The organism is Mycoplasma sp. 21DD0573 (genome assembly GCF_034863425.1).
Classification (GTDB): domain Bacteria; phylum Bacillota_I; class Bacilli_A; order Mycoplasmatales; family Metamycoplasmataceae; genus Mycoplasmopsis.
The window spans coordinates 1-48,459 of the sequence record NZ_JAYFEZ010000007.1; the positions used below are offsets into that span (position 1 = coordinate 1).

The 48,459-nt window shown below is 28.1% G+C and carries 42 protein-coding genes; 10 read left to right on the top strand and 32 right to left on the bottom strand.

The genetic code is table 4. The features are described from left to right. The 6 genes from VBM86_RS01320 to pyrH all read right to left on the bottom strand — a co-directional run. Positions 1–551 (bottom strand): hypothetical protein (locus VBM86_RS01320; RefSeq protein ID WP_323189598.1); only part of this gene is annotated, 551 nt, incomplete at its 3' end. Positions 552–713: 162 nt separating this feature from the next. Continuing rightward, the gene (rsmA, locus tag VBM86_RS01325) at positions 714–1,493 is read right to left on the bottom strand and encodes a 16S rRNA (adenine(1518)-N(6)/adenine(1519)-N(6))-dimethyltransferase RsmA (protein WP_323189599.1); all 780 of its coding nucleotides are present in this window, start codon (positions 1,491–1,493) and stop codon (positions 714–716) included. Continuing rightward, a complete protein-coding gene (locus VBM86_RS01330) occupies positions 1,493–2,296 on the bottom strand; it encodes a TatD family hydrolase (RefSeq protein WP_323189600.1) in 804 nt (267 codons plus the stop codon). The genes rsmA and VBM86_RS01330 overlap by 1 nt, the downstream gene beginning before the upstream one ends. Position 2,297: 1 nt before the next feature. Continuing rightward, on the bottom strand, positions 2,298–3,665 hold the full coding sequence (gene mnmE / locus VBM86_RS01335) for a tRNA uridine-5-carboxymethylaminomethyl(34) synthesis GTPase MnmE (RefSeq protein WP_323189601.1): 1,368 nt from the start codon (positions 3,663–3,665) through the stop codon (positions 2,298–2,300). Positions 3,666–3,719: 54 nt separating this feature from the next. After that, the gene (gene frr / locus VBM86_RS01340; RefSeq protein ID WP_323189227.1) at positions 3,720–4,271 is read right to left on the bottom strand and encodes a ribosome recycling factor; all 552 of its coding nucleotides are present in this window, start codon (positions 4,269–4,271) and stop codon (positions 3,720–3,722) included. Further along, positions 4,271–4,990: a UMP kinase gene (gene pyrH / locus VBM86_RS01345; RefSeq protein WP_257089064.1), complete on the bottom strand. Its 720-nt coding sequence runs from the start codon at positions 4,988–4,990 to the stop codon at positions 4,271–4,273. Before pyrH ends, frr begins: the two co-directional genes overlap by 1 nt. A 311-nt stretch (positions 4,991–5,301) precedes the next feature. Here pyrH and VBM86_RS01350 point away from each other — a divergent pair, with 311 nt between their 5' ends. Both VBM86_RS01350 and VBM86_RS01355 read left to right on the top strand, forming a co-directional pair. Further along, positions 5,302–6,210 carry a Cof-type HAD-IIB family hydrolase gene (locus tag VBM86_RS01350; protein ID WP_323189602.1) on the top strand — a complete coding sequence of 303 codons (909 nt, stop codon included), beginning with the start codon at positions 5,302–5,304 and terminating at the stop codon, positions 6,208–6,210. Further along, positions 6,210–6,899 (top strand): ribonuclease HIII, encoded by a 690-nt coding sequence (locus tag VBM86_RS01355; RefSeq protein ID WP_323189603.1) that lies wholly within the window; start codon positions 6,210–6,212, stop codon positions 6,897–6,899. The genes VBM86_RS01350 and VBM86_RS01355 overlap by 1 nt, the downstream gene beginning before the upstream one ends. Positions 6,900–6,936: 37 nt before the next feature. Here the strand turns inward: VBM86_RS01355 and VBM86_RS01360 are convergent, their stop codons facing one another. The 3 genes from VBM86_RS01360 to VBM86_RS01370 are packed head-to-tail and all read right to left on the bottom strand — an operon-like array spanning position 6,937 to position 11,248. Then, positions 6,937–9,084 carry a Tex-like N-terminal domain-containing protein gene (locus VBM86_RS01360; RefSeq protein ID WP_323189604.1) on the bottom strand — a complete coding sequence of 716 codons (2,148 nt, stop codon included), beginning with the start codon at positions 9,082–9,084 and terminating at the stop codon, positions 6,937–6,939. A gap of 57 nt (positions 9,085–9,141) precedes the next feature. After that, positions 9,142–10,233 (bottom strand): aquaporin, encoded by a 1,092-nt coding sequence (locus tag VBM86_RS01365; protein ID WP_323189605.1) that lies wholly within the window; start codon positions 10,231–10,233, stop codon positions 9,142–9,144. After that, positions 10,211–11,248, bottom strand: coding sequence for a 2-hydroxyacid dehydrogenase (locus tag VBM86_RS01370; RefSeq protein ID WP_323188725.1), 1,038 nt, complete (start codon positions 11,246–11,248; stop codon positions 10,211–10,213). Before VBM86_RS01370 ends, VBM86_RS01365 begins: the two co-directional genes overlap by 23 nt. 168 nt (positions 11,249–11,416) lie before the next feature. Between VBM86_RS01370 and VBM86_RS01375 the strand changes: the two genes are divergently transcribed. Next, a complete protein-coding gene (locus tag VBM86_RS01375; RefSeq protein WP_323189606.1) occupies positions 11,417–12,142 on the top strand; it encodes a DNA-processing protein DprA in 726 nt (241 codons plus the stop codon). 56 nt (positions 12,143–12,198) lie between these two features. On the opposite strand, the gene rpmA is transcribed toward VBM86_RS01375, so the two are convergent. The 5 genes from rpmA to VBM86_RS01400 form a co-directional block, all read right to left on the bottom strand. Then, entirely contained in the window at positions 12,199–12,459 is a 261-nt protein-coding gene (rpmA, locus tag VBM86_RS01380; protein WP_257089078.1) for a 50S ribosomal protein L27, read from the bottom strand. 7 nt (positions 12,460–12,466) lie between these two features. Further along, positions 12,467–12,766 carry a 50S ribosomal protein L21 gene (gene rplU, locus VBM86_RS01385; RefSeq protein ID WP_257089080.1) on the bottom strand — a complete coding sequence of 100 codons (300 nt, stop codon included), beginning with the start codon at positions 12,764–12,766 and terminating at the stop codon, positions 12,467–12,469. Positions 12,767–12,969: 203 nt separating this feature from the next. Continuing rightward, complete coding sequence (locus VBM86_RS01390; RefSeq protein ID WP_323176736.1) at positions 12,970–13,212, bottom strand: hypothetical protein; 243 nt, start codon at positions 13,210–13,212, stop codon at positions 12,970–12,972. A 54-nt stretch (positions 13,213–13,266) separates the two neighbouring features. Continuing rightward, positions 13,267–14,649 carry a YitT family protein gene (locus VBM86_RS01395; RefSeq protein WP_323189607.1) on the bottom strand — a complete coding sequence of 461 codons (1,383 nt, stop codon included), beginning with the start codon at positions 14,647–14,649 and terminating at the stop codon, positions 13,267–13,269. Positions 14,650–14,870: 221 nt separating this feature from the next. Continuing rightward, complete coding sequence (locus VBM86_RS01400; protein ID WP_323189608.1) at positions 14,871–16,016, bottom strand: trigger factor-related chaperone; 1,146 nt, start codon at positions 16,014–16,016, stop codon at positions 14,871–14,873. Positions 16,017–16,147: 131 nt separating this feature from the next. Between VBM86_RS01400 and ligA the strand changes: the two genes are divergently transcribed. Beyond that, on the top strand, positions 16,148–18,292 hold the full coding sequence (ligA, locus tag VBM86_RS01405; RefSeq protein ID WP_323189609.1) for an NAD-dependent DNA ligase LigA: 2,145 nt from the start codon (positions 16,148–16,150) through the stop codon (positions 18,290–18,292). 76 nt (positions 18,293–18,368) lie between these two features. Here the strand turns inward: ligA and rplS are convergent, their stop codons facing one another. From rplS to VBM86_RS01450, 9 genes are all read right to left on the bottom strand, one after another. Further along, positions 18,369–18,725, bottom strand: a complete 357-nt coding sequence (rplS, locus tag VBM86_RS01410) for a 50S ribosomal protein L19 (protein WP_257089090.1) — start codon at positions 18,723–18,725, stop codon at positions 18,369–18,371. Continuing rightward, a complete protein-coding gene (trmD, locus tag VBM86_RS01415) occupies positions 18,715–19,401 on the bottom strand; it encodes a tRNA (guanosine(37)-N1)-methyltransferase TrmD (protein ID WP_323189610.1) in 687 nt (228 codons plus the stop codon). Before trmD ends, rplS begins: the two co-directional genes overlap by 11 nt. Beyond that, positions 19,401–19,649, bottom strand: a complete 249-nt coding sequence (gene rpsP / locus VBM86_RS01420; protein ID WP_257089094.1) for a 30S ribosomal protein S16 — start codon at positions 19,647–19,649, stop codon at positions 19,401–19,403. Before rpsP ends, trmD begins: the two co-directional genes overlap by 1 nt. A 122-nt stretch (positions 19,650–19,771) precedes the next feature. After that, entirely contained in the window at positions 19,772–20,797 is a 1,026-nt protein-coding gene (locus VBM86_RS01425) for an energy-coupling factor transporter transmembrane component T family protein (RefSeq protein ID WP_323189611.1), read from the bottom strand. Continuing rightward, positions 20,797–22,044, bottom strand: coding sequence for an ATP-binding cassette domain-containing protein (locus VBM86_RS01430; RefSeq protein WP_323189612.1), 1,248 nt, complete (start codon positions 22,042–22,044; stop codon positions 20,797–20,799). The genes VBM86_RS01425 and VBM86_RS01430 overlap by 1 nt, the downstream gene beginning before the upstream one ends. Next, a complete protein-coding gene (locus tag VBM86_RS01435; protein WP_323176742.1) occupies positions 22,035–22,835 on the bottom strand; it encodes an energy-coupling factor transporter ATPase in 801 nt (266 codons plus the stop codon). The genes VBM86_RS01430 and VBM86_RS01435 overlap by 10 nt, the downstream gene beginning before the upstream one ends. Before the next feature lie 83 nt (positions 22,836–22,918). Continuing rightward, positions 22,919–23,716, bottom strand: coding sequence for a GNAT family N-acetyltransferase (locus VBM86_RS01440; RefSeq protein WP_323189613.1), 798 nt, complete (start codon positions 23,714–23,716; stop codon positions 22,919–22,921). Positions 23,717–23,911: 195 nt separating this feature from the next. After that, a complete protein-coding gene (locus tag VBM86_RS01445) occupies positions 23,912–24,139 on the bottom strand; it encodes a hypothetical protein (RefSeq protein WP_323189614.1) in 228 nt (75 codons plus the stop codon). Positions 24,140–24,265: 126 nt separating this feature from the next. After that, a complete protein-coding gene (locus tag VBM86_RS01450) occupies positions 24,266–24,820 on the bottom strand; it encodes an inorganic diphosphatase (RefSeq protein ID WP_257089104.1) in 555 nt (184 codons plus the stop codon). Positions 24,821–24,912: 92 nt separating this feature from the next. Between VBM86_RS01450 and VBM86_RS01455 the strand changes: the two genes are divergently transcribed. Next, the gene (locus VBM86_RS01455; RefSeq protein WP_323189615.1) at positions 24,913–25,311 is read left to right on the top strand and encodes a hypothetical protein; all 399 of its coding nucleotides are present in this window, start codon (positions 24,913–24,915) and stop codon (positions 25,309–25,311) included. Positions 25,312–25,377: 66 nt separating this feature from the next. Here VBM86_RS01455 and VBM86_RS01460 read toward each other — a convergent pair whose 3' ends face one another. After that, entirely contained in the window at positions 25,378–25,992 is a 615-nt protein-coding gene (locus tag VBM86_RS01460; protein WP_323189616.1) for a ribonuclease HII, read from the bottom strand. A gap of 61 nt (positions 25,993–26,053) precedes the next feature. On the opposite strand from VBM86_RS01460, the gene VBM86_RS01465 reads away from it, so the two are divergent. Further along, positions 26,054–26,590, top strand: coding sequence for a hypothetical protein (locus VBM86_RS01465; RefSeq protein WP_323189617.1), 537 nt, complete (start codon positions 26,054–26,056; stop codon positions 26,588–26,590). A 222-nt stretch (positions 26,591–26,812) separates the two neighbouring features. Further along, positions 26,813–28,276, top strand: coding sequence for a lysine--tRNA ligase (lysS, locus tag VBM86_RS01470; RefSeq protein ID WP_323189618.1), 1,464 nt, complete (start codon positions 26,813–26,815; stop codon positions 28,274–28,276). A 133-nt stretch (positions 28,277–28,409) separates the two neighbouring features. On the opposite strand, the gene VBM86_RS01475 is transcribed toward lysS, so the two are convergent. The 6 genes from VBM86_RS01475 to VBM86_RS01500 form a co-directional block, all read right to left on the bottom strand. After that, positions 28,410–29,363: an ABC transporter ATP-binding protein gene (locus VBM86_RS01475; protein WP_323189619.1), complete on the bottom strand. Its 954-nt coding sequence runs from the start codon at positions 29,361–29,363 to the stop codon at positions 28,410–28,412. Then, entirely contained in the window at positions 29,363–37,771 is an 8,409-nt protein-coding gene (locus VBM86_RS01480) for an ABC transporter permease (protein WP_323189620.1), read from the bottom strand. Before VBM86_RS01480 ends, VBM86_RS01475 begins: the two co-directional genes overlap by 1 nt. 93 nt (positions 37,772–37,864) lie before the next feature. Next, positions 37,865–39,961, bottom strand: coding sequence for an ATP-dependent zinc metalloprotease FtsH (ftsH, locus tag VBM86_RS01485; protein WP_323189621.1), 2,097 nt, complete (start codon positions 39,959–39,961; stop codon positions 37,865–37,867). Positions 39,962–40,017: 56 nt separating this feature from the next. After that, on the bottom strand, positions 40,018–40,893 hold the full coding sequence (tilS, locus tag VBM86_RS01490) for a tRNA lysidine(34) synthetase TilS (RefSeq protein WP_323189622.1): 876 nt from the start codon (positions 40,891–40,893) through the stop codon (positions 40,018–40,020). Beyond that, positions 40,874–41,431 carry an aminoacyl-tRNA hydrolase gene (gene pth, locus VBM86_RS01495; RefSeq protein ID WP_323189623.1) on the bottom strand — a complete coding sequence of 186 codons (558 nt, stop codon included), beginning with the start codon at positions 41,429–41,431 and terminating at the stop codon, positions 40,874–40,876. Before pth ends, tilS begins: the two co-directional genes overlap by 20 nt. Then, positions 41,431–43,713, bottom strand: coding sequence for an AAA family ATPase (locus tag VBM86_RS01500; RefSeq protein WP_323189624.1), 2,283 nt, complete (start codon positions 43,711–43,713; stop codon positions 41,431–41,433). The genes pth and VBM86_RS01500 overlap by 1 nt, the downstream gene beginning before the upstream one ends. Positions 43,714–43,977: 264 nt before the next feature. Here VBM86_RS01500 and VBM86_RS01505 point away from each other — a divergent pair, with 264 nt between their 5' ends. From VBM86_RS01505 to VBM86_RS01515, 3 genes are all read left to right on the top strand, one after another. Then, positions 43,978–45,384 carry a DnaA ATPase domain-containing protein gene (locus tag VBM86_RS01505; protein ID WP_323189625.1) on the top strand — a complete coding sequence of 469 codons (1,407 nt, stop codon included), beginning with the start codon at positions 43,978–43,980 and terminating at the stop codon, positions 45,382–45,384. A 123-nt stretch (positions 45,385–45,507) separates the two neighbouring features. Then, positions 45,508–46,635 (top strand): DNA polymerase III subunit beta, encoded by a 1,128-nt coding sequence (locus VBM86_RS01510; RefSeq protein ID WP_323189626.1) that lies wholly within the window; start codon positions 45,508–45,510, stop codon positions 46,633–46,635. A 2-nt stretch (positions 46,636–46,637) separates the two neighbouring features. Beyond that, positions 46,638–46,850, top strand: coding sequence for an RNA-binding S4 domain-containing protein (locus VBM86_RS01515; RefSeq protein WP_323176757.1), 213 nt, complete (start codon positions 46,638–46,640; stop codon positions 46,848–46,850). Positions 46,851–46,885: 35 nt separating this feature from the next. Here the strand turns inward: VBM86_RS01515 and VBM86_RS01520 are convergent, their stop codons facing one another. Beyond that, entirely contained in the window at positions 46,886–48,013 is a 1,128-nt protein-coding gene (locus VBM86_RS01520) for an HAD family acid phosphatase (RefSeq protein ID WP_323189627.1), read from the bottom strand. A gap of 127 nt (positions 48,014–48,140) precedes the next feature. Beyond that, positions 48,141–48,459 (bottom strand): aminoacyl--tRNA ligase-related protein (locus VBM86_RS01525; protein ID WP_323189628.1); only part of this gene is annotated, 319 nt, incomplete at its 5' end.

The following is a 48,459-nucleotide window of genomic DNA, read 5'->3' on the forward strand; positions in this document are numbered from 1 at the left end:
AACTGATTTTTTAAATCATTATAAGCATCAGCTTGGTTTTGTTTTTCTTTTTCGTATTCTTCTTTAACCTTCTCTATTGCCTTAATGTTATTTACTTCAAACTTGTTTTTCTCAGCTTCAATTGTCGAATTCATCGAAGCCTTTAATTCACTTAACTGATTTTTTAAATCATTATAAGCATCAGCTTGGTTTTGTTTTTCTTTTTCGTGAGCTAATTTAAATGATGATTCTAATTTTTCAATTTCGTCTTGTCTTGCACTTTTTGAGACTTCAAGTTCTGTTTTTAGCTCAGCAATCTTTTTATTATACTCATCAATCACACCTTGAACATTAACTTTATATTCAGGTAAATTTGTAAGATTTTCAAGTATTTCTGTTTTTACTTGATTTCTAATATCATCATTTCTTTCATTGTTTATGCTGCTACTTAAAATGAATAATTCTGTATTACTTAAGCTTGACAAATCAATAATATCACCAGCAAAAGCATTTTCAACCAAAACCAATTTCATTGGATTTTGTTCACTAAATCTAAATTCAATCTTTTTCATATAAACGTCCCTTCTGAATTGTTTTTTGTCCTATATTTTTATTATACTTTTTTTTTTTTTTTTACATTCACCTCTAATTTTTATATGCCTTATTTTCAATACTATTAGTATTTTTTATAATATTTTACTTTTTAGAATTTAGAAAAAAGCAAGTGGTTGCACTTACTTTTCTAACATATTAAATAGTTCGACAATTTTCTCTACTGATAATTGTTGAATTCTTAAATTATCATCATACCCTAATTGTTCAAATATATTAAGAATATGATCTTTTGGATATTTATTTTGTAATGAATAAGAAAGTTTCTTTCTTCTGTTTTCAAAGCATAATTTGAAGAAATCCTTAATTGAATTTCATTCATCTAATGAAACATTATTTTTAAATCTCAAAGATAAAATAGCTGAATCCACCTTTGGAGCAGGTGAAAAAGCATTTGCAGGAACGATAAATTCTAATTTACAATCAGCTAAAAATTGTGATGAAACTGATAATTTTGAATAATCTTTTGTATTAGGTTTAGCACAAACTCTTTGCGCTACTTCTTTTTGAACCATTACCAATACACCCTCAAAATTATCTTTGTTTTCAAATATTTTAAAGAGAATATCAGTTGTTATGTAATAAGGGATATTAGCAATAATGTAAGTGTCCTTAAAATTAGTTATATCAGCTTCCAGGAAGTCTTGATGAATAAGTTCAAAATTAGGATTGTTTATTTCTTTATTTAGAAGATCAACCATATCAGTGTCAATTTCAAAAGCAGTTACATAAGCGCCTGCATTTAAAAGATAATTAGTTAAAGCACCTCTACCCGGTCCTATTTCCAACACTTTTTGATCTTTTACATCAAATACATTGATTATCTTACGTAAAATGTTTTGATCTTTTAAGAAGTTTTGTCCAAACTTCTTTTTTGCATAAACTTCTTTTTTATTTTGCATTATAAATTAAATAAAGTCCTTAAATTTTTATTAATTCTATCTGTGAATTTATCCATACCCACTTTTTTAATTCCTGCTATGTAGTAAGCGACAAATAAAACTGTATTTGGTTCATTTTTTTGTTCTGTATATGGATGAACTCTTAAGAACGGAGCATCAGTTTCTGTAAGAATTCTTTCAAGTGGTAAAAACTCAATAATATCTCTAGTTTGGTTTGTTGTTCCATATGTAACAGCACCGCTGAATGAAAAATAAAGATTTTTAAATTCTAAAAATTTCTTAGCTCAATCCATATTTCCGGCGAATGTATGGAGCATAACTTTGATGTTAGGAAACTCTTTTAAAATATCATAAACATCTTGGTAAGCTTGGTATTGGTCGATTTTATCTCTAATGTGAACAACAATTGGTAGGTTTACTTCTTGTGCTAATTTGATTTGATTTCTAAATGATTTAATTTGATTTTCTCTTGATGGAACACCTTCTTCATAGAAGTAATCTAATCCAATTTCTCCAATTCCAACAATAGTCTCATCAATTAAATCTTTATATCTTAAATAATCATTCTCATCAACCCCATCTTCAGGATGAATTCCTATAACAGGTTTAATTAAATCAGGATACTTTTTAGCTAGCTTGATAACTTCTTTATTTTCTTCAGCATGACCACCATTAACAATCATAAATTCAAGTCTATTAGCATAAGCTTGCTCACAAATCATATCAATAATGTCTTCGTGTTTGTAAGCAGTCATTGATAAATGATTATGTGCATCAACAAATTTATTTTTCTTTGAACTCATATTATTTACCTAAACAGAAAGTGCTGAACATAACATCTAATAAGTCTTCTCTGTTTACATTTCCTTTAATGTTTTGTAATTGATCTCACGCTGCATATAAATCGATGATAATCATGTCAAAAGTTGCATAGTTGTCAAGTGCATTTTTAGCATCCTTAAGCGAATTTAAAGCTTGCTTAATAAGTGAAAGTTGACGTGTATTTGAAAAAATACGCTCATCTAAAATGTTGATATTCTGGAAGTTTGAAACTAAACCTTGTTCTAATGCTTCAATATCGTTATTTAAAGCAGAAATATAAATAACGTTATCATCTAATGACTTATCTGTCTTTAGCAAGTCTTTTTTGTTCATAACTTTTAAATAGAACTTACCTAACTCTTTTGATTTTTGCTCAATTAATTTATCAAAATCATCTTCAGATTCATTTGCAGATACAACGTGAACTACAAGATCACTTTTTTCAATCTGATCTAATGATTTTTGAATACCAATTTTTTCAATAATTTCTTGAGTGTTTCTTAAACCAGCAGTATCAACAAGTTTAAATAACATATCATTGATTTTATAGGTAGCTTCAACTAAATCTCTTGTAGTTCCTGCGATATCTGTAACAATTGCTTTATCTTCTGATAAAAGTGCATTTAAAATACTACTTTTTCCAACGTTAGGTTTTCCTAAAAATGCAACTTTAACACCTTCAAAAACATATCTAGAATCCTCTGAAATTTTCACTATTTTTTCTAGTTCACTGATTAAAACAGAAACTTTCTCTGACATATTAATTGAATCTAAACGTTCAACATCATCGTATTCAGGGTAGTCAATATTAACTTCAGCAAGACCGATTAAAACAGCAATCTTATTTAAGAACTCATCAATTAAACCTGAAGTTTTTCCCTTGAATTTATTAACTGATGCAAGTGCTTGAGATGAAGTTTGAGCCATAATTAAATCGTGAATAGCTTCAGCTTTAATTAAGTCCATTTTTCCATTTAAAAAAGCTCTTCTAGTGAATTCACCACGTTCAGCTAATCTGGCACCATTTTCAAGTAATAAACTTAAAACTTTGTTCGTAACAACAATTCCACCGTGGCAGTTAATTTCGATTAAAGGTTCGCCAACATAGTTATTGAATACATCATTACCATTTGCATCTTTTTTACCAACAAATGACATAACTAAAACTTCATCAATAAGTTGTCCATTATCATGAATGAAACCATATGAAATTGTGTGATCTGCACCAATTTTTCCTTTAAAAACTTTAGAAACAACATTTACTGCATCAGGACCACATACACGAACAATTGAAATTGGTTGATTTATATGAGAACCTGAGCTGATTGCTGCAATTGTATCATTAGTCATATTGTCTCCTTTCTTATAAATACAATAAAACTAGCTAAAAAGCTAGTTTGACATTTATTTATTCATTAATTCTTCTTGTTTTTCACTTGTGATTTTGTCGATTTTACTAATTTCTTTATCAACTTCTTTTTGAATAACATCTAAGTATCTTTTTTGTTCGTCTTCTGATAACTCTTCATCAGCTTTGATAGCTTTATTAACATCTTGACGTGCATTACGAACACCTACTTTAGCATTTTCAGTTAACTTAGATAATGATTTAACCATTTCTTTACGTTTTTCAGTTGTAAGAGGAGGGAAGTTTAATCTAATTTGACTTCCTTCATCAATTGGCATAACACCTAAGTTTGCTTTTTCAAGAGCTTTATTAATTTCCTTAACTGATGTAATATCATAAGGTTTGATTAATAATTGTTGTGGCTCAGGAACTGAAATGTTTGATAATTCTTCAAGTGGTGTAAGTGTGTCATAGTAATTAACACGAATACCTTTTATCAATTGAGGGTTAGCTCTACCTGTTGAAATTTTTGATAATTCAAAACGGTAATGTGAAAGTGCTTTTTCTGCTTTTTCAGCAAAATCTAATAAATAAATATCTAATTCCATTATTTAGTAACCTCTGTATGTTTGATTTTTCCTTCAAGTGCATTTAAAATTGAATTTTCTTCTAATAAGTTAAACACAATTAAGTTAATATTGTTGTCTCTAGCCATACTTGTGGCTGTTAAGTCCATAACTTGTAATTTCTTTTCTAAGATTTCATCATAAGTGATGTGATCATAATGTTTTGCATCAGGATTTTTCTTAGGATCTGAATCGTAAATTCCATCAGTTCCATTTTTACCCATTAAAATAACTTGAGCACCAACTTCTGATGCATATAATGTTGCTGCTGTATCTGTTGTGAAGAATGGACGACCTGTCCCTCCGGCAAAGATAACAACTTCACCATCTTCTAAGTATTTGATTGTTTTTTCATTAACGTAATATTCAGCCACTCTTTGATCAATGTTTAATGAACTTTGAACTCTAGCTTTAAGTCCAACACGCTCGAAACCACTACCTAAGGCAATAGCGTTCATAATTGTAGCAAGCATTCCAATGTAGTCAGCTTTATTTCTGTTAATTCCATTTTTTTCAGCAGAAGCACCTCTTCAGAAGTTTCCTCCACCAATAACCACTGATACTTGTATACCTTTAGCTACAATTTCTTTAAGTTGTAATGCAATTTTATGAACTAAGTCATAGTCAATTGCTAAATGTTTTTCTTTGTTTGCAAAACCTTCTCCAGAAAGTTTTAAAAGAATTCTTTGATACTTAATCATCACTACCTCTATTTAACAAGTTAAGTTTTTATTATTTAATATAAATAATAATGTTTAAACTAATTATATAGAAAAAAGATTTTTCAGACTATTTTTTTTAACTTTTTCCAAAATTTCTAAATTTAAGGATAAAAACTGCAATTTTTCACTTTTTTACGGAATTTTTCACAATTTTTCTTACAAATTACCGTTTTTTAAAAAATACTTTATAATTTATAAACATATTTTACAAATATGTTGTATTTTCAATTAATATTCCTATGCCATAGGAATAAAATTTTCCAAAAATAATTTAAAGAAAGAGGTAGATTATGGCAGCAGAAAAAGAAAAATTTTTATTTGCTATTGACTTAGATGGTACAACACTTCAATCTAGTGCAACAGGCGTTATTCACGACAGAACACTTAGCGCAATTAAAAGAGCAACAGAGGAAGGGCACGTTGTATGTATCCTTACAGGAAGACCTTGAAGAAGTACTAAATTCATTTATGAATCATTAGGTCTTAACACAATCGTTGCTAACTACAATGGAGCGCATATTCACCATCCATATGATCAAGAATTCATCCCTTACATTAAATATTTAAACTTAAACGAAGCATTATACATTTTAGGTGATCCTAAAGTTAAAAAAGAAATTTCAAACATCGCTATTGAAGGACCAGACTGAGTTCAATTAGATCACCGTGATGAAGAACTTGAAAAAGTTTTCGGATTTAAAACAAGTTCAAAATTACGTATCGGTTTAGACTTATACAAAATTCCTTTAATGCCTACAGGAATTATCTTTGACGTTAAAGAGACAACAAACATTGAAGAACTTAGAAAATACCTTAAATCAAGATATGGTGACTTAGCTGAATTCTCATACTGATCAAAAGGGGAAGGTTTAACACCTGTTTTCGATATGACTAACATTACAGCTAACAAAGGTAAAGCTTTAAGTATGTTAATTAGATACTACGACATTAAAGTCGAAAACACAATTGCATTAGGAGATGGATTTAACGACGTTCCTATGTTTAAAATTGCAAACATTTCGGTAGCTATGGCTAATGCTTCAAAAGACGTTAAAAAATATGCATCAATTAGAATTTCTAAAACAAATAAAGAAGGTGGGGTCGGAGAATACATTCACAAATTCTTAGATAATCCACAAGCCGAGATAGAAAAATCAAACGCACGTAAAAGAAAAATTCAAGCTATCGAGGAAGAATAATGAAATATATTGATGATATCAAACAACTTAATGTTGATTTGGAGCAAGTAATTGGGGTTGATGAAACAGGGGTTGGTGATTATTGAACACCACTTGTTTCTTGTGCAGTTTATTTACCAAATAAGCTTAAACAATTTGTCGCTTCATTAGGTGTAAAGGATTCTAAAAAACTGTCTGATAAACAAATTTTATCTTTAGCTCCTAGATTAATGGAATTTATTGAATATTCCGTTTACACACTTACACAAGCTGGATATAACAAATTAAGCAAGTCTTATAACGCTAATGAACTTAAATTTTTCACTCATGCAAGTGCATTGAGTACATTAGCTAAAAAATACAAAATTCAAGCAACTGCAATTATTATTGATAAATATTCAACAACTAATTCAATATTAAAATATCATCAAAAATTCTTTATTGAAAATAACTGAGCTAAATTAAATGAATTGCAATTACCAACATTGCTAGTTAATAAAGCTGAAGACATTCACTTATCAGTTGCATGTGCTTCGATTATTGCAAGATACCATTTATTGCAATATATGGAAGAACAAAATAAGAATTGAAATTTCAATTTCTTACTTGGTGCTAGCAAACATGTTGTTGCTCAAATCCATGAGTTCACACAGACTTATGGTGAAAGCTCATTAAACTCTGTTTTAAAACTTAATTTTAAGCTTAAATAAAAATGAATAGACCTTATACATTGGTCTATTCATTTTTTTAGTTCTCTAAAACTTTTCCACTTAAACGATTTCTTTGTAAGTCAATTTCAGTAATTTCAGAGTTAATTACTAAACCTGGATAATACTTATCAAAGATTGATTCATTTTGATTTAAGTTTAAATTACTTACGTGAACAAATAAGTTTTTCTTGATTCCGATATAAACAAATATACCAAAATCAGTAATATTTTCAACAGTTCCTTGAATTGTATCTCCAACTTTTAAGTCATTTACATCTAACACACTGTCTTTTAAGATAAACCCTGATTTATTATCAACAATTTTCTTAGTAGGACTCGCTAATGATTGAAGTATTAATTCAACTGTATAAATGTCCGAATTTAACTCATCAGCAATAGATTGTGCATTTAAGTTAGAAACATCTATTCCTTGCTCACTTGGTTTTAAGTTAAATTTTTCAACAATTTTTGATGCTAATTTATATGATTCAGGGTGAATTATTGTTTTATCAAAAAAGTTTGATGAAGTGAATATTCTTAAAAAACCTACTGACTGTTCAAAACTTTTTGGACCTAACCCCGGTACTTTAAGAAGTTCATTTCTGTTTTCGAAATTTTTACTTTCTTTACTATTTCTGTATTCAATAATATTTTGAGCTATCTTCTTGCTTAAACCTGCTATATACATCAAAATATGCTTTGTAGCAGTGTTTAAGTCAACACCAAACTCATTAACTACCTTTTGCACTTTGAAGTTTAAATATTGCTCTAATTCTTTTTGATTTAAGTCGTGTTGATATTGACCGACACCAATTGATTTAGGATCAATTTTTACTAACTCATTTAATGGGTCTAAGAATTTTCTACCAATATTAATCGCGCTTCTTTCTTCAACACTTAAGTTAGGGAATTCTTCTATTGCGATTTGTGAAGCTGAGTATACGCTAGCTCCAACTTCAGAAACAATAGCATATTTAACCTTTAAATTGTTTTGTTTAATAATATTAGAAATAAATAATTCAGTTTCTCTTGAAGCTGTTCCGTTTCCAATAACAACAATAGTAATTTTATATTTGTTAATAAAATCTAAAACTACTTTAGTTGCCTCTGCGACTTTTTCTTGTGGCTTATTAGGGTAAATTTTAGCAATACCTAAAACATCTCCATTTTCAGATAATGCAGCTATTTTACATCCATTAACATATGCAGGGTCAATGGCTAAAATATTGTGCCCTGTAATTGCTGGAGCAGTTAATAATTTTTCAACTGAATTTGCAAATATATTAATACTTGCTTTTTCAGCTATTTCAAATAAGTCACTAAAGATTTCTCTTTCTACACTAGGTAAAATAAGTCTTTTGAGTGAATCATTAATCGCATCAATAATATTGTCTTTGTTGTTTCTTGTTTTATCTATAGCTTTTAAAATGATAATAACCAATGGTTCGCGTTTGTACTCAAATTCAAGTTTAAGTTTATCTAATTTAACACCTCTATTAATTGCTAATACATTGTGGTTTTTAATGTATTTAATTGGTGTTATAAAATCATAATAATTTAAGAATACTAAATCATCATTTTCATCATTAACTTTTTTAGACTTTGTTGTTTTAATTCTTCCAAAATTGTAGACTGATTCTTTAATTTGATTTTTAATTTCTACATTCTGTGAAATTCACTGTGCAATAATGAAATTAGCTTGCTCAATAGCAAATTCGACTGTAGGCACTTGTTCTGTTAAATATTTTTTAGCTTCTCTTGCAACATCAAATTGAGGGCTTTTATTATCAAAAATTCTCTTTGCAAGTGGCTCTAAACCAAGTTCAATGGCTTTTGTTGCTTTTGTGATTTTACCAACCTTGAATGGTTCATAAATTGACTCTAATTCGCTTTTGACAGTTGTATTTAAGATTTGTTCCTTAAGCTTGTCTGTAAGTAAATTCTTTTCACTTAGAATTTTAATAATTGCTTGTTGTCTATCCAAAAGCTCTTCTTTGTATTTGTAAATAGATTCAATTTGATAGATTTGTTCTTCATTAAGTCCACCAGTTTGTTGTTTTCTATAACGCGAAATGAACGGAACTGTATCTCCATTTGATAACATTTCTAAAACTGTTTGAACCTGATTTGTAGGAATGTTTAATTCTTTTGAAGCTAACTCCAAGGCTAATTCGTTATTTTTCATATTATCCTTTCCTATTAGAAACAAAAGAATCACTTTAAGAAGTGATTCTTAAGATTATTATTGTTTATTGTTGTTTGATTTATTTGCTTCTTTTTCTGGTGTTGTCATTGAGTCTGCTCTAAAGTTTTTAAATGCAATAACTTTAACAACAAATGGGTTTACAACTCTTTGTGTGAATCCTTGAATAAATGCATAGAATACTGGAGCTAATAAATCCCCTAATAACATAGCAAATGTTGCGTAAACTAATGAATCAAATGCAAATGAATTTTTTAATTGTTCTAATGTTACTGAAGTATCGAACCCAAAATCAGGGGCTATTTCAGTAATTTTTTTTCCTAAATGTTTACCAACATGAGCTTCTGATGTAAAGAATGCAGGTAATTGTTGAGCTAAACCTCTAGCTGGGTTAATAGCTGCTGTCTCACCTAAAAGTCCCATTCACACTGATAATGAAATGATGAACATAATCATTAAATCACGGTATTTATTGTTAATGTTTGGTGAAAAAATTGGGAACAATAAGATAGCTGTCATAACTAACTCAACAAAGAAAATTCACGCTGTTCCACTTGCTAAAACGTGGTTTGCTGATGGATTTGAACCTTTTTCTAATTCTGCAACAAAAGAAGCTTTGTAAGCACCAATTGCAGTAATTGGGGCATTAGGTAAATCATTTTTCCCTACTGATAAGTATCCAAATAAATAGATAAATCCTGCAGCAGCAAATGCTCCTAAGAATTGAATTGCAATTTTATATAAAGCATAGTAACCATTATTTCTACCGTTTATATAACGATAAATAGTTACAGCTGGGTTGAGGTCACAACTTCAACGTAAGAAGATGAATAACACTGCCCCAACAGCAATAAATCCTGCATAAAATCCAACAATGATTTTATGTAACATATATTCTTCAGCAACTTTACCTGAAGATGTGTAAATTGATAGACCTGCTAATGCAAGTGATAAAAAGATTGTTCCGATAAATTCTGATAAACCGTGGATGATTCAAGTTTTTAAATCAGCTGGTTTCTCAGCATTTTGTCTTTCTGATGTTCTTAATTTAAAGAAGCTAAATAAATCTTTGAAAAAGCTATTTTTCTTAATCAATAATTCCTGTGTATTAACCATTTTGTATTTTTCCATTCTCTAATAAAACTAATGCTTTTGAGTAATCTCCTGCTTGCGCAGCGTCTGCATTTTCTAATGTTGTTTTAGCTATTTGAGTTAAAGCTAAATCTGTTAAGAATGCTTGGTGTGATGTTACTAAAACGTTGTCCATTTCAATTAATTCTGCTCATTGAGGATCTTGTTCTTTAAGTTCTTTAATTCTTGAAGAAATGTCTTCGTAAAATCTTCCTTCTTCTCTTTCTAAAACGTCAGTTGCAAATCCACGAACTTTACCTGATTTAAGCCCATCAATCATTGCTTGTAATTCAATAATTTCTCCTCTGGCTGTGTTGATAATAATTGCTCCTGGTTTAAGCATATCAATAGCAGCTTTATCGAATAAGTATCTTGTTGAAGGTAATAAAGGACAGTGGATTGAAATAAAGTCTGAGTTTTGTAAGATTTCTGAAAATGAAGCTCATTCAAATCCGAATTGTTCAGCTAATTGAGGGAAGTTATCTTGAGCAAATGCATCAAATACTAAAACTCTAGCACCTGTTGCTTTAGCAATCTTGATAAATGTTTGTCCAATTTTCCCTGAACCAACAACCCCAATTGTTGAGTTTCCAACACAAAGTCCATCAAGTCCATTTAATGAGAAGTTGTAATCTTTAACTCTTTTATTAGCAATTAAAAGATTTCTGTTAAGTGCTAATAATCCTGCAAAAGCAAATTCACCAATACTTTCAGCTGAGTAGTTAAAAATTCTGTAGACGTGAATTCCTAACTCGTTAGCTTTAGCAACATCAATTTTGTTGTATCCCATTGATCTTTGCAATCAAACTTTTACACCCATTTTTGCTAAGACTTCTAAAATTACTTTGTCACCATAAGTGTTAACAAACCCACATACAGCATCGTAACCTTTAGCCAACTTAACTGTATCTAAGTTTAAGTTTTCTTTAAAAAAAGTAATTTCGTGTCTTCCATCATTATATTTTTCAAAGTATTTAATATCGTAATCTTTAGAATCGAAAAATGCAATTCTCATATTTTCTCCTAGATAAAAATGAATAAAAATAAACCTAATAATTTTTAAAGTAATTATATTAAATTTATACTAAAACAAAGGCTTTTTATTTAAACTAAACTAATAGTGTGCTAGGTATAAAAATAGTTCATTTTCAGCTAAATTTACTATTGTAAGTAGGAGGAGAAAATGAACTTAATATTATTTTATTTATCTAATTTACACAAGGGAAATAACTACATAATTTATAAAAATCTTAAAAGCATTCCGAAAATCGATATGAATCTATTAACACAATGAGTAAAAGAGTATGTGAAAAAGAAAATAAAGTTCATCACCATTTTAGATGAAGAATATCCTTTGAATTTAAACATTATTAAATATCCACCTTATGTGCTTTATATGTATGGAAACACTTCACTACTTAAAAACAAAAATAAAGTTTATCTAGTTGATGAAAGAAACCTGCTAGATAGTTTTAATTCTGGAAAACAGCTTGAAAATATGGTTAATTCTCATGTGCTAATTACCAATGACTATAAAGAAAGTGAAAAATCTATTGTTGATTTTTATAGAAATCACAATGGTTCTATTATTCACATTCTAAAAGAAGGTTTTAATGATGAGATTTTAAAACAAACCTTAAAACCAAATGAACTTTATATATCTCAATATCCCTTAAATTGCCATCCTAGAAGAGAATATTTTAAACAAGCAAATTTATTAAGTTCTTTATTAAGCAAACAATTTATTTCATTCTCGTTAAAAGGAGACTCAAAAGCAATACAGTTAGTAAATTACTTTGCTGATATTGGTAAGGATATAAAATGTTTTCCTAGTGATGATTTTGGTGATTTGAATAATCAGCTTATTAAGTCTGGAGCTACTTTAATTACTTCTGTTAATGAAATTTAGAAATAAAAAAACGTGTCACATAATTGCTGTGGCACGTTTTACTATATAAATTAAAATTAGTTTTGTCTTTCAGGATATACAGAAACATACTTTCTGTTTCTTCTGCTTTCGTATTTTACGTATCCATCGATTTTTGAGAATAATGTATCGTCTCCACCACGACCAACATTTTGTCCTGGGAAAATTTTTGTTCCTCTTTGACGGTAAATGATTGATCCTGCTGTTGCAAATTGTCCATCACCTAATTTAGCACCTAAACGCTTACTATGAGAATCACGACCGTTACGGGTAGAACCACCGGCTTTCGTGTGTGCCATATTCTAATTACCCTTCGATTTTTGTAATTTTAACACGTGTGTAAGGTTGACGGTGTCCTAATTTTCTTTTGTGAGTAGACTTTGCATTGTGACGATATACAACAATTTTCTTTGCTTTCCCTTGTTTTTCGATTGTTCCGTAAACTACAGCATTAGATAAGTAAGGTCTCCCTACTTTATCGTTAACTAATAAAACTTTGTCAAATTTAACTTCTGAGTTTTCTTGACCTTCAAGTTTTTCAACGAAGATTGTTTGACCTTCTTTAACTAAAAGTTGTTTTCCACCTGATTCGATAATTGCAAACATGCAATACCTCCAAAATGTGGCTCGTCTTTGAGGTGGCTTATGCACTTGTTGAACCTCTTTAGTACGGTTACAAATGTAACATGCTTATTATATAGCAATAAAGTAAAATTAGTAAGTTTTTTTAGTCTTAAAATATAGAAGTTATACAAATTTTTTTCAATGAAATGATGACTTTAAATTGAAAAATCATGAATAATGATTTTTTAAAATAATAAGTAATTTTCAATTACATTAGAAGTTTTCTTAACAGTATTATCTCACTTGAATTCTTGATCTTTACCTTTAACTGAACCTGAATTTGATGTAAATGACTTAAATAAACCAAGAATAGATATTGCGCCTTGAACTATCGATGGAATTAATGGAACTAAAGCGGCAAATGAAAAACCAGGTTGAATTTGCGAATACTTTTCTTTTTCTAGTGGTTTTAGATCATTAAGTTTCATAGTTAGCCTCCTTTCATTTATATAGTAAAAATTGATCAAAAAAGAACAGTTTTTTTACTGTTCTACATAGTTTGTATTGAAATTACCAGAAACTTTAGCTACTTTTGAGCAAGAAACTCAAACAGTAGGATCGATTATTTTTAAATCAGCAATTAAGTTTTTCTCTTCTAGGAGAAGAATTGTAGTTTCAATTTTAATTGCAGTTTTACCCGTGTAACCTGATTTGAAACGTTCAATTCTGTAACTGTGTCAGTAATTAATAAGTTTGAAGTAAGCAATAATTCTTTCAGGATTTGATGAAATAATTGTTAAGTTTACTTTCTTATATTTAGGATATAACATACCAACAACTAAGTTAGTAACTATTAGGTATGAGAATGTTGAAAGTTCTCTCATTCCAAATAACTCACCATTCGGATTTGGACGAACAAATCCATAAATAAGCACAAATGTAACAGCTGTTACGAAACCAACAATAACAAGAATTAAACTAACGCTTTTCTTGTGTTTTGTTGAGAAGTAATAAGCAATAATATCTGTTCCACCAGTTGAACCACCGGCTTTTCACGAAATAGCTATTCCTGTACCAATAAATACTGCTCCAAGACATCCATAAAGTAAAACTCCTCAGCTAATTCCATCTGAATATCAAGCTAATTGTGTTAGTTGTTCAATTGAATATTGAGCGTATTTTTCAAATTCTGCAGCTTTCTCAGCACTAAATGCACTTGGGTTTAATTTAAAATCAATTAATTCTTTTAAATTAGCTTGTCCAGGTGTTGAAGCAACTTCAACAATTGCTTTAGAATCTTTAATTGATACATTGTAATTATCATAGTCAATAGGAACTAAATTGATTTTTTCAAACAAGAATGAATGAACATGCTCTTCTGTGAAAATAAAGTTTGTTAATTGTAAACAAAGCATAAAGAATAAAGTTAATCCTATAAAACTGAACTTGACTTTTCTTCAAAATATAATGAATAAAGGTAAATTGCATGCAAAATAAATTAAAGCAAAATAGTTTTTTAAAATAGGAAATAAATATTGCAAAATAGTAGGAATTCCTGTAATTCCAGAAGGAATTGTGTCTGCTTTTGATAAAAAGATGTGAATTCCAAAGTTAAAAATTAATGCCGATACAAAAGTAAGCACTAGTTTTAATCAATATTTAACCCAAAACGTCTTAAATGTAAGCTTACTTTGTTTTGAATTATTTAAATACTTGGCCATCTTGTATTTTAATTTTTCTTCTTCTTTTTTAATATCAGCAGGGTTAATTATCACTGCTGAATTATTAGCATCCAGATTCATTGAAGCTTTATTAATAAGGTCAATTTTCTTTGACTTAAATTTGAAATAATTAGTAATTCAAGATGATTTTGGTGTAGTAGTTTTATTGCAATTTTCATTTGCAAAATTATCTTTATTCTTCATGAAACATATTTTATATTATTATCCATTAAATAATTAAAAAATTCCTAGTCATATAAGTAAAATTCTTATGATAATTAGAATTGCAAAATAGTCATAAAACTGTAATTTTTAAGTGAAACTGAAACATATATTATCAGTTCAAGCTAGAAGATTTTGTAATCAGTTTATAAAAAATCAAAAACACCTCGTGGCATTATTGAGGTGTTTTTGATTTAATACATTTATTTACTTAAATACTTTTGTAGGTATTCTTTATTTTCCTCAAAAACTGTAGGTTCATTTTTTGATAAGTAGTATGTCCCTAGTTTTTTAAGTAAAACAATATTTGAAATTGCTTGAACACCGAATTGGTTAGCTTTTTCTCCAAAAATAGTCAATAATTTTTGTCTTTCTTCTTCCATTTCACTATATTCAATTTTAATTCCTAACTTCTTATTGAATAACATAGTTCAGAAGTAGTTCATAATTGTAGATTTAACAACTTCTCTTTTATCTCCTGCGAAGTCTTCTTTAAATCTAAATTCTTTCATATCGTTTTCAATTAATTCATTGTCAATTTCAAGTAATTGATTAAATTCTTTTAATAATTGACCTAAAATGTTTTCACCATAAGCAAAAACAGAATCATTAACAATTTGTTCTAAAATTGTTTTTTCAACATATTTTCTAACATCATCCATATTTTTAATTTGGTCAATATTTAATAAGTGAACATTTTCTGCAGTAATTGGCATTTCTTTAATTTCAACAATTTGAATAGGTTTAACTAAAAAGTCTCTTCCTGCATAATTTACAGTAACAACTTCTCCTAGTTTTGCACAAATTAATTGTTTTTCAAATTGATGTTCACTTTCAGGATTTGCAATAATTTGATATTTTTCAAATTTAGCTTCTTGCATATCTGCAGGTTTAGTTTCAATGATTACATTATCATTAGTTTCAACTACGTCTCTATCAACATTAAGTTTAAATTTGTAACCTGAAATAAATAAGTTATAAAACTCATCAATTTTTGCATTATAGTCATTTGATAATAACTTAAATGGTTCAGGTTTAATATCTAAATTATATTTTTCAAGGTCATTTTCATAGAAAACTTTTAATTTAAATGAAAAATCTTCAATTGTGAATTTAACATCTTGTGGAACTGGTAAAAATGCAATTTTATCTGCATCTTTAAGATTCATTTCTTCCATTAATTTTTGTTTAACTGAATCCATATAAGCGTTTGATGCTGATGTTAAAATAAGTTTTTGATCAATTTTCTGTCCTTCTCTTTTATTTGATTCTAAGTAACTTAAAACATTATTTTGTACAGTTAATCATTCTTTTTTATCAACTGTGAACTCTCTAATTTCGAACTTCATAATTTCTCCTCAATATATTAATATTTTAATTATATACAAATATAAAAATAATGTGTCTGAAAATTTAGCAAATAACTTACTAATTTGCTTATTTTGTTTAAAACTTTATATAAGCTATATAATTTAAAAATATGAAAATACCTGCTACAAAAAACGAAATAAAAGACTACATTATTGAGCTTACAAATGAGTTGAATAAACTCAATCACGCTTACTACAATCTAGATAAACCACTTGTTGATGACTTTGTTTATGATAGTAAATTAAGAGAACTTGAAGAGTTGGAAATTAAGTATCCTGAGTTTATTCAAGAAGATTCTCCAACAACTAAAATTGGTGGTGTTCCAAGCTTAAACTTCTCTAAATATACCCATCAAAAACCAATGCTTTCACTTGCTAAAGCATATTCACAAGAAGAAGTTAATGATTTTATTAAAAATGCTACAGCACCTATAAATTCATCAGAAATTAACTTCAATCTTGAACCGAAAATTGATGGCCTATCAATCTCATTAATTTACAAAGATGGTAAATTAGCAAATGCAGTAACTCGTGGAGATGGTAAAGTTGGTGAGGATGTTACTAAAAATGCTCTAATCATCAAAAGCATCCCTAAAACAATTAATTATCTAAAACCAATTGAAATAAGAGGGGAAATTTATATTAACAAATCTAAATTCCTTGAAATTAACGAACAATTAAAAGAAGAATTTGAAGAGAAGAAACTTGAATTTATTAATAAAACTTGACCAGCTTATTTAGCTAAATTAGGTGATTACAATAATGGTAAAATCAAAACACTTCCAAAGGAACCAAAAGAACCTACAGAAGATTATTTTGCTAATACCAGAAATATGGCAGCAGGTACTTTAAGACAGAAAAATGGTAAATTAATCATTCAGAGAGATCTTCAAATAATTATGTATGACATTGTAGATCCTTTGGAGCATGAATTAAAAGAACAATCACAGATTGTTGATTTCTTAAAATCATTAAGTTTACCTACACATCAATATCACTATGTAGAAAAAGATTTTCAATCAATAATCAAAAGAATTAATGAGTTTGAATTAGTTAAAGATTCATTTGAATATGACTGTGATGGTTTTGTCATCAAACTAAATCAACTTGAATATTGAGATTTATTAGGTAAAACTGCTAAATTCCCTAAATATGCAATTGCATATAAATACAAAACGGAAGAAGCATATCCGATTATTAAAAAGATAGTAGCTACAGTTGGTAGAACCGGAAAAATAACTTATGTAGCAAGTTTTGACCCTGTTGAGTTAGTTCAAACAACAGTTTCAAACGCAACACTTCACAACTATGATTTTATTTTTAATATGAACATAAACATAGGTGATCAAGTTGTTTTAATCAAGTCTGGTGAAATTATTCCTAAAATTATTGAGTTAAAAACTAAATACACAAATTCAATTTTCCCTAAGGTTCTAAATTGTCCTTCTTGTAATTCAGTTTTAGTTGAATACCGTGGAATTGTTGACCAATTTTGTGAAAATCCAAACTGTTATGAAAAACTAACAAGAAACTTATCATTCTTTGTTTCTAGAGATGCACTTAACATTGTTTCACTAAGTGAAAAGACACTTAACTTCTTCTTTGATAAAGGTTGAATTACAGACCAATATTCAATTTTCAATCTAAAGGATAAAGCTGATGAAATTCTTGAATTCTTCAAAGAAAATTCATCAAATCCTGATGTTAAAATCAAGATTGCTGATAAAAGATTAAACAACATTTTAGTTTCTATTGAAGAAGCAAAAAATGTTGAATTGCATAAAGCATTATTTGCTTTAGGAATCAAAAACATAGGTCTAGTAGTTGCAAAAACGATTTCAGAAAAATTAACAAAACTTTCAGATCTATTCGAAATTAACCTTGACGAATACCTTTTAATTAATTCAATCGGACCTGAAATAGTTCAATCACTTAAAGATTTTGTCACAGATAATAAAAATAAAGAATTAATACAAAAATTAGACAGTGTGTTAATTTACAAATCATCAAATAATGAACCTAAATCAGATAAACTTAAAAATCAAACTTTTGTAATTACAGGTACGCATTCAATTTCTAGAGATGAACTTTCAAAAATCATTGAGCAAAATGGAGGAACTGTTTCATCTTCAATTTCAATTAAAACAAATTACTTAGTTGCTGGAGAAAATGTTGGAGCAACTAAATTCGATAAAGCAAACAAATTAAATGTTCCAATTATAAGTGAGCAAGACTTATATGAAATGATTAAATAGCACTTGTTGCTATTTTTTTATACAAAAAACCAGTCATTATAACTGGTTTCATATGTAATAAGGTATTGTGATTAAATTATTTGTTCTTTTTGATTTCTTTAAGACGAGCACTTTTTCCACTAAGATTTCTCATGTAGTAAAGTCTTTTTCTTCTAACTTTGTTTGAACGAACTACTTCGATGTGTGCGATTAAAGGTGAGTTAACTGGAAATGTTCTTTCAACACCAATTCCGTAAGAAATTTTTCTAACTGTGAACATTTCTCTTGTACCTGATTCTTTTTTACTGATTACTAAACCTTCAAAAATTTGAATACGTTCTTTTTCACCTTCACGGATACGTACGTGAACTTTAACATTGTCTCCTGTTTTGAACTCAGGTAAGTCTGTACGTAATTGTGGGTGTTCTACTAACTCTAATAATCTATTTCTCATTTTTAATTATCCTTTCATAAAGGTCAGGTCTATTCTTTTTAGTTTTTTCTAAACTAGCCTGCTCTTTTCATTCTTTAATTTTCTTATGGTCTCCATTAAGCAATACTTCAGGCACTAAGTGACCTTTGTATTCTCTTGGTCTTGTATATTGTGGATGTTCTAATAAACCTCTACCTTGGAAAGATTCATTTTGATGTGATTCATCTCTAATGGCTCCTGGAAGTAATCTGATAATGCTATCAGCCATTACCATTGATGGTAACTCTCCTCCTGTAAGTACATAATCACCTATTGATAATTCAATATCAACAAAATTAAGCACTCTTTCATCAAACCCTTCATACCTTCCGGCGATGAAAGTGATTTGATCCTTTTTAGATAATTCCTCTGCTATTTCTTGAGTGAATTGTTTACCTTGTGGAGAAACTAATATTCTATATCCACCGTTATTTTCTAAACTTTCTAAAGCTAAGTCAATTGGTTCTACTTGTAAAAGTAGCCCATGACCACCACCATAAATCTCATCGTCAACTTTTCTATGTTTATCTTTAGAAAAGTCTCTGAAATCAACCACATTAAATTCCACTAGTCCTTTTTCTTTGACTAAGTTAACGATACTTTCATTAACAAAAGGTTCATAGTATCTAGGGAATAAAGTAAGAAAATTAATTTTCATTATTTTTTAAGTTCTGAAGTTAATTTGTGAGCTCTAAATAAGTTAGCAACAGTAATTGTAGGTTGTGCACCTTGTTTTAATCATTTAGCAGTTAATTCTTTGTTTAAAACAAATTCTTTAGAAGATGGATTGTAGTGTCCTAAAGCTTCGATAAATTTACCATCACGTGGTGATCTTGCGTCAGCCACAACAATTTTGTATACTGGTCTGAACTTGTCACCCATTCTTTTTAATCTAATTTTAACCATTTTTACCTCCTTAATTAAGTGTAAAGCGCTAGTGCTTTACAGCTGTATAAATTTAAATATATTATAATATAAAAAAAATAAATCACACGCATTTTTTTACGTATGATTTATAGACCTAAAAATTAAATAATTCTTGTTGCAATATACTCAAATGGTAAGTAATTTGGATACACAATATTCACAATTACGAATGATAATATAGCTAATATGACTAATAAAGAAATTAAATCAATTCAAGATTGTTTAATTTTTCTATATTTAGTTCTCTTAGCATATGGATCGTATCCTCTTGTTTCCATTGAGTTAGCTAAATCTTCAGCTTTTGAGAATGATGAAACGAATAAAGGAATAATCAATGTAGTGAATGCATCAATTTTTTCTTTAATATTCCCGTGCTTGAAGTCTACCCCACGTGATGATTGTGCTTTAATAATTCTATTTGATTCGTCAATTAATGTTGGTATGAATCTAAGTGCGATTGAAACAATCATCGCAATAACATGTGTAGGTACAAAAATGAATTTAAGTGGATATAAAAGATCTTCAATTGCTTTTGTTAATAATATTGGTCTTGTTGTGTTTGTTAACAATGTAGTAATTAAAATCATTGTGTAAATTCTTAAAAATAAACTCAATGTTTTATTGATATTATCTAATGAAACACCATATTGAACTTTTTGCATAAGAACATCTGAATGTTCACCTTTAAAAACAGATAACACACCATTTGTGTCTATTATTGTGTTATAAAAAGTTTTGCTTGCTGAAGTGTTAAAACTTCAGAATCCATTCGTCCAGTAAGCTTGAGCTAACCTATTTACATCTTGATGATCTTTTAAATATGATTTGCTCAACATATTAACAACATCATTATGTACCGTTTCGTTTGTTATAGTGTACAAGTTGACTGCAAAAATTACAACAGACACAAAGATAGGTAACTTAAGCATTTTAAGTAATGGTCTTACTCTTTTATTTGTGTAAATATAGATAATAATAAGAGGTAAAAGTAAGATAACCATATCAATGAAATATCTAACCATAAACACCATTACAATATAAACAATAACCATAAGTAACTTAAATCTAGGATCTAATTTATATAAAAATCCATCACCTGGAATGTAACGTCCAAATACACTTTTCATTACACTCCCTTCTTACTTTCCATATGTTTATTAATATAGAAAGCCAATTCTTCTTCTGATGTTACTTTTGGTATATCTACACCTCTTTTTCTTAATTTATTAGCAAACTCTAATAAATGTGGTGGCTGAAGATTGTTTTCCTTTAAGAACTCAACATCATTTAAAACATCATAAGGTTCACCATCATTAACAATTTGTCCATTTTTCATAAGTAAAATACGTTTTGAGTATTTTAAAATGTTATCTAAATCATGAGTTACATTGATGATAGTTTTTCCTGATTTATGTAAGTTATTAAGAATTTCTAAAATTTCATCAACACCTTGAGGATCAAGTCCAGCCGTAGGCTCATCAACAACTAAGAAATCGGGTTCCATTGCTAGAATTCCGGCAAGAGCAACTCTTCTTTTTTGCCCACCGCTGAGTTCAAAAGGGCTTCTTTCTAAATATTCTTCACCTAATCCAACAAGTTTTAAACATTCTCTAGCTTTTTCATAAGCTTTAATTTTTGGAACACCATAAGCCATCGGACCAAATGCAATATCCTCAATTATTGTTCCTTTAAATAACTGATATTCTGCAAATTGAAAAGCTATAGCAACTCTTTGTCTAATTTTTTTAGGCATAGATCTTAATGATTTGATTTTATTTTTGTAAGTTTGTTGAGTCACAAAATCTTCAACATATTTAAGCTCGTTAATTTTCTTTAATGTCTCAGAATTAGCATCAAATTCATTTTTGAACAATTCAACTTCTTTACTAAATGAAAATTTAAACTTGTTTTTAAGTTTTGATTTTCTTTCAGTTTGATGCTGACTGTATTCTTCACTAAATTTGTTGTAAGCTATCTTGTATTCTTTTTTATAGATTTTTTCTAACTCTTTAATTTGCTTATCATTAGCTTTAATTTCTTTTTTAATTTGAGCACTTTTTTCTTTAAGTTCTGCTTTATATTTAGGATCGTTTTTATCAGAATATTTTTTGTCTAATGAAACTAATAATTTTGATAGTTCATAGCCATATGTTCTTCTAATATTATCCTTATAAACTCATTCGATTACTCCATTTGTAGGTTCTAGTAATCTATTTAAATGTTCGATTAATGTAGTCTTTCCTGAACCAGTAGCACCAATAATACCAACATATTCACCTTGCTTAATCGTTACAGATACATCTTTTAATGCAGTAAACTCTCAAGGTGTCTTTACACTAAATGTATGAGTTAATTTTTTTACTTTTATTTGCATATTTCTTCTATTAACTCACTTTCATTGTATGTTGGTTCAATTCCATTAATCATTGTGCTCATTCTGTAAATAAATGGAGATTCAATTTTCGCTATTTCAATAATTTCTTGGTTCTTTAATATTTCTTTTGGTGAACCAGCTGCGATTAATTTTCCTTTAGCAAAAACTAAACATTTATCAGCTAAAATTGCTTCATCCATATCGTGTGTAATTGAGATTAAGGTTTTATCTTTTTGTTCTTTAATTTCCTTGATTATTTGAATAACACTTGATTTACCCTTTGGGTCAAGCATTGATGTAACTTCATCGAAAATAATAACATCAGGATTTAAAGCTAAAATTGCAGCAATAGCAACCCTTTGTTTTTGTCCACCACTTAAGCTCTCAGGTTCTCTTTCAAGTAAGTTTTCCATATCAACTTTTGCTGCATATTTTTTAACTAACTTATGCATTTCTTCATGTGGAATGTTTCTATTTTCTAATCCAAATGCAATATCATCTTCAACACTAGAACCTACAAACTGGTTATCTGGATTTTGAAAAATAATCCCAATTTTCTTTCTAATCTTAAGTAAGTTCTCTTTTGAATATTCAATTCCATCAATGCTAATTGAACCGCTTTGAGGTTTAAGTAAAGTTACAAGTACTTTTGACAAAGTACTTTTACCTGAACCATTGTGCCCTAATATAGCAACATACTCACCTTTTTCAATAGAAAAAGAAACATTTTTTAATGCTGGTTGAGTATCTGTTTCTCTATATCTGAATGTAATATTATCTACCTTAATCATAAATATAATTTTAATAAAAAAGCAATATTTTGATAGCTTTCTTATGCAAAATTATTATTTTTAAATAAATTTAATTTATTTAACTAATTTTCCACTTTTGAAGCTATAAAATATTGTGCTTTATCTTTAAATCCCAACTTTTTGTATAAGTTACCAATCTTTTCTTCCGTGTAATATAAAAGTGGTTCAAGGTTATTGTTTAATATATCCTTACATAATAGTGAAACTAAATGTGAAGCTAAACCTAGACCTCTAAATTCTGGATTTGTTGCTACTCCTCAAATTACTGCGTTTTTAGAATTTGTATAAACAACACAAGCGTGAGAAATTACTTTTTTATCTTTTAAAGCTATATAACCATAGTTTAAGTTATTTTCTAGAACATATTTTTTATAAGAATCAACTCAATGATTTCTTGAGTTTGGATAAAAATTTTCTTCTTCAAGGAATTTTTTGATTTCATCAAAATCAAATAAATCAACTCTTTTGATTAATATCTTTTTATCTAACGATTCTTCTTTTGCTTCACTAAAAACAAAATCATCTTTATCTAATGCAGCAATAGTTTGATTGTAAATTTGATAATTATTAAGATTACTAATCTGATGAACCAAGTTCAAGCAAGCATTACCATAAGTTATTACAGTTGGTGAAAAATCTGAAAGCAAATTAATAATTTTCTCCACATTTTCTTTTTTGTAGTTTACATTAGATATAAATGCAGAATATGCATCATTTCTAAAAGTGTTAATTACCAATCCATTTTCGAAATAGGTAATAGAACCACTATTTTCTAATTTATTTTCTAGTAAGTTATTTTCATATAGAAAAATATAGTAATTATTTACAAATCATTCTTGCTTTAATAAGTCTAAAGTCATAAAACTCCTCAGTTGACAAATTTCAGTTAATTATATCACTATGAATTTTACTTTTATAACTTGTAGAGTATAGAAAAAGGTACAATTATGTACCTAATTTTTTGAATTATCTTTATTCTCAAAGTTACTCTCTAACAATTGATGCAACTTCTTCATAATATCCAAATAATTTAAATGCAACTCTATAAATATTAGCTAATTTTGCAAATTAATAGCAGTTTTATCAAATATTGAGTAACTAAAATCTTTCAAATTGTTTTGAGACTTTATGTGCTCAGAAAATTCTGTCTCACTTAAATCAATGTATTCAAAATTGATTCCTAATTTGTTTTGATAATACTTAATGACATTATTTGTAACTTTATTTAAGCAAGAGTTTTCTTTAAACGAAAGATTACTATTTAAAAACGAAACTTTCTTCATATTTTCCTTTCTATTTTGTAAAAAGTTAATTTTTTACTATTTTTTTACTTAAAATCTAACTTTTTTTCATAAAATTTTTTTAAGAAATAAAAAAATCTATCCCTTAAAGGATAGAAAATTCTCTAATTAAGCAACATATTTTTCAGGATGTTTTTGTTTCATTAATTCAATGAATTCTTTTTTATCCATTGAACCATATTTATTCATTAAGTCAACACATTCTTCATATTCAGCAATAGCTCATTCAACATCTTCAAATCCATCAACTGATGTAATTCCCGGACGTTTTCAGTTTTTGTATGTACTAAAGAATGTTTTAACTGTATCTAAAAATGGTCTTGGTAAGTCTGATAATGAGTTAATGTGATCTAATCTGTAATCATCAGCGTGAACTGCAATTAATTTTGTATCAGTTTCACCGTCATCAATCATTTTCATAGCACCAATAATTCTTGCATTTAATAATGAACCTGGAATGAATTGTTCTGATGAATATAATAATACATCAAGTTCGTCTCCATCTCAGTCTAATGCTTCAGGAATGAAGCCATAGTTACAAGGGTAAACAAAATCTTCACGTAAGATTCTATCTACTTCAATTTGTCCTGTTTTTCTGTTGTATTCATACTTGATTCTTGAGTTTTTTTGAATTTCAATTTTAATTTGCACTTCTTTTTTCATAGTCATATTATAAAACAAAAATATTTCACTTTCTACTTTGCTTTTTTTTTTTTTTTTAGAATAAGGATATAGATAAAAACGAAGGGATATATATGGAAAACAAAAAATATTATACGAAGCCAATATTCTGATTATCATTAATTTGAATAATTATTATTTCTGTAGGCATTCTATACATAATATGATTAGTTGTTGCGATACAAAATGCGATACAAAAACAAAGTGACTATTATTCTTCAGGATGATTTGCTAGAATATATATACTTGCAATAGGAACAAATATAATTATCTGAATCACAGCAACAATTACATTTATTCTTCACATAATATTAATGTTTTTACAAATCATTGCTATTGTTAGACTTCTTCACAGAAAAAGAGAAGATGATATTGCAATAGCAGTATTATATATTTTAGCCTGTGTATTTGGCCCAATCTTTAGTTTTGGAGGATCAATATTAGCTCAAAAATCTGAAAAAAATATGAATTAGATTAATTTTCTAGCACTTCATTTTCTGAGTGTTTTTTTGTTAAAAAACTAGGTGACACTAGTCAATTTATCTATATTTTCGATACTTTTCAAACGCTGCTGTAACTGGTTTATATTTAGTTCTATGTATTTTTGTTGGTCCAAACACATTTAAAGCATCTAAATGTTTTTTAGTCCCATAACCTTTGTTATTCTCAAAATCATATTCAGGGTATATTTTCGAATATTCTTTAAGCATTCTATCTCTTGTAACCTTAGCTAAAATGCTAGCAGCAGCAACTGAAATTGAAATTGAATCACCTTTGACTAAATTAATTTGTTCATAATTTTCTAAATTTAATTTTTCATAATCTGTAATTATTAAATCAGGTTTGTTTTTAAGTTTTTTAACAATAGATTCCATACCTAAAATCGATTCTCTTTTAGGATTTGAATTATTGATTTGTTCAAGAGTTCTAACTTCAATAACGTATTCAACACAATCGTTTACTATTTCTTCATAAAGTTCTTCTCTTTGTTTTTCAGTTAACTGTTTTGAATCTTTAATTTTACTATTTGAGTATCCTTTAGGAAAAATCACACCAGCAACTACTAACTCACCAGCTAAACAACCTCTTCCTACTTCATCTAAACCAACAATAACATCATATTTGTCTCAATAATTCTTTTCAAAATCTAACATAACTAAATTATAAAGTTAAATATAATTAATATAATGATTTTATTCCAAACAAGGAGATATTATGGGTTCATTAGTTACAGCACATTGTGATATGTGCAATAAAGATTATAGATATGCTTTTGGAACAATTGCTGATGTAGTTCCATTTGATATTGTTCTTAAATTAATGGTTAAAGAGCAAAAATATTTATTAGACTTTGAAGTGTATAAAGAAGTGTTGAGAAAAGAGTTAGCTGAAGATCCACAATTTAAAACTTTATCTTATGAACAACAAGATAAAGTTTTAGAAACTTCATTTAAACAGGTTGATGAATTCTTCCCTCAAGAAGAAAAAGATATGATTAAAAACAACATACTTTGAGGTGGTTCAGTAGAAATTTACCCAATTGTTGATTTACGAATTCCTGAAGAACAAAGAGAAGTATTTAATGTACCTTTAGTTCATTTAGAATTTCTAAGACCTGAAGGAACTGTTAAATATGACCGTAAATATAATGAGAACGTTTTATATGTTCAATTCACACCAGATCAAACAATGTTAACTTGTCCAAAACACGTAACAATTTCAGCCAGAAAAGTGAAAGAAGATAGAATCTAAAGCAACCATTTTATAAAAGAATTTTATTTTGAAATAACTACCTATTTTCGGTAGTTTTTTTGTTTTTTAGACAATAAAATTAAAATCAAATAATTTATATAGCACCATAAAAAACAAGTGTGTTACTATCAATATTTTTTAGTTATGTTTCTAATATTACCCCACTAATATTTTTAATATTAGTGGTATACTTTAAACATATTTATTAATGGAGTAAAAGATATGACAAAATACACAGAACAAGAACAAGTAAGACGTAATAAATTAGACTTTTACAAAGAAAATAATATTGAAGCTTTTGCAAAAGCAGATGGATTAAAAGAAAGATTATATTCAGATGAATTAGCTTCTAAATATGAAAATGTATCTAAAGAAGAATTAGAACAAAATCCAGTTTCTGTTGCTATTGCAGGTAGAATTTTAACAATGCGTGGACCTTTCATTTTAATCAAAGACTACCACGGAAAAATTCAAGCTTACTTCAACAAAAAAGAACATGATGAATCTGTTAATGCATTAGTATCATCTTTAGACTTAGGAGATATTATTTATGTTGAAGGTAATGTTATGAAAACTCACACAGGTGCAGTTACTGTTAAAGTTCAAAATATTAAACTTTTAACAAAAGCTCTTAAACCACTTCCTGACAAATACCATGGATTAGCCGATGTTGAAGAAAGATACAGACACAGATATGTTGATTTAATTGTTAATGATGAATCAATGCAAGTGTTCTGAAATAGAACAAAAATCATTAGTGAAATTAGAAGATACTTTGACGAAAGAGAATATATGGAAGTTGAAACCCCATTCTTACACGATTATTTATCAGGTGCTTCTGCTCGTCCATTTAAAACGCATCACAATGCATTAGATCAAGAATTTGTTCTTAGAATTGCTACTGAAATTCCTCTTAAAAAACTTTTAGTTGGTGGAGTTGATAGAGTTTATGAAATTGGTCGTATTTTCAGAAACGAAGGAATTGACACAACTCATAACCCTGAATTCACTTCAATTGAATTCTATGAAGCTTACTCAAACCTTGAAGGAATGATGCAACGTACAGAAGAACTTATTAAAAGAGTTGCAGCTAAATTAGGTAAATCAACAGTTATTAACAAAGGTGTTGAAATTGATTTAGCAAAACCATTTAACAGAGTTGATATGGTTGAAGCTGTTTCTAATGCTACAGGTAAAGATTTTAGAAACATTTCATTCGATGAAGCTGTTGAGGTTGCTAAATCATATGGTATTAAAATTCAAAAATTCCATCAATTAGGTCACATTATTAATGAACTTTTTGAAGAACTTATTGAAAAAACATTAATACAACCAACTTTTGTATATGGACATCCATTAGAAATTTCTCCTCTTACTGCAAAAGGTCAAGACCCAAGATTCGTTGAAAGAGCTGAATTGTTCATTAACACAAAAGAATATGCAAATATGTACACTGAGTTATCAGATCCAATTGACCAATTAGAACGTTTTGAAGACCAATTAAAAGAAAAGAACAATGGAAATGATGAAGCTAGTGACATTGACTGAGATTTCGTTGAAGCGTTAGAATACGGAATGCCTCCTACAGGTGGATGTGGAATTGGAATCGATAGATTAACAATGTTGTTAACTGAAAAAGATTCAATCCGTGATGTTCTTTTATTCCCTACAATGAAACGTAAATAGTATTTAAATTACAGACTTTTAAAGTCTGTTTTTTATTATACTTTTTGTACTCCAATTGTACTTATTCCATAGTCTCCAAGGTATAAAAAATACTCACCACTATTTTGTGGCAAGTATTATTAAACATAATTAATTATTCTTTTCAATCAATATCTTTTGGATGTTTTGTAGTTTTGTTAACTGTGATGTTAGCAACTTTTCCGTTTTTGATTGTGAAAGCTTTATCAGCAATTGGTGCTATAAGAGGGTTGTGAGTAACCATGACTATAGTAACACCATATTTTTTATTGATGTCATATAAGTAATTTAAAACAATCTTCGAAGTAGCATCATCAAGTGCTCCTGTAGGTTCATCAGCGAAAATGATTTCAGCATTTTTAGCCAATGCACGTAGGATTGAAATACGTTGTTGTTGTCCACCAGACATTTGTGATGGATATTTGTTTTTAACATCTTCTAGTTCAAATTCTTCAAATAACTTATCAATGTTTAATCTTTTGCTTTTATCTTTTTGTAAGTAAGCACCAGTTTCAACATTGTCATAACCATTTAGATTTTGTAATAAGTTGTAATTTTGGAAGATAAAGCTAACGTGTTTTCTTCTGAATAAAGTAAGTTTGAAATCTGAGTAGTAAGGTAAGTTTTGATTACATACAATAACTTGTCCTCTACTTGGTCTATCAAGTCCACTTATAAGGTTAAGTAATGTACTTTTTCCACCTCCAGACTTACCAAAGATCATAACAAATTCACCTTTGTTAATTGTTAATGAAACATTCTTTAAAACTCTAGTAGCTGTAGTTCCTGACAAGTAAAACTTATTTACGTTTTTGACTTCTATGACTGCGTTACCTGTGTTTTTAAGTTTTTCATTACCATCTTTAGATCTCTTTTTGTTTGAAGCTTTTCTAATAACTCTAGCAATTGATCTGTCTAATACAACTTTGTTGCTTCCACCATCAGCATCAAGAATGTCAAATACATTTTTCTTTGTAATTTTGACATCTGATGTCTTTTTAGTTAAAACAACAACTTCTTGAGTATCTTTATTTGTGTCATTGTTTACATTTACGTTTTTATTTTCCATTATTTACCTTTCAATAAATCAATTGGTTTAACTTTGTTAATTCCGATTCAAGATAATATTGACGTTACTAAGAATACTCCTAGAATAACTAATACTGTCACTAATATGTTTAGAGGTGAAATAACAATAGGAATCGCAATAGATGCAGCCGATGTTAAGAAACCACTAAAGATTGATATAAATCCAAATGCTAATGAGATAGCTATTAAGATAGATATAAGAATAAATGGTAAATAAATTCCATAGAAAATCTTAATTTTTTCTTTTTCATTATATCCAAGGATTGATCAGATAGCTATATTCTTCTCGTTTTCTCCAATAAGAATTGTTGAAATGATTACTAATATAACTATAGAAATTATGAATGCTAAGATTGTCACAATAGTTACAATTTTTTGAACTGTTTGCGCAATAGACATTGTGTAACCTACTTCAATAACTTTAGAATCTAAAGTATTAGCTATAGGTATATATAAGTTGTTATTGAACATATTAGCAAACTTGTTAATGTGTTGTTCTGCATTAGCTCTTGCTAATAAGTAGTTATCTTTAATGCTTTCAGTTTCTTTATATTCAGGATTTATAAATTTAGCAATTTGTAAGTCTGAATATCCTAAAGTACTCATTACTCCATCAATTGTTGAGTTATCTACTGTTTGTCTTGATCCAAATAATGCATCAAACATATCTTCAAGATATTTAGTTGTTAAAGTAGATGTGTCAAATGATTGGATAGCCGGTCAGTAACCACTGTTTGAATATAATCCAGCTGATGATAATAATTGCATTGGTAATGGGTGTTTAGACATAATACCGTTAAACACTTCATATTTAGGGTTATGTTTAACTTTATCTAATCCTGTAAGTATATCAGCAGCTTTTTTAGGAATAATAAACTCATTATTAATATATGTTGGGTTTATACCTCTAACAATGAATTTGTAAGTTTGTCTTTCTGGTTCTTTATATTCAGGGTTAACTAATTTCTCATAATATTCATTTATCTTATCTTTGAATCTATTTACATTATTGTTTACAACAACTTCAAATTTTGATCCAACTAATAAGTTAAATGCTTTTGATGAAACTTCGTTAATGATAAGTGGAATAGGTTTATCGTTAACATCAAATCCGTTTTGACTAAACTCGTCATTAATTAATTTAAGTAAATCTTGTCCACTAGTAGATTTAATCTTAATTTGTTTCGAATCTTCTTTGTAACCATATAACTTAATAGTTTCATTCTTGATTTTACCTTTCTTAATTTGATTTGCATCTACGTATGTGTAAAGCTCATCAAATTCAGGATCAAAATATAAGCCACCAAATGAAACTAAGAAATCACTTACAACTGATGCATTAGGATCTCGTTTTAATAATTTACCATTTTCTTTATAGATTTGTTTGTATCCATTGATTAAGAATTCTCTATATTCATCTCTATAAGCTGATGTTGAAATTATTATTTCATCAAAATCAGTTTTATTTTTGTTAGCTTGAAGATAAACAAATTTACCTAATTCAGGGCTAGTTTCATTTTCTACATAACGGAAGAATCCTGAAACTGTTCCTGCTTGAGCTAACTCAATCATTTTAGTCATATCAAGAATTTTTCTATTATCATCTTGTTTGTAATGTAAGTTTGGTTGTGTTCTTTCAAGTCTTCTACCAATTTCATTTCTTACTGATGTAATTCTTGATTTTTGTGAGTCAGGTAATGAATTGTAAACTTGATCTCAAGGGTCAATTGAAACTGATGAATCAATCTTAATGTTAACTGAGAATTGTGAAATTACATGTCCATCAAAATCTGTAGGATTTCCGTTTGGATATCTATATGATGTAGTTCCATCAGGGTTTTTGATTGCCAATTTATTTACAGCTGTTGATATACCTGGTTTGAAGTAATCGCTTTGATATTGGTTAATTTCAGCAATATCTCCAACAGGTACATAAAGTGCGTTTTCTAAATCTTGTGCTGTGAACAGATTAATTCCACCACCTTCTATTGTAGGTGTTCTTAAGTCAAATTTGTAATTGTAACTTCTGTTTTTATATGTTTTTCTAATTGATGATTCAAATTCACCAAAGGTTGCTATTCCGAACAATGTAGTTATAGCAACTAAAATGATTGAAATACCAAATGATGCCAGTTTTCAGAAACTGTGGAAGATTAATGAAGCAGCAAATTTAGTTTTAATATTTCTCTTCTTGAATAATTTTGCATATTTAGCGTGGAAGTCACCTGTGCTTACTTCTGTTATTCCACTCATTAAGTCAATTGATTTATATCTTAATGAACGAATTGAAACAACAATAATAAGTATAGACATAGCTGCAAGTGGTAATATGATGTTTATTCCAAATGAAACTATTGAGAAGTTTAGCGTCTGAATCGGTATAGCTCAATAATCACTTAATAACTTAACAGCTTCAGCATGTATTAAGAAACCGGTTAAGTATCCTGCGATTCCTCCAATAATGATTGTAAAGAACGCGAACACAGTCATTGATAATGAGATTTCTAATGGTGTATAACCTTGAGAAACTAAAATACCAATAGCTTTGTTTTTGTTTGTAATGTATCTCTTAATAATGAAAATAATTGAGATAGCAACTAATGTAATTAAGATAGATAATAAGATTTTTGAAACGAATCCGATTACTTTAATGAAGTTTTTAACTGCAGTAATTCTAATTGCACGTTCAGGGTTAATTCCATCAATTTCATCATCTAGATAAACTCTAGGTAAATCATTTGAGTTATTTGTTGCTTTATTAACAACCTGAATTAATTCTTGTTTAAGATCTTCATTTGTTAAGTTTATTGAATTCTTAACAAGTAAGTATTCTTTAACAACATTTCCTCTGTAAGCTTGTGCAATTTTGTCAAACCCTTGTGAGTTAACGTAAACAATAGCTTGGTTATTTGTATTAACTTGTAAGTTTGCTTCATCCACGACTGGATAAATATTGTCATATGTATAATCGTCACCGATAATGATAAATTCTGAACCATTTACATTAATTTTGTAATCTTCAGGAAGATTTTTGATTAATTCAAGCATTCCGATTGGATTATTTGGCAATTCACCATCGTAAATTTTCTTGTTGTTTTTAGCTAATCATACATAGTTAACTTTTGCAATGTATGAACTTGTTTGGTCAAATTTAAGCGTGTTATCTAATTTGTTAACACCTGTAATTGTGTTTAAAACATCTTCAATAAGTTTAATAATGTTTACACCAAATGGTGAATAATTTTCAATGTTATTTCCAACTTTTGAATATCAGTATTGAATAATTTCGTTGTCAAAAGCAACATTTAAAACTCATTCTTTACCAATAGTTGCAAACACAGGTTTTCCTTTTTCGAATGAACTAATAAATTCACTTAATTCAACATCATTTCTAGCTAATTCCTCAAAGTTAATAATCTTATCCATTATCAAGTAAGCAATATTTGCCTTATTCTTACCACTGTCTCCTAGGTTGTTTGTGTTTGTTAAGAATCAAACTGCAACTTCAGGATGTTTAACAATTGTTAATGGGTGTAATAATGCATCTGAAATTCCTAATCTAACAACCGGAATTTCATTAATTGAGTTACTTAAGTAAATATTAAATGTATCAAAGTGCTTTACAAATAATTCGTTTGAAAATACACCTTTAATTAAGTTTTCTAACACAACTGAATCGATGTTTGTAAATTCTGATGCGTAAACATCTTTGAAGTGTTCTGGGTTGAATTTACCGTATAACTCAGCTGTTGCAATGTATGCGAATGATTGAATAATTTCTAACTCATTATCTTGCACATATTGTTTATATTCAGGGAATTTTTTAATTAATTCAGCTAATAATGAATTTGTATAGTTACCTTGTTCATCTTTTGCAAAGAAGATTTCTTTAAGTTTTAAAGTATTTGCAAGTGATTTAGTAATACCAAATCCTGTTTTTTCAAATGAAACAATGTTTTGTGATGATGGCTGAATTAACTCAAATGAACTAAAGTCAGATAATATTTCCGAATTGTTAGCTAATTTTAATAATTCAAGAGCAAACTCTTTAGTTTTTGCAATGTCAGCATTTACTGATTTATCAAACATTTTCATTCAAACTTTGAATAATGGATATGCTTCTTTCACATAGAAGAATGGGTCATTATTTTTGTTGGAAATATCTAAGAATTTCTTAATAGCTTCTTGAACTAATGAATGAACTGAATTGTTTTCAATTGGCTTGTATTCTGCAAAGTATTTGTAAATATCTCCAATTGATAAGTTAGGTTGTAATTTAACATTTGAAGTTGTTTGGACAACTAAGTTAAGAACTTGAATTCATTCATTAACTAATTGCTTAGCTACACTTAAAGATATTTCTCTTTTGTCTTTAGTAAATCCAAACACACCCATAGCATCATTTGTTTCTGATGATGGGAATGATGTTAGTGAAACTGTGTTTCCATTTAAATTTTCAAATCTAACTTTGTATGAGTGAACAAAGTTGTAAAGTTTGTCAAATAAACTTAATGAATTTTGAGTTGATGTAGATGTATTAGTATCTGCTCCTGCTTCAGTTGTTGAAGAAGGTTGAGGAGACATAAAGATGTTAAGAAGGTCAAAGTAGTCTAATTTCTCATCATCTGCAACTGGAATTGTTAAATATAATCCGTTGTCATCAATTTCAATATTTGTCCCTTTATCTGAAAGGTTAAACATTGAAATTATTGATTCTTTAAATGATTTATTTGAACCCGGCAATGCAAATAATGATTTAATAAGTGCATAAATAAAGTCTTTTGATTCAACTCCTGACGTAGCATATTTGTTTACTCTATCTACACTTTGATGTTCAGTGTAGAACATTCGTTTTTTGCTTAAAACAGCATCAATAAAGATGTCGAAATCAAATAAGTTAATTACATACTTAGTTCAATCTATAACGTTTTTAAATGATTTATCAGCTGAACCTGGATACAAGTTAATAATTTGTCAAATAGGTTTAAGTTGAGGCATAAATGAATTAAATACGTCATATAATGGGTTAGTTTGATCGTTAACATCAGCTAATAAAGCAATGTTAATATTGTCTAATAAGTCAAATAAATGTGTTTTGAATGCTTTTTGATCAACTGATCTAATAAATCATTCTATTAATTCAAGCGTTGATAATTTTCTTACGTACTTAACAATTTCTTTAGTTCCATCAGCTTTTGTAATTTCTTTATCAACTAAATGATCATGTTCATTTAAGAAAAAATTGTTTGATTGCTCTGTGAATTTAACGAAGTTGACTGATTCAATAATTCCAATAATTGAATCAAGCATAACAACAGGATCTTTAATAAATTTTGATAAAGTCCCAACTTTAACCGGAACTTCTACACCAAGTACATTTAAAACATTAAATAATTTTTGAATTTGCTCAGTTAAATATTGTTTTCTTTCTTCAACAGTCTCTTTTTGTGCAATAAATCTTCTTAAGTTTGTAAATAAGTTAACAATAAGTTTGTTTGCATAATCACCATTTACATTGTGTGATAACTTGTAAAGGAAATCAAGGAACAATTTAGGAATAATCCCTAAATCAATACGTCCTGATGAGAAAATTGTTGCAAATTTATTTATATTAGCTGAATATTCAGTAGCTTCAATAAATGCATAAATAATGTCTTTAGTTAAAAATCCTTGTTTTGTTAAATCGCTATCTAACAATACTTTTTGGATATTTTCAAAAGCTTTATTTAAAGTTTGTTGTGTAGCCGCTTCATTTAAAACATCACTTAATGGTGCTCTATAACCAAAAGGTAAGTAAACAACGTTATCAAATTCATTACTATGTTCAACTCATCCTTCTGGATTGATTTTTGCCATTAATGTCAATTTATTGTTTTCTAAGTATGAATCTGTTTCTTTTAAAGTTAATCTACCAGTTGATAAACGTTCTTTATCAAATTCAGAAACGCCTTCTCTTGATAACGAAACATTTTGTCAGTAAAGTAACTTTTTATTAGCATCATAAACAGGTTTAATTATGTAGTATGTATCTTGTTCTCTTGATGGAGCAAAAGTAATTCCTAATTCAGCAAATTGATTAAAGTCGCTATCAGGTAATAAATTACCTTGTGCATCTGTTTCTGATCCAACAAATTTTGCTAATTTGTAAATTTTCGATCTATCTCAAACTTCAAATAATTTAGTTTCTGGGTAGTTTTGATAAATTTTCACTTGTCCATATGTCATATCTAATGAAACGTATTTTTCATATGGAACGATGTTGCTAACAATTTGGTCTAAAATATTGTGAATTGCATAATATGGTAATTCTCTAGTTTTGAAGTAACCATCAACATTTGAATAAAGATTAAATAAACCTGTTGGATTGTCAATTTCATTGAAAAGTTTGTTTACATTGTTTTTGATTCCATCGATCTTTTGTTCATTATCACCCATATTAACAAAGTGATATACGAATTTTTCATTTTTTGATGTGTCGAATGCATCAATTGTGATTGATTTCTTTATACCTATGTTATCTGCACCAACTTTTTCTGAAACTTGGTTGTAGATATCTTTTTTAACAATATCTAAAGCACCATTTTTGATTTTTGTGAATGTGATATCTCAGATTCTTTTATTAGATAAATTGTCAAATTCTTCTTCTGTTAATCTATCTCTTGATGTTTCAATTTGTGCAATTGTTTTGTATCCATCAAATGCATATTCTGCATAATTAGGAATCTTCGTTCTCTTTTCATAATTTAACACTGGTAAAAGTAAAACATTGTTTGGAACAATAGCACTTACATCATTAAGTAACTTGTTGTAAATATCACTTAATTCTGAAACTGATTGTGACTTGTTAATTGATGCAGTTTGCAATCTTGTGTTTACATCGTTAGCTAATGCATCAATTTCCGGAACTCTACTCTTGTACTCTGGGTGGTTTTCAACTTCTTTTCTTGTGAAGTTATAAATTTTTAAAATAAGAGTTTTTAAGTCATTAATAATAATTTCTTTAATAGCAAAGTCTCTATCTAAATAACCTGGTTGGTCTGATAAATCAGCTAATCTAAGTTGTTCATTGTATGTTAAATCATATGTAAGAACTGAATTGTTCTCATAAATTAACTCTTTGTTTTCTTTTAAAACACCTTGTTCATCGAAGTGGATAAAGTATTTAAGTGAGTTTTTATTTCAATATGAGAATTTTTTAAATTCTGATGGTAATTCACCATTGTTTCCTTTAATTAAATTCTCCATAAATGTAACATATGCTCCATCTCAGTTTTTCTTGAATGGATCTACATATGTTGATTCATAAACTTTTCTTTGGTAGTATGTGTATTCCTCTTGTTTTGCAGCTCATTTTAAAGGAATGTTATAAGTATGATTTGTTTCAAAAACAAATGGAATCGGTTTGTCTAATGTTCTTGATTCATCATATAAAGATGAATAATCAAATTCTGTATTTAATTCAACATTAACAACATCAGTTGGTTTAGCATCCTCTGGAATGTTAATTAAAGTTGAGTTTTTATTTTTATTAAGAATGAAAATGTAATTGTTATCTTGATATTTATCAAAACCAAGTTTATCAGCAAGTGTTGCTGGTTCAACACTTAAACAAACTCCTTCATACATTCATTCTTTACCTTTAACCATGTCAAAAGTAGCTTCTTTTGTCACAATATTTAAGAATAAAGTTTTAACTTGAGAAAGAATAACATTACTTTCAGTATCTGTTGTAATGTATCCAATGTCTTCTAATTTATAAGTTTTATCAAGCACAAAGTGGTCATTTAAATTTAAAACAACTTGTGTTGTAACAGGTGAATATGAGTCATTTTCTTTTTTGTATAAGTTAACAATGAAATCAGTTTTCATTCTCATTGTTTTGATGGCTTTATCAAAATCCAATGTTAATGAACTTGCGTTTTCATTCTTGAAGTCATAAGTGTTGTAGATTTTTATAAAGTCAACTCTATCAATGTATTTGTCTTTATATTTTTCCTCATCAACAAATAAACTTAATGGAATAAATGAATCTGTAATTCTTGTTAAGTCAATTACATAACCTTCTTTTTTGTAATTATCCGTTATATAGTTAATCCCTTTATCATAAACACTTTTATTTTCGTAAACAAGTGAATCTGATTTAGAAAGTCCGTTAATAAAATATCCATCATTGTATGCTTTCGCATTTGTTGATAGATTTAAATCGATTGTAATATTGTGTGAAACTGATTTTTTCTTAGCAGCTTCATATTGTTGCTTCATTGATTTAGCAGCATCATTTAAAACAGTGAAAACTCCTGCAGTTAAAAATACAAGGATAGTTAACCCTATAACAGTAGCTTTGTTTTTAAATAATGACTTAAAGACTTCTTTAAACAAATTCTTCATAAAATCCACCTTTAAAAATTTACTTATAATTAATTTATTAATTATAAAGGATTTTTGTATAAAAAAACAACCGGAAAACCAGTTGTTTAATCACTATAATTTTTCAATTTCAGTTCCATCTTCTATAACTGAATTGTCACTATCAATAACTCCATCTGAAACTAAGTCAGTAGAAATACTTTCTTCTTTTTTATCGTAAAAATCAGTTTGTGTACTTTGTCCAATATTAGGGTCAGAAGTCATTTCAATTAATTCATCTAAACCTACAGCACTAGCTTTTTCTTCTGATTTTTCTTTTTCAGGAGGTAATTGTAAGTTTTTAGCAATGTATTCAATTTCTTCTGCAACAATTGTTTCTTTTTCAAGTAATGAAGTTTTAATCAACTCTAAAAGCTCTCTATTTTTCTTAATTACTTTTGTAGCTATATTTTTAGCTTCTAACATTATTTTTCTAACTTCAAGATCAATTTCGTGGCTAATTTGGTTAGAAATTGATGAACTTGTAGCTAAAGTTTTTCCTAAGAATGGAGAACCTTCTTCTTCTTGATATTTAATCGGACCTAAATCAGACATACCAAATTCAGTAACCATTCTTCTAGCAATTGCTGTTGCTTTCGAAATATCATCTGCAGCACCTGTTGAAATTTTATCTTCTCCATAAATAATTTCTTCTGCTGCTCTACCACCCATAAAACTTGCTATAGAAGCTAATAATTCTTCTTTAGTATAGTTGTATTTTTCATTTTCAGGCATCATTAAGTTATATCCACCGGCTTGACCACGTGGAATAATAGTAATCTTTTGAACTTTATTACCACCAGGAACTTTTATACCAACAACGGCGTGTCCTGCTTCGTGGTAAGCAACTAATGTTAATTCTTCTTTAGTAATAGTTCTAGATTTTTTAGCTGGACCAGCCATAACTCTATCGATTGCCTCATCGATTTGATCTCTTGTAATAATACCTGTGTTTTCTCTAACTGATAAAAGAACAGATTCGTTAATTACGTTTTCTAATTGAGCTCCTGAGAAACCAGGTGTTCTTCTTGCGACATTTTCAAACGAAATATCACTTGAAATACGTTTACCTTTAGCGTGTAGTTTTAAAATTGCTTCACGTTCTTTTACATCTGGTAATCCAACTGTAATAACTCTATCAAAACGACCAGGTCTTGTTAAAGCAGGGTCTAAAACGTCTGTACGGTTTGTAGCTGCAATAAATAATAACCCTGAGTTTTCTTTAATACCATCCATTTCAACAAGAAGTTGGTTAAGTGTTTGTTCACGTTCATCGTGACCTCCACCAATACCGCTTCCTCTTGTTCTACCAATAGCATCAAGCTCATCAATAAAAATAATTGCTGGCGCATTTTTACGTGCTTCTGCTATAACTTGTCTTACTCTTTTAGCCCCCATACCAACAAATAACTCAACAAAGTTAGATGCTGATACAAAGAAGAACGGAACATCAGCTTCTCCTGCTGTAGCCTTAGCTAATAAGGTTTTTCCTGTACCAGGAGGACCTCCTAAAAGGATACCTCTAGGCATTCTAGCTCCTGATACTTCATATTTTTTAGGATTTTTTAAGTAATCTACTATTTCTGAAATTTCTTCAATTGGTTCTTTATTTCCTGCTATATCAGAGAATTTTTTATCTGATTTAATAATTTGAGCAGGACTATTGTCACCAAACATAGCCCCACCTTGCCCTGACATCATTTTAGCTTGTGATCTAAAAATAAAGAACATTATTCCAAGGAATAATAATGTAGGAATAAATGGAAGAATGTATGTTGAGAAGAACCCTGGTTGTGGTGCTGCTGCATTTTGAATTTCTCCTGAACTTACCACACCATTATTTACAAATTTTGTTGCTTCTTTAAGAGGGTCTTTAATTTCATACACTTCATTTATGAAGTTGAATGAACCAGGTGCAACAATCTCAAGTTGACTATTATTTTTTATAAGGGTACCATGCATTTGGTTAGTGAAAGGATCAAACTTAATTAATTTAAAGTATGTTCCATCATCTTGACTATTTGCTGCATCCTTGATGTATTCAACAAATTTGCTTGTTGAAATATTTTGAGGACCTGTTAACTTACTGATAATTAAATAAAGTCCAACTGATATTATTAAAACAACAACAAAAGCTATCAATATACCAGGTCAACGTCTTTTTCTTGGCATTTTATCTCCTTTCTTTGAGATGTTTTATTATTTAATATTTTTTATATTATACCTTATTAATTTAGCAATTCACCCTTTAATTTGACAAAATATAAACCGTTCTTTAAAAGGTATTTTGAAGTTCTGTTTTTAGACAGAATAAAATCAATAATTGATTTGATTTTCGATGAGCTTAATTCAATGTTTTCGTCAGAGAAATATCTATGAATGTATTGATAAACTAAATGTTTTTTGTGCTTGAGTTTTTCAAAAACATCTTGCTTAAATCTTGATTCTTTTCAAATTTGAAATTCTTTTTGAATTTTTTTTATTTTGAAACTTAAAAAGAAGTTTTTTACTAGTGTACAAGCTATAAATGTATTTTTATAGAGTGTTTTTTTAGCGAAATCTAACCTTATTTTATTTCTTGAATATTTAGGTAAATTGTTCGTGTAATCAAAACAAAAAGGTGTGTGATTTTTTTGATTTTTCTTTGTTATTGTATTCTTAAAATACTTAAATAAATAGGGTCTATAAATATTAATTCCATTAATAAGATTTGATTGTTTTATTCCATAGAATAAAACATTTCTTTTAGACTGCTTTTGCATATATGCAGTCTCAAAAAAATCGTCTTTATTATGAGAAATTAACAATTTGTCACAATTTTCTTTTACATAAACTTCTTTGAAAAATTTGTATCTCTGCTCTCTAGCTCAAGATTGAAAGTTACCTTTAACATAATCATTTTTGGATAACTCTAAAACATAAAACTTGATATTATGTCTCTTACAAAAATCTTCAACTACTTTTTGATCTAAACCACTATCAGCGCGTTGATTGTAATTAACGTGAGCAACAATTATGTTTTTGCTTTTATATTCATTCAACATAAACATACTGTCTGGTCCACCACTAACAGCTAGTAAATATTTAGTTTTTTGATTTGACATTGTATTTGTTCATAACAGTTAGAATATCATTATAGACAAATGAAATTGAAGCTTCAGCAGCTTTATTTAACACAGGTTCTAAGATCAACATTTGTTCAGGTGTAAAATTACCTAAAACAAAATCTCTTAATGGTTCTGTGTGTTCCGTATTAATTCCAATTTTTAATCTTTTAAATTCTTGAGTACTAAGCATTTGAACAATGTTTAAAACACCGTTATGACTCCCTCCTGAACCACCAATTTTAATTGCACTTTTTCCTAGTGGAAAGTCTTTTTCATCGTGAATAACTAAAATGTCATCAGGATTAATTTTGAAAAATTGAGCTATAGCTTGAACAAATTCACCTGATTTATTCATATAAGTCATTGGTTTTGCAATTATTAAATCATCTAACTTAACATATTCTCCATTAAATTTAGATTTATTTAACTCGACACCCATTTGCTTACAGATTTTATCAATAACCATAAAACCAACATTGTGTCTAGTGTATTTGTATTTATCTCCTGGATTTCCTAAACCAACTATTAATTTCATTACACCCTTCTTTCTGTTTGGATAAAGAATCTTAAGTTTGTATGCACTTGATTAGCACTTGTTGCGTGTATTCTTTCAATTAAACTTTTGTAATCAACACTTTGGTCAATAAATATTTGCAAGTGTTTAATTGCTCTTGATGCACCTGTATAAAGCATTTTTTTGCTTTGCATAAATGCATGTTCATTATGAATCACCATAATAACAGAGTCAATTTCACTACCTTGGAATTTGTGAATTGTAGTGCTATATGCAAGTTGAATTTGTTCTTGAAATTCTCTTAATGAATACTCAATTTCTTTTTTTCATTCATCCCCTCTATAGAAAGTAACTTTAATTTTCTTAATTTTTTTGTTACCTGATTTAGAGGTTGCGTCCTCATAAACAACATCAGTTATATAACCGATATCACCATTAGAAATATTTTCGTTATTTCTATTTTCTAACTGCATAACTTTATCGTTTATTCTATATTCAATTTGACTATAGTTTTTTCAATTTGTTGCAAAAACATCATTTTTATTTATTGCATTTTGAATTTTCTTATTAACCTCATTAATTCCATATTGATGTCTGTAAGTTGGAATAAGGATAATAACGTTATTAATTCCGAATTTTTCAACTTCTTTTGTATATAGCGTTAATAAATCATTATGAAAGTTTTTGTTATCTACTTTAACTAAATCAACTTCAGAAGGTTTAAACATTGAATCATCAACTTCACCTCTGTTAATATTTGAAAAATGTTTTCAAATTGTTTCTGAATCACTTCTATAAAACTTAGTTAAGTATGTTGTAGGTATATTTTCTGAAAAAATTAAATCATCTAATAAGTTACCTGGTCCAATTGCTGGTAACTGGAAAGCATCTCCGATTAAAACAATCTTTTCTAATTTAGGACTTGCTTTTAACAATTTATCTAATAAGTTAACATCAATCATTGAAAATTCATCAATAATTAAAATTCTTAAATCAACAATTTCTTCTAAATTAGTTAAAGAAATTTTTTCATCAGTATTAGCTATTTGTAGGTAGCTGTGAATTGTTCTAACTTGATGTTTAATCTTTATAGAAACATTAGTTGCAGCCCTACCTGTTGGTGCTAAGATAGTGAATTCATTTGCTTTAACTTTGTTTTTCTTTAATGTTTCATAAATATGCTTAATAACAAATGTTTTTCCTGTCCCTGGTCCACCACTTATTATTGAAATATTTTTGTTTATGAAATTATCATAAGCAGCTTTTTGTTGCTTTGATAAGAATTTCAAATCAATCATAGCTTCAGGTTTCAATTTGCAAATTAATTCTGAATTAGCTAATTTCATTAATCTGTTGTAAATATATGCTTCTTTATCAAATGTAGCTTTCAAAGTAAAGAAACCGGGTAAAACTTGAATTAAATGTTCATCTCTAATAAATCTTTCAAAAATGATATCTAAATCAATTTCGTTTTTTATGAATGCAAAATCACTTTCTTCTTCATTTATTAATGAATTTCATTTTATATTCGCATCTTCAATAGCTTTTTTAAATTTCACTTGCAATGTATCTAAATCAAAAATCGTACTGTTTTGAGTTTCTAAATCTCAAACAACTTTATATAAGTAAGCTACGTATCTTTGATAATTTTCTTTAGTTCAATTCAATAAGAATGCAAAAGTATCCACTTTAAAAATATCATCAATTACTTTATCTATAAACAAGTAATAAGGAGAGTTGTTTTTGTAATATTCAATGAAGTTAAATTCTCTAGAACCGTGAATAGTTGCTAATTTTTCAACTAAATCACTAACTCTTGGGTTATTAAATAAATTTATATTTTTCTTATCTTCTTCAGTTAAGTTTAGTAGTGATTTTAATCTTGCACTATTTTCTTCATAATATTTAGCTAATGATTCTAGTTGTTTATCAGTAATTACACTTAATAATTCATCTCTATAATTTTCAATATCTGCTAGTTTAGTAAATAAATCTTGTCCAAATTCATCAATTATTTTTTTAGCAGTTAATTTTCCGATGTTAGGTACATTTTTTGAAAGATAATCGACTCAATCTGTTTGCACATCTTCGATTATCAACTCTAAATTCTTAATAATTTTTGAGTTTTTGTAACTAGCTTTAGGATTATCTTCAAACTCAACTTCATATTTTTTATATAAATTTGGAAAGACATTTGTAACAAAAACTAAGAATGTTTGACTTTTACCTTCAGGTAAAAATAACATAAGTGCTCAACCTAATTCTTTACCACCTTTAATTTGCTTAATAAATTTACCCTTCATTTTCTCTCCTTACTTTCTATCTATTTATTTAAATTATAAAGATTTAATTTTTATATATCACCCTTTATTTTAGGTGTCAAATAGGATTGTTTTTTGATAAGTTATCCACATAGTTAAAACAATAAAATATAAATATGTTAATAAGTACTTTTTTACTTACATTTTAGACACTTTAGTTGTGGATAACTTTTGCATAACTATGTTGCTAAAGTTGTTTATAACTTATTTTTAAATATGTTTTTTATATAGTAATAAAATTTAGCTATGAATATTAATAATTTTGATGAAGAGAAAAACAAAGAAGAAGCGAAATTAAACTCTTATAATGAACTTTATATCGAGTATATAAAGAATGAAATTCAAGATAATCTCGCTTTTAAAACGTTTTTTAAAAATTTAACAATTCTTAGTTTCAAAAACAATGAAGTTGTTATTTATTTCCCTAAAGTCCATCCTAATTTAAGTTCATTTAAAAATTATTACAAAAATGTTTTTGATAAGTCGGTCAAAGAAATTTTTGGAGCGAATGTCGCTTACAGAATAATTGATAAAGAGACTTTAGATGCACTTAAAGAAACTGAAAAACAAAGTAAAAACTTAAATATTCAGATACCTACAACAAATAAAAAGAAAACAGATGGTATTGAATATACATTTCACAACTATATTCATGGTTCATTCAATGATGAAGCTTTAAATATTTGTAAATCAATTATTGACGACGAATACAAACTAGAAGTTTTATTTATCACAGGTAACTCCGGTTTAGGTAAAACTCACCTTTTAAAAGCTATTTCTAACGCTTTAAACAAAGAAGGTAAATCATCGTTTCTTGTTAACGCAACTGAGTTTATTCGATGAATTCAGCCTTTATTAAAAGAAAATTCAGTTGATGTTCTTAATAAATTTCAGAAGAAATTAATTGATAATTACGACATTTTAATGTTTGACGATTTCCAATTGTATGGTTCAGGGAATAAAAAAGCTACAAAGGATTATATTTTCCAAGTTCTAGATAGTAGAATGGAAAAAGGTAAATTAACCATTTTCTGTTCAGATACAGATATAAATGGAATTTCTAAAATATTTGATGAAAGACTTGTTTCAAGAATTCAATCTGGCTTTATTACAAAAATCAAACAACCCGAACAAGAAGATTTACACAAGATTTTGGATTTCTTACTTACAGAAAACAACTTCGACACAAACACATTAGATGATGAATCAAAAGATTTCATCATAAGAAATAACTCAAATTCAATCAGAACACTTACAGGTGCTGTAAAAAGATTAAGTTTCTACGAAAAAGAAATTAAATCATTACCAAAAACTTTAGTTATAAAAACAATTAAAAATATTTTTGGCGATTTCATTAAAGATAAAGCAGAAATTACTGATGAAATAATTTTAAAAGCTGTTTCAGAATATTACAAAATACCAGTTAAAGATATTTTGAGCCCATCGAGAAAATCTAATATCTTTTTAGCGAGACAAATTGCGATTTATATGATTAAAAAGCATTTAGATTATTCATCTAATGAATTAGGTAAATTATTTAAAAGAGATCATTCAACTATATTAAGTGCTTTAAAGAAAATAAATACTAAAGATGATATTAAAGTTAAAAAAGTTATAAATGAAGTAGAAGATAAGATGCGCAAGAATTATTAATAATTTATAAACATTTATTTTTAACTAAAAACTTAAAAAATAATATAAAAACACACTAAAAATTAACTTTTTGAAAGTTATAAACATATTAACAACTGTTAATATTTATGTTAAGGAGAAGATATGAAATTTACAATTTCAAAACATTTAATAGATCAATTGATTGAATTTATGTCTAATTATATCGATAATAATGATATGCATTATTTATCAAGAACAATTAAGATTGAATTAGATACTCAAAACTTAGTTTTAACAGCAGCTAACGCATCTATAGCAGCTAGAAAAGTCATTAAAGTCGATGAAGATAAAATTAAAGTTGAAAAAGCAGGAAAACTTTGTATTTTAGCTTCTTTATTAAAAAATATTATTAAGAAATTTAATAAAGAAATCACTTTTAAACAAAGAGGTAATTTAATTGATATTTATGAAGGTTCAACTTCATTTACTTTGACAACAAATGATATTACACAATATATTGATACAAATTTTGAAGATCAAAAAAATACTCTTGAAATTGACGCTCAGAGATTAGATAAAATCATCAACAATGTTTCGATTTCAACAACAATAAGTAATGATAAATTAAACTCAATAGTTTTTAAATGTATTAATATAACATCTAAAAATTCAGAAAATGTAAGATTTGTAGCAACTGATTCATATAGACTTTCAACTGAAATTTTAAAAGTTGATAAGAAAGTTGATATCGATTTAACAGTCGATGCAAAAAGTCTTAAAAAACTTATCACAAAAGATGCACCAGAAAAAGTTCAATTATTCTTTGACGAGCATAAAATAGGTATTTCTTACGAAAATACAGTAATTTATATTTCTGTAAGTAAAATTCAATATATTGATATTTCATCATTGTTCCAGACAAAATATACAAGAAGATTTTCTATTGAAAAAGATGAATTATTAAAAGTTATTAATACAGCTTTATTCCAAATCACAGAAAAAGATAGAAAAATGGAATTCTCATTTAATGAAAATGAAATCAAAGTTTTATTTGAAGTTCCTGAAATAGGAACAGGTAAGGCTGTTTCGAATAAATTTCAAATTTTAGAAGGAAAACCTATTGACATGGATTTTAACTACATTTATATTAAGGATGCAGTTTCACAGTTAGATCCGGGTAATATTAATATTTTCATTTCTGAAAAAGAAGATAGAGTACTTTTATTAACAGAAAATGATAATTCACATATTCAGTTAATTACACCATTAAGAAAGTTTTATAACAATTAATTATGACAATTAAAATAACAGGTGATTCAATTAAATTAAGTCAATTTTTAAAGAAAATTAACGAGACCGATACAGGTGGTCAAGCTAAATTCTTTATTGAGACAAATGATATTAAAATTAATAACAAAAAACCTGAAGGTAGATCTTCAAAAATACACCCAGGTGATGTTGTTTGAATAAACGACCAAATTTATGTAATTGAAAAAGAAAAATAAACCATTTTATTGGTTTATTTTTTATATTAAATTAACTAACTTTTTGATGGAACGTAAATAAATCCTTTTAATTTTTCAGCAATCTTAGTGTAGTTGTATCCTTTTTGACCAATTAAATGTGATAATCAACTTCCATATGATGAATTTCCAGGGATTAAAACATATGATTCAGAGTGAGTTTCATCCTCTCAAGCACCTGTTTCTTTGTTATAGTATGTTCCCATTACAGAAATATCCATATTTCCAAATAAGTCACCATATCTATTTGAATCAGATTTAAGTTCACCTACAACTTGTTCAGAAGTTACACCTGATTTTTTAGTGAAGTTGTCATTAAAATCAGAAATATCATCCCCGACTCTCATAACGACTTTGAATTGAACTGGTGTTTCGCCAATTGTAATTTTATTATTGTTTACAAGATGCATTCTTTCTTCTTTTTCTGATCTTGTAGAGGTTGTTGATGAATAAGGTTTTTCTTTATTAGCTAAATCCACACCTTGCATTCATCAAATAAAATCAGGCATATATTTAGCCTCAAGTCCTAAATTAATTAAGTTTGTTTTACTTGGTTCTTTATGTCATTTTTGAGAACGATTAGAGTTAAAGAATACTACTCCACCTTTTGAGTAAACATGCTTAATAAAATCAATTGCTCCAGGAACTTCTGTAGAAATAGCTTGACTAACAAAATCATCTCATGCACGTGCATCGTATGATTGGTTGTTAAGGAATAAATAGTTTTGGTATTTAAAGTTATTTAAAACAGTTTCATCTAAATCCATGAATACCACTGGAATAAATTTACCTTCTTCAGGTGTTGAAACAACAATTTCATCACCAGAAATATTAACTTTAGTTAAATCAACATTTGGTTGTGTAATCATTTTGTCAAAAGCAGCTTTAGCATTTTTGTAAACTTGCATTCCCATAGCGTGTTTTTCCCCAGAGAATGAGTTTCATGCATTTGAACTACCAATTCCTCCACCATTTGCAATTAGAGTTTGAGCTGCTTTAATTTTTTCAGCAACTTCTTCTTCTGTGTATGTTTTTACTTTAGGTGCTTCAGGTGTTTTTTCTGAATTACATGAGTTAGTAACAATAGGTGCAGCAGCCAAAATAATTGATCCTGCTCCAAACAATAAGTATTTTAATTTTTTCATAAATCTCCTTAGTAAATTGAGTAAATAAAATGATAAATATAAATTCATTTTATTACATACTTAACTTATAGTTAAGTAAATAATTATTTTTTTCACAAAATGTGTAAAAAATAACGCATAAGCGTTACTATAATGATTTTAATCCACCCATATATGGTACAAGAACTTCAGGAACAGAAACACTTCCATCAGGGTTTTGATAGTTTTCTAAGATAGCTGCAATCACTCTATCAACAGCTAAACCTGAACCATTCATTGTGTGAGCGTATTCAGTTTTACCTTCATCGTTTTTATATCTAATCATAGCTCTACGAGCTTGGAAATCACCCATATAACTTACACTAGATGTTTCTCTATATCTTTGTTCTGAAGGTAATCATAATTCTAAGTCAACCTGAGTTTCCAAGTTAAAAAGGGTTAAAAAACGAAAACACCTATAAATAAGG